The 57,671-nt window shown below is 35.0% G+C and carries 51 protein-coding genes (2 of these 51 running past the window's edge); 18 read left to right on the forward strand and 33 right to left on the reverse strand.

Features of this window, described 5'->3' with window-relative positions; all coding sequences use genetic code 11:
• The 7 genes from NLM59_RS03055 to NLM59_RS03085 all read left to right on the forward strand — a co-directional run.
• A protein-coding gene (locus NLM59_RS03055; protein ID WP_304416272.1) for a glycosyltransferase family 4 protein crosses the window boundary here: on the forward strand, positions 1-1,146 show its 3' portion. It extends 93 nt beyond the left edge of the window; the window shows 1,146 of its 1,239 coding nt (coding positions 94-1,239); its start codon lies beyond the left edge, outside the window; its stop codon occupies positions 1,144-1,146.
• Positions 1,147-1,169: 23 nt separating this feature from the next.
• Entirely contained in the window at positions 1,170-2,396 is a 1,227-nt protein-coding gene (locus NLM59_RS03060) for a hypothetical protein (protein WP_304416273.1), read from the forward strand.
• A gap of 33 nt (positions 2,397-2,429) precedes the next feature.
• A complete protein-coding gene (locus NLM59_RS03065; RefSeq protein WP_304416274.1) occupies positions 2,430-3,542 on the forward strand; it encodes a hypothetical protein in 1,113 nt (370 codons plus the stop codon).
• Positions 3,529-4,689, forward strand: a complete 1,161-nt coding sequence (locus NLM59_RS03070) for a glycosyltransferase family 4 protein (RefSeq protein WP_304416275.1) — start codon at positions 3,529-3,531, stop codon at positions 4,687-4,689. The genes NLM59_RS03065 and NLM59_RS03070 overlap by 14 nt, the downstream gene beginning before the upstream one ends.
• 126 nt (positions 4,690-4,815) lie before the next feature.
• Entirely contained in the window at positions 4,816-5,970 is a 1,155-nt protein-coding gene (locus NLM59_RS03075; RefSeq protein WP_304416276.1) for a T9SS type A sorting domain-containing protein, read from the forward strand.
• A 171-nt stretch (positions 5,971-6,141) separates the two neighbouring features.
• Complete coding sequence (locus NLM59_RS03080) at positions 6,142-7,275, forward strand: T9SS type A sorting domain-containing protein (protein ID WP_304416277.1); 1,134 nt, start codon at positions 6,142-6,144, stop codon at positions 7,273-7,275.
• Positions 7,276-8,454: 1,179 nt separating this feature from the next.
• Complete coding sequence (locus tag NLM59_RS03085; protein WP_304416278.1) at positions 8,455-9,621, forward strand: nucleotide sugar dehydrogenase; 1,167 nt, start codon at positions 8,455-8,457, stop codon at positions 9,619-9,621.
• 77 nt (positions 9,622-9,698) lie between these two features.
• On the opposite strand, the gene cysN is transcribed toward NLM59_RS03085, so the two are convergent.
• The 11 genes from cysN to NLM59_RS03140 form a co-directional block, all read right to left on the reverse strand.
• The gene (cysN, locus tag NLM59_RS03090; RefSeq protein WP_304416279.1) at positions 9,699-10,958 is read right to left on the reverse strand and encodes a sulfate adenylyltransferase subunit CysN; all 1,260 of its coding nucleotides are present in this window, start codon (positions 10,956-10,958) and stop codon (positions 9,699-9,701) included.
• A 17-nt stretch (positions 10,959-10,975) separates the two neighbouring features.
• Entirely contained in the window at positions 10,976-11,878 is a 903-nt protein-coding gene (gene cysD / locus NLM59_RS03095; protein WP_304416280.1) for a sulfate adenylyltransferase subunit CysD, read from the reverse strand.
• Between the two features lie 3 nt (positions 11,879-11,881).
• Positions 11,882-12,481 (reverse strand): adenylyl-sulfate kinase, encoded by a 600-nt coding sequence (gene cysC, locus NLM59_RS03100; RefSeq protein ID WP_304416281.1) that lies wholly within the window; start codon positions 12,479-12,481, stop codon positions 11,882-11,884.
• 4 nt (positions 12,482-12,485) lie between these two features.
• Entirely contained in the window at positions 12,486-13,292 is an 807-nt protein-coding gene (gene cysQ / locus NLM59_RS03105; RefSeq protein ID WP_304416282.1) for a 3'(2'),5'-bisphosphate nucleotidase CysQ, read from the reverse strand.
• A gap of 168 nt (positions 13,293-13,460) precedes the next feature.
• On the reverse strand, positions 13,461-17,003 hold the full coding sequence (locus tag NLM59_RS03110; RefSeq protein WP_304416283.1) for an efflux RND transporter permease subunit: 3,543 nt from the start codon (positions 17,001-17,003) through the stop codon (positions 13,461-13,463).
• A 9-nt stretch (positions 17,004-17,012) separates the two neighbouring features.
• On the reverse strand, positions 17,013-18,245 hold the full coding sequence (locus tag NLM59_RS03115) for an efflux RND transporter periplasmic adaptor subunit (protein WP_304416284.1): 1,233 nt from the start codon (positions 18,243-18,245) through the stop codon (positions 17,013-17,015).
• Positions 18,246-18,273: 28 nt separating this feature from the next.
• Positions 18,274-19,575 (reverse strand): TolC family protein, encoded by a 1,302-nt coding sequence (locus NLM59_RS03120; protein ID WP_304416285.1) that lies wholly within the window; start codon positions 19,573-19,575, stop codon positions 18,274-18,276.
• Entirely contained in the window at positions 19,565-20,179 is a 615-nt protein-coding gene (locus tag NLM59_RS03125) for a TetR/AcrR family transcriptional regulator (protein ID WP_304416286.1), read from the reverse strand. Before NLM59_RS03125 ends, NLM59_RS03120 begins: the two co-directional genes overlap by 11 nt.
• A 208-nt stretch (positions 20,180-20,387) precedes the next feature.
• Positions 20,388-22,232 carry a glutamine--fructose-6-phosphate transaminase (isomerizing) gene (gene glmS / locus NLM59_RS03130; RefSeq protein WP_304416287.1) on the reverse strand — a complete coding sequence of 615 codons (1,845 nt, stop codon included), beginning with the start codon at positions 22,230-22,232 and terminating at the stop codon, positions 20,388-20,390.
• 21 nt (positions 22,233-22,253) lie between these two features.
• Complete coding sequence (locus tag NLM59_RS03135) at positions 22,254-23,936, reverse strand: DUF4270 family protein (RefSeq protein WP_304416288.1); 1,683 nt, start codon at positions 23,934-23,936, stop codon at positions 22,254-22,256.
• 17 nt (positions 23,937-23,953) lie between these two features.
• Positions 23,954-24,748, reverse strand: a complete 795-nt coding sequence (locus NLM59_RS03140) for a glycogen/starch synthase (protein ID WP_304416289.1) — start codon at positions 24,746-24,748, stop codon at positions 23,954-23,956.
• Between the two features lie 120 nt (positions 24,749-24,868).
• On the opposite strand from NLM59_RS03140, the gene panC reads away from it, so the two are divergent.
• From panC to NLM59_RS03155, 3 genes are read left to right on the forward strand one after another with little or no spacing between them, the layout of a single operon-like run.
• The gene (panC, locus tag NLM59_RS03145) at positions 24,869-25,711 is read left to right on the forward strand and encodes a pantoate--beta-alanine ligase (RefSeq protein ID WP_304416290.1); all 843 of its coding nucleotides are present in this window, start codon (positions 24,869-24,871) and stop codon (positions 25,709-25,711) included.
• 19 nt (positions 25,712-25,730) lie between these two features.
• On the forward strand, positions 25,731-26,081 hold the full coding sequence (panD, locus tag NLM59_RS03150; RefSeq protein WP_304416291.1) for an aspartate 1-decarboxylase: 351 nt from the start codon (positions 25,731-25,733) through the stop codon (positions 26,079-26,081).
• Positions 26,081-27,085 carry a lysylphosphatidylglycerol synthase transmembrane domain-containing protein gene (locus NLM59_RS03155; protein WP_304416292.1) on the forward strand — a complete coding sequence of 335 codons (1,005 nt, stop codon included), beginning with the start codon at positions 26,081-26,083 and terminating at the stop codon, positions 27,083-27,085. Before panD ends, NLM59_RS03155 begins: the two co-directional genes overlap by 1 nt.
• 93 nt (positions 27,086-27,178) lie before the next feature.
• On the opposite strand, the gene NLM59_RS03160 is transcribed toward NLM59_RS03155, so the two are convergent.
• Positions 27,179-27,595 carry a nucleoside-diphosphate kinase gene (locus NLM59_RS03160; protein ID WP_304416293.1) on the reverse strand — a complete coding sequence of 139 codons (417 nt, stop codon included), beginning with the start codon at positions 27,593-27,595 and terminating at the stop codon, positions 27,179-27,181.
• A 170-nt stretch (positions 27,596-27,765) separates the two neighbouring features.
• Here NLM59_RS03160 and NLM59_RS03165 point away from each other — a divergent pair, with 170 nt between their 5' ends.
• Complete coding sequence (locus NLM59_RS03165) at positions 27,766-28,611, forward strand: EamA family transporter (protein ID WP_304416294.1); 846 nt, start codon at positions 27,766-27,768, stop codon at positions 28,609-28,611.
• Between the two features lie 3 nt (positions 28,612-28,614).
• On the opposite strand, the gene uvrA is transcribed toward NLM59_RS03165, so the two are convergent.
• Both uvrA and NLM59_RS03175 read right to left on the reverse strand, forming a co-directional pair.
• The gene (gene uvrA, locus NLM59_RS03170) at positions 28,615-31,413 is read right to left on the reverse strand and encodes an excinuclease ABC subunit UvrA (RefSeq protein ID WP_304416295.1); all 2,799 of its coding nucleotides are present in this window, start codon (positions 31,411-31,413) and stop codon (positions 28,615-28,617) included.
• Between the two features lie 167 nt (positions 31,414-31,580).
• Positions 31,581-33,848, reverse strand: coding sequence for an aconitate hydratase (locus NLM59_RS03175; protein ID WP_304416296.1), 2,268 nt, complete (start codon positions 33,846-33,848; stop codon positions 31,581-31,583).
• 278 nt (positions 33,849-34,126) lie between these two features.
• On the opposite strand from NLM59_RS03175, the gene NLM59_RS03180 reads away from it, so the two are divergent.
• Positions 34,127-34,669 carry a lipocalin family protein gene (locus NLM59_RS03180; protein ID WP_304416297.1) on the forward strand — a complete coding sequence of 181 codons (543 nt, stop codon included), beginning with the start codon at positions 34,127-34,129 and terminating at the stop codon, positions 34,667-34,669.
• A 73-nt stretch (positions 34,670-34,742) separates the two neighbouring features.
• On the opposite strand, the gene rpoN is transcribed toward NLM59_RS03180, so the two are convergent.
• Both rpoN and asnS read right to left on the reverse strand, forming a co-directional pair.
• Positions 34,743-36,221, reverse strand: coding sequence for an RNA polymerase factor sigma-54 (gene rpoN, locus NLM59_RS03185; protein ID WP_304416298.1), 1,479 nt, complete (start codon positions 36,219-36,221; stop codon positions 34,743-34,745).
• A 14-nt stretch (positions 36,222-36,235) separates the two neighbouring features.
• Positions 36,236-37,684 (reverse strand): asparagine--tRNA ligase, encoded by a 1,449-nt coding sequence (gene asnS / locus NLM59_RS03190; protein ID WP_304416299.1) that lies wholly within the window; start codon positions 37,682-37,684, stop codon positions 36,236-36,238.
• A 245-nt stretch (positions 37,685-37,929) separates the two neighbouring features.
• Between asnS and NLM59_RS03195 the strand changes: the two genes are divergently transcribed.
• Positions 37,930-38,109 carry a hypothetical protein gene (locus NLM59_RS03195; protein WP_304416300.1) on the forward strand — a complete coding sequence of 60 codons (180 nt, stop codon included), beginning with the start codon at positions 37,930-37,932 and terminating at the stop codon, positions 38,107-38,109.
• A 12-nt stretch (positions 38,110-38,121) separates the two neighbouring features.
• Here the strand turns inward: NLM59_RS03195 and NLM59_RS03200 are convergent, their stop codons facing one another.
• From NLM59_RS03200 to NLM59_RS03230, 7 genes are all read right to left on the reverse strand, one after another.
• A complete protein-coding gene (locus NLM59_RS03200; RefSeq protein WP_304416301.1) occupies positions 38,122-39,381 on the reverse strand; it encodes a serine hydrolase domain-containing protein in 1,260 nt (419 codons plus the stop codon).
• A 195-nt stretch (positions 39,382-39,576) separates the two neighbouring features.
• Complete coding sequence (locus NLM59_RS03205; protein ID WP_304416302.1) at positions 39,577-40,794, reverse strand: bifunctional folylpolyglutamate synthase/dihydrofolate synthase; 1,218 nt, start codon at positions 40,792-40,794, stop codon at positions 39,577-39,579.
• A gap of 42 nt (positions 40,795-40,836) precedes the next feature.
• On the reverse strand, positions 40,837-41,628 hold the full coding sequence (locus NLM59_RS03210; protein ID WP_304416303.1) for a hypothetical protein: 792 nt from the start codon (positions 41,626-41,628) through the stop codon (positions 40,837-40,839).
• Positions 41,621-42,016: an ExbD/TolR family protein gene (locus NLM59_RS03215; protein WP_304416304.1), complete on the reverse strand. Its 396-nt coding sequence runs from the start codon at positions 42,014-42,016 to the stop codon at positions 41,621-41,623. Before NLM59_RS03215 ends, NLM59_RS03210 begins: the two co-directional genes overlap by 8 nt.
• On the reverse strand, positions 42,016-42,711 hold the full coding sequence (locus NLM59_RS03220; RefSeq protein WP_304416305.1) for a MotA/TolQ/ExbB proton channel family protein: 696 nt from the start codon (positions 42,709-42,711) through the stop codon (positions 42,016-42,018). The genes NLM59_RS03215 and NLM59_RS03220 overlap by 1 nt, the downstream gene beginning before the upstream one ends.
• Before the next feature lie 103 nt (positions 42,712-42,814).
• Positions 42,815-43,252, reverse strand: a complete 438-nt coding sequence (locus tag NLM59_RS03225) for a copper resistance protein NlpE (protein ID WP_304416306.1) — start codon at positions 43,250-43,252, stop codon at positions 42,815-42,817.
• An 11-nt stretch (positions 43,253-43,263) separates the two neighbouring features.
• Positions 43,264-43,713 (reverse strand): copper resistance protein NlpE, encoded by a 450-nt coding sequence (locus NLM59_RS03230; protein WP_304416307.1) that lies wholly within the window; start codon positions 43,711-43,713, stop codon positions 43,264-43,266.
• A gap of 86 nt (positions 43,714-43,799) precedes the next feature.
• Here NLM59_RS03230 and NLM59_RS03235 point away from each other — a divergent pair, with 86 nt between their 5' ends.
• Complete coding sequence (locus NLM59_RS03235) at positions 43,800-46,598, forward strand: M1 aminopeptidase family protein (protein WP_304416308.1); 2,799 nt, start codon at positions 43,800-43,802, stop codon at positions 46,596-46,598.
• 71 nt (positions 46,599-46,669) lie between these two features.
• Here NLM59_RS03235 and NLM59_RS03240 read toward each other — a convergent pair whose 3' ends face one another.
• The 7 genes from NLM59_RS03240 to nadE all read right to left on the reverse strand — a co-directional run bounded on the left by NLM59_RS03240 (position 46,670) and on the right by nadE (position 52,892).
• Positions 46,670-47,386, reverse strand: a complete 717-nt coding sequence (locus tag NLM59_RS03240; protein ID WP_304416309.1) for a response regulator transcription factor — start codon at positions 47,384-47,386, stop codon at positions 46,670-46,672.
• Positions 47,387-47,390: 4 nt separating this feature from the next.
• Positions 47,391-48,902: a sensor histidine kinase gene (locus NLM59_RS03245; protein ID WP_304416310.1), complete on the reverse strand. Its 1,512-nt coding sequence runs from the start codon at positions 48,900-48,902 to the stop codon at positions 47,391-47,393.
• 69 nt (positions 48,903-48,971) lie between these two features.
• The gene (gene coaE / locus NLM59_RS03250; protein WP_304416311.1) at positions 48,972-49,559 is read right to left on the reverse strand and encodes a dephospho-CoA kinase; all 588 of its coding nucleotides are present in this window, start codon (positions 49,557-49,559) and stop codon (positions 48,972-48,974) included.
• 25 nt (positions 49,560-49,584) lie between these two features.
• A complete protein-coding gene (locus tag NLM59_RS03255; protein ID WP_304416312.1) occupies positions 49,585-50,235 on the reverse strand; it encodes a DUF6048 family protein in 651 nt (216 codons plus the stop codon).
• The gene (locus NLM59_RS03260) at positions 50,201-50,680 is read right to left on the reverse strand and encodes a DUF6452 family protein (protein ID WP_304416313.1); all 480 of its coding nucleotides are present in this window, start codon (positions 50,678-50,680) and stop codon (positions 50,201-50,203) included. The genes NLM59_RS03255 and NLM59_RS03260 overlap by 35 nt, the downstream gene beginning before the upstream one ends.
• A gap of 9 nt (positions 50,681-50,689) precedes the next feature.
• Entirely contained in the window at positions 50,690-52,102 is a 1,413-nt protein-coding gene (gene rlmD / locus NLM59_RS03265) for a 23S rRNA (uracil(1939)-C(5))-methyltransferase RlmD (RefSeq protein WP_304416314.1), read from the reverse strand.
• Position 52,103: 1 nt separating this feature from the next.
• A complete protein-coding gene (nadE, locus tag NLM59_RS03270; RefSeq protein WP_304416315.1) occupies positions 52,104-52,892 on the reverse strand; it encodes an NAD(+) synthase in 789 nt (262 codons plus the stop codon).
• Positions 52,893-52,932: 40 nt separating this feature from the next.
• Here nadE and gldB point away from each other — a divergent pair, with 40 nt between their 5' ends.
• Together gldB and gldC are read left to right on the forward strand one after the other, a co-directional pair.
• The gene (gene gldB, locus NLM59_RS03275) at positions 52,933-53,916 is read left to right on the forward strand and encodes a gliding motility lipoprotein GldB (RefSeq protein WP_304416316.1); all 984 of its coding nucleotides are present in this window, start codon (positions 52,933-52,935) and stop codon (positions 53,914-53,916) included.
• Positions 53,917-53,928: 12 nt separating this feature from the next.
• The gene (gene gldC / locus NLM59_RS03280; protein WP_304416317.1) at positions 53,929-54,255 is read left to right on the forward strand and encodes a gliding motility protein GldC; all 327 of its coding nucleotides are present in this window, start codon (positions 53,929-53,931) and stop codon (positions 54,253-54,255) included.
• Here gldC and NLM59_RS03285 read toward each other — a convergent pair whose 3' ends face one another.
• Positions 54,256-54,606, reverse strand: a complete 351-nt coding sequence (locus NLM59_RS03285; protein ID WP_304416318.1) for an arsenate reductase family protein — start codon at positions 54,604-54,606, stop codon at positions 54,256-54,258.
• Between the two features lie 41 nt (positions 54,607-54,647).
• Between NLM59_RS03285 and NLM59_RS03290 the strand changes: the two genes are divergently transcribed.
• Together NLM59_RS03290 and NLM59_RS03295 are read left to right on the forward strand one after the other, a co-directional pair.
• Positions 54,648-55,793 carry a cystathionine gamma-synthase gene (locus NLM59_RS03290; RefSeq protein ID WP_304416319.1) on the forward strand — a complete coding sequence of 382 codons (1,146 nt, stop codon included), beginning with the start codon at positions 54,648-54,650 and terminating at the stop codon, positions 55,791-55,793.
• A 1-nt stretch (position 55,794) separates the two neighbouring features.
• Positions 55,795-56,256, forward strand: coding sequence for a hypothetical protein (locus tag NLM59_RS03295; RefSeq protein ID WP_304416320.1), 462 nt, complete (start codon positions 55,795-55,797; stop codon positions 56,254-56,256).
• Here the strand turns inward: NLM59_RS03295 and NLM59_RS03300 are convergent.
• Complete coding sequence (locus NLM59_RS03300; RefSeq protein ID WP_304416321.1) at positions 56,249-57,187, reverse strand: Gfo/Idh/MocA family protein; 939 nt, start codon at positions 57,185-57,187, stop codon at positions 56,249-56,251. The two genes, NLM59_RS03295 and NLM59_RS03300, sit on opposite strands and share 8 nt — an antisense overlap.
• Before the next feature lies 1 nt (position 57,188).
• Positions 57,189-57,671 carry the 3' end of a DUF6909 family protein gene (locus NLM59_RS03305; protein WP_407986216.1) on the reverse strand. The gene runs 1,125 nt beyond the window's last position, so only the last 483 of its 1,608 coding nucleotides appear in the window; the start codon falls outside the window, past its right edge; the stop codon is at positions 57,189-57,191.

The raw sequence follows: 57,671 nt of genomic DNA on the forward strand, positions 1-57,671 counted from the left end.
TCTTTAGCTGGAAAGGGACACCCCGTTACTTTAATTTCCAATGCAAAGGATCATTCTAAATTTCATTCGAACATTAGGCATATCCCAATAAACTATATCATTACACCAGAAGAAAAAAGAAAATTTCAATTTTTACTTTCTGCTCTTCCCCTATTCGTGGTTAATTGGTTTTTTAAAGACTTATTAAACCACCTCAAAGAGGTTTTCAAAAACTCGAGCTTAGAGAAAGTTTATTTCTTTGAGTATTTAGATAATAGTATAGGATATTGGCTTAAGAAAAACAAGGTAATTAATAGCTATATCAACGATTTACATGGAGTGGCTACCCTTGAATTTGACTTTCAGAGAAAGAACAAGACTTCATTAAAAGATAAAGCCATTCTAAATGCCAAATATCTTTCTGCTAAAAAACTAGATGAAAAAGTGTTAAAAGAAGCAGAATATAATATCTATGCGAGTAATGCCATGTTTGATTACTATGTTGAGCTTTATCCTCAACTGAGAAATCAAAAACTGGTAATTTTACCTTATTTATTACCTATAGAAGCTAGTGAAAGAGAGATTAATACAGAATTAGTAGAGAGTTTCAAACATCAATATCATATACAGCCCGACAACAAAGTAATTCTTTTTGCTGGGGCCTTTAAACTAACGGGAGGAGTTCTTGATTTAATTCAAGCGTTCCATAAGATATCAGCAAAACATGAAAATGCTATATTATTGTTGGTGGGTGATGGTTATGAATTCAATAATTGCCAAGCCTATGTAAGTCAACATAACTTAAAGAATAAGGTTATATTTACTGGTCGTACGCCGTACGATCATTTGGCATCCTATCAAGAATTAGCTGATGTTATTGTTTGTCCTGATAAAGACAATGTATTTTCTCAATTGATAATTCATGTGAAATATTTAGATTCCTTATTATCAAATAAACCAGTAATCAATGGTAGTTTTAAAAGTGTTATGGAATTAAATCCAGCTAAAAAGCTATCTTTGACCTTCGAACCCTCTAATATTGCCGATTTAGCCAACGAACTCGAAAATGCGTTGATCCATAATCAACAGTTAAAGGAAAAATATAAAAATAATCGCCAAGAGGTACTGTCAAGTTTAACTTATGCTACCTGGAGGGATGAATTTTAACTCTTCTCTTTAAACCAATTTAAATGGATTACATCTTTGTTCCCATCATATTAATTTTTGGCTTTGGCTTAAAGAGTAGGTATAAAATATTTACTGCAAAAGATCATATTTTATTAGATCAATTGTTCTTCTATCATATGATTATGTCATTTATATTTTACATTTATTTAAGACTTAATGGAGGGGATTCATTTTTATATTGGAATGGCGTAAAAAATGTTGACTTTTCCTTCTTCGCCAATTCATATATTAATAACCCTCGTCCCACAAGTACAATGTGGCTAATTAATTACATCCCATCTAATCTACTTAATTTAGATTTCTTTACGGGTTGTATACTATATGGTGTTTTTGGTTATTGGGGTATGCTCTATATCTTACTAACCCTAAAAAAGTTTTTTCCATTATTACATGATTTAAAGAAGATAAAAATACTCAACTTTTCTATTTTTCCGACTTTATTTTTTATGCCTAACTTTCATTTCTGGTCTGCTGGAGTTGGGAAAGATACTCTTTCATTTTTTGTGATATGTTTATGCATCTATGCTCTTCTTGATATTAAAAAAAAGATTTACTATGTCGTAATACCTGTATTACTTTTATACTTCATTAGACCTCATATTCTATTATTTTTATTCTCCGGACTAGCCGGGGCCTATTTACTTAAAAGCAAATTGCTTTTGTTTCAAAAAGTATTTATAGTTGCCATAGGTTTTGTATTATTTTTACCTCTTTTAAATTCTGTGTTGGAATTTGCTAATATAGACGCCGCAAATGTTGAGGCGTTCGATGAATTTAGCTCAAGTAAAGCTAGGGCATTATCAAAAGCTGGTTCTGGAGTTGATCTTGGTGCATTACCCTATCCTCTACAGGTATTAACTTTTCTATATCGTCCCCTATTTTTTGATGCCCATAACGTATTAGCTCTACTTGCTTCTGTAGAAAGTTTAATTTGGATTATACTTTCTGTAAATTTTTTTAGAAATCAACCCATCAAGGTGTTTAAACATAGTAATTACTTTATCTTAGGAGGTTTCCTCTTTTGGATTATTGGTGCCTTAGCCTTCGCTCCTTCCATGAGTAACTTGGGTATTATTATTCGAGAAAGAAATATGTTCCTTCCAGGATTTATAATTTTTGCAGTCGCTGGTTTATATAATACCCCGAAATTTAGGAAATATGAATGGTGGTTAAAATCTCAAGTTACCAATTCAACTGGTTTTAAAAGCTCAGTTAATAAGAAGCTTTAAATATTATTGAGTTAGGTTAGAACTTTTTATATTATGTTTTCTCACAAAAAAAACTATTTCAACCCATCTAATCATGTCTTAAAAAGGGCAAATCCTGTATTTTATATAGTTTCAATTTCTCATTTCTTAATAACCTATTTCGCATATAAGTTTATTAATCTATATTCGGGCGATGCTAAAAACTATTGGTTTATAACTAAATCCAAAGAAGATTTCATCAATTCAACCCCAATTCCTTTAAGAGAAGATCTACTTTATTATATAAATTATATCTTTACAAATAATCTTAATTTACCCTTTTGGTTTGGTTTTTTAATATACAGTTGCGTAGGTCTTTTAGGTATATGGATTTTATATAAAACAACACTTAAGCTAAATTCTTCAATTCAATATAAATGGATTTACATTCCACTTCTACTTTTGCCAAGTATACATTTTTGGACAAGTATGATAGGTAAAGAGCCTATATGTTTTTTGGGCATAAGCCTGGTATTCTATAGTTTAATAACTACAAAAGTTAAAACAACTCCCATTTTAATTGGGTTCATTTTATTAGCTCTTGTTCGTCCTCATGTAGGTATAATCTTAGCATTTTCTGTTATCCTTTCATTTCTAATTAAAAACAAAAAGATATCTATAAGCTATTTTTTGATGTTTATAACCTTCAGTGGAGCTAGTTTATACTTTTTGCTAAAATCGCATTGGTTAGAAAATTTCTCTCTAGATAACCTGCAATTCTTATTTCAAAAACATCATGAAGTTTTAAAAACTACGGATACCTACGTTCCTCTCGAGGAATATAATATTTTTTATAAAGTTTTCACCTTTTACTTTAGACCTTTGCCTTTTGAAATTAACAATCTATGGGGTTGGATTTCTGGGATTGAAAATCTTTTTAGTTTATTCATTTTTACTATTGGATTATATTCTATTTTTCAACTTATACGAAAGCGAAAATATGCCTTAAGTAAATTAGATATAAGCATTATTATCTTTTTCATAACTTTGGCTGGGGTATTTAGCTTAGCCTATTCTAATTTTGGTTTAATTGCGCGAATGAAAAATCAAAGTTTACCTTTTATGCTTATGCTTTGTATATATTGGATAGGCCTTTATTTTAATCAAAAAAAACATGGCAAAACCTAAATTAATTCGAGTTACCACAGTACCCATATCATTAGACAAATTACTAGAGGGACAACTCAAATTCATGTCAGAAACCTACGAAGTAATCGCGGTATCTTCTCCTGAGAATAACTACTTAAAGCAAATTGCAGAACGAGAAGGAGTAGCATTTCATCCTATCCCGCTGACTAGAGCAATTACTCCTATCCAGGACTTCAAATCTTTATGGGAAATGTATCGTTTCCTAAAAAAAGAGAAACCACAAATCATCCACTCACACACACCAAAAGCTGGTACTATAAGTATGTTAGCTGCTAAAATGGCTGGAGTTCCTATTCGTCTTCATACCGTTGCTGGTCTTCCCTTAATGGAAGCTACGGGACTAAAAAGAAAATTATTAAATACAGTTGAGAAAATTACTTATTGGGCAGCCACTAAAGTTTTACCCAATTCAGAAGGATTAAAAGAAATTATATTAAAAGAGGGGTTTACTAAAAATGAAAAGTTACATGTAATTGGAAAAGGAAGTTCTAACGGCATCGATACCTCTTATTTCGATCCTAATTTATTTAACGATGAAACAAAACATAAACTTAGAGAGTCTTTAAATATTCGAAAGCAAGATTTTGTATTTGTATTCGTTGGTAGAGTTGTTAAGGACAAAGGAATTGTGGAATTGGTTAATGCATTTAAGGCAATAAATGCAGAAAATATAAAACTTTTATTAGTTGGAACTTTTGAGCATGAATTAGACCCGCTTCCTCAAGAGATCATTTCAGAAATTGAAAATAGTCCTCATATTATACTGACAGGTTGGCAAAAAGATGTTCGTCCATATTTAGCTATTAGCGATGCACTCACATTTCCAAGTTATAGAGAGGGGTTTCCTAACGTAGTTATGCAAGCAGGGGCTATGGGGCTCCCTGCCATTGTTTCTAATATTAATGGATGTAATGAAATAATACATCATCACGAAAATGGATTAATCATTCCAGTAAAAGATAAAATACGCCTAGAACAAGCAATGCTTAATCTCTTGAAGGATCATACATTATATCATAATTTGAAATCACAAACTAGAAGCAATATTATAGAAAGATATGAACGTGATTATATTTGGCATAGTATTAGCACGTTTTATAAAAAATATTTAAATGGTCACTTCTAATATGTTTACCAAAATTAAATTTAATTCAGATTTAATCATAAAAGAATTTAAGACCGTATTAAGAATATTTTAGTTAGATATTAAAAAATTACATATATTTGCACAATAACTAAAAACATTATAACTATGAAGAATTATTTATTTTTTCTGTTAGCATTTTTCTTCGCTAACACTGCAATGCAAGCTGAAACATTAACTTGTACTGCTCCTGATGCATCAAGCATTACTTTAACAAGAACAGCTCCAAAAGTTGCTGTAATCTCGGGTGCTGATGCTAATTTAACTTACCAAATTAAGGCAAATCAACATGGAAACGGTTTTGATCGAGCTAGAACGATTAACAACATATCTATGCCACATACTCAAGGTGGTTTAAATTCAAGCATCGCTTATGACATTTGGATGAGAACGGATTGTGGTGATGGTACTTTCTCTGAGTGGGTTGGGCCATTATATTTACCTAAATATGGTGAAGTAGTTGAACCAGTATGTACTGCTCCAAATGCTGCAGATATTGTTTTGACAAGAACAAGCGCAACATCTGCTTCTTTTGATGGTGCTGATGCTAACTTTACATATGAAGTTAAAGCTAATAAACATGGGAATGGAATGGAATTAGCTCAAACAATTACTAACGTAAGTATGCCACATTCTCAAAGTGGATTGAATGCTGCTATTGCTTACGACATTTGGATCAGAAAGGATTGTGGTGATGGTACTTTTTCAGAGTGGGTAGGACCTCTTTACTTACCTAAATTTGGTGAAGTTATTGACCCAGTTGTTTGTACTGCTCCTAACGCTTCAGACATCGTTTTAACTAGAACTGGTGTTAAGAGTGCAACTATTGATGGTGCAAGTTCAGATTTCACTTATGAAGTAAAAGCTAATAAACAAGGAAATGGAATGGAATTAGCTCAAACATTAACTAATGTTACTATGCCTTACACTTTTAATCGTTTAAGTACACATAATATCGCTTATGACATTTGGATTAGAACCAATTGTGGAAATGGAGAGTTTTCTGAATGGACTGGTCCTTTAAGTTTACCAATGTATGCTTCAAACGCAAAAATTTCACCAAACCCTACAAATGGTTTAGTTAAAATTCAAAATGTAGATGCAGTTAACGTACAAGTTTTCGGTATGACAGGTAATTTAGAATTATCATCTAAAGTGATGAATAACGAAGTTAACCTATCAAATTTGAAAAATGGCCAATATATCATGCAAGTTACAGATGCAAATGGTAAGGTTACTACAACCAAATTAATGAAGAAATAATAATTTCACTTATTATATTTAAACCACCTCAATAGAGGTGGTTTTTTTTTACACAAATATTAAATACTTAATTCCACTACCGAGCCAATATCAAAATGATAAATAATTTTGTTTAATATTATTTATTTACTATATTTGATATGAAAACATTAACTAACAAATTTACTCATTATGAAAAATTATCTATTCATTATGCTGTCTATGCTATTTATTGGCCTAACAGCACAGGAAACGCAAGCTACTTGTTCAACCCCTACCGATGTACAAATCCAACGATTTAGTGACAACCATGCAGCCATGACCGCTTTTGGTGGAACAAATTATGATTTGTATGTGAAACCCACCGGTTATCCAGCTCCAAGAAATACTACACCTGGAAGAGCTGGTTATAGGAACATAACAATGCCCTTAAGCTCTCTTGCTTTATTATCGCAATATGGTTATGATCTTTACATCAGAACAATATGTGAAGACTCTAAATCAAATTGGTCGGGTCCGCACTTAATTGCCACCTATGAAGAATGTAACAACCCAACTGGAGTTTCAGTTTCAAGAATTGATGCTAACACAGCAAGTATAACAACAGATCCAGGAATACACGATGCTTGGATAGTTGAAGCTGGAGAAGCTGGACCTACTGATATTTGGTCAATTCCTACAGTTCAGGACTTTAATACTAATCATTCGGAAGGTGGATTAGAATCTTCTAAATCTTATGATGTATGGGTTCGAAAACAATGTAACCCTAGTCAAGTATCAGACTGGGAAGGACCGTACAATATTCCTGCTTTCACACCTGAATGTACTGAACCAACTAATGTATTATTAACTAGAACAAGCCCAACAACAGCAACATTGGAAGGACCTGAGGAGTTTTTCACTTATCAAGGCTCAGCTAATCGTCCAGGAAGACCATTAAGAGCGAGACCTCTGTATGGCATGAATAACATGAGCATACCTCATACACAACATCATCTAGTGCCAGCTTATGATTATGATGTATGGCTTAGAACTGATTGTGGCGATGGAACTTTCTCTAATTGGACGGGACCATTCTATTTACCAACCTATAATGCTGGACTAAAGGAATTAGTAATCTCACCAAATCCCGCTTCACAGTTGATTAGATTTGATGGAATTAAAGTTTCTAAAGTGGAAATCTTTAATATGAACGGAAAGCTAGAAATAAGTAGCTTTGTTACAAGTAATGAACTTAATATTGAAAAATTAACTCCTGGTCAATATATAATTCATGCTACAGACGCACAAGGAAATGTTACTACATCTAAATTGATGAAGAAATAAGGATTAATTCTTATCTAAATATAAAGCCACCTCTTGCGAGGTGGCTTTTTTTGTTGGCGGTAATTAAAGTAGTTTAATTGTTGTTCAAGTGGTTTAAAAGTAGTTTAAAATTGTTTAATTGTTTTAAAGGTGTTTAAGTTCCTCTCTGGTATACAAACGCAAGCTGTCACTCTGAACTCGATTCAGAGTCTCTGATAAAGGTGGTTTAAATGTTGTTTAAAAATAGTTTAATTAGTTTAAAGTTCGCTTAACGTGAATGTCTCTTGTCAGGCTGAGTAATTTTGTGAAATAAAATTGGATCGAAGTCTTGGACAAGAGGAGAGCGAAGTGCGTCAAACCCCTTTTCTGTCGACATTTCGATACATTTTTATCTCAGGAGAAAAACACTCAAGGTGACAGAAAAGAACTAAATTTTACACACTACACTTTAAAATAAATTAACCCCTCAGTCCTACGGACAGCTCCCCTTAAAAGAGGAGCAGCTACTTAGCTTCTAAACTTTAAATTAAAGAACAAATACATTCTACGTATAACAAGACTAGATTCCGGATCAAGTCCGGAATGACATACATCTACATAACAGAATAAATCTAAACCCGTAGCGTCACTCTGAACTTGATTCAGAGTCTTCGACACAGGTGGCTTAAAGTAGTTTAAAATTGCTTAATTAGTTTAAAGGTTAACCACCTAAATCCTCTTGTCAGGCTGAGTAATTTTGTGAAACAAAATTGTATCGAAGCCTTGGACAAGAGAGGAGCGAAGTGCGACAATCCCAATTCTGTCGACATTTTGAAACATTTTTATCTCAGGAGAAACCCTCCTCCATGTGACAGAAAACATCGTAGATGCTGAATCAAGTTCAGCATGACATATACCTTGCTTTAAAAATAAAACTTATAAAAACATTAGCCCCCTTCCAGGCGACATTTCGATACAAATATTTCTTAGGCAAAATCCTTTTCCATATCATAGAAAAACTCTACACTCTACACCCTAAACCAAATACTAAAAACCAACTACTAACGACCATCCTCCCTACACCCTCCACCCTAAACGAAGTACTAACTACCAAATACCGTCTACCACCTTACCTACACTCTACACTCTACACTCTACACCCTCCACTCTAAACTCTACACCAAAATAGCATATTTCTATAATTATGATTAATTTTGAAGCATGAAAATAGCTGTCGTAGGAACGGGGTATGTTGGACTCTCCAATGCCATATTATTGGCGCAACATAATGAAGTGGTCGCTTTAGATATTGTTCAAGAAAAAGTGGACATGCTCAATCAAAAGCAATCTCCTATTGAAGATTCAGAAATTATTAGATTTCTAACAGAAAAGAAACTAAACTTTAGAGCTAGTTTAGATCCTAAAGAGGCTTATCAAAATGCTGATTTTGTAATTATTGCCACCCCTACGGATTACGATACCAAAACCAATTACTTTGATACGAGTAGCGTTGAAAAAGTAATGCAGGATATCATTAAAATTAATCCTGAAGCAGTGGTTATTATTAAATCTACAGTTCCTGTTGGATTTACAAAAGATCTTAAGGAGAGATTAAATTTTGATAACATCATATTCTCTCCAGAGTTCCTAAGAGAAGGTAAAGCTTTATACGATAATCTTTACCCGTCCAGAATTATTGTAGGCGAAAAAAGCGATAGAGCTGAGAAGTTTGCGGAACTTTTACAGGAAGGTGCAATAAAAAAAGACATCGACGTACTCTATACAGAACCTACGGAAGCAGAAGCTATTAAGTTATTCTCTAACACTTACTTAGCCATGCGTGTAGCCTATTTTAATGAATTGGATAGTTATGCTCAGATTCATGGATTGAATAGCAAACAAATTATTGAAGGCGTTGGTTTAGATCCTCGAATTGGAACGCATTATAATAATCCATCTTTTGGTTATGGAGGTTATTGTTTACCTAAAGATACTAAACAACTTTTGGCAAATTATGAGACCGTACCTAATAATTTAATACGAGCGATTGTTGACGCGAATAGAACACGTAAAGACTTTATAGCGGATTCTATTTTAGCTAAAAAACCAAAGATTGTTGGTATTTATCGCTTGATTATGAAAACTGGTTCTGATAACTTCAGAGCTTCGGCGATACAAGGTGTTATGAAACGCATTAAGGCAAAAGGAATTGAGGTAATCGTCTATGAACCGGTGTTGGAAGAAGAGACTTTTTATGGATCTCGAGTCTTACGCGATTTAAACCAATTCAAGCAAGAGGCTGATGTCATCGTCATGAATCGTTATTCTGAAGATTTATCTGATGTTATGGATAAAGTTTACACAAGGGATTTATTCGGGAATGATTAACACCAAAAAGTTTATCACATAAACCAAGAAAGAAAATAGGTAGAGCCTTAACACTACATTCTCCATCTCAACAACCACTAAAAATTAATCATCCCAGCAGCTACGGTTTCATTCGTCGTTTCATCGATTAGAATAAGCGAACCGGTGATTCTATTGTCTCTATATTCGTCGGCAAAGATAGGTTTGGTAGCTCTTAGGCGAACACGAGCGATATCGTTCACACCCAACTGACTTACATCTTCTGATCGACTCAACGTATTGACATCGATTTTATAGACTATTTCCTTAATCATCGCTTTTACTTCATTCGAAGTATGTCTCAAATAGTATTTAGCTCTTGGATTTGAAGGTTTGGTGTTCAACCAACAAAGCATAATGTCTAAATCTTGAGTAGCTTGAGGCTGGTTATTTTTCTTCACCAACATATCACCCCTACTCACATCTATATCGTCTTCTAAGGTCACCGTTACCGACATTGGTGGATATGCTTCTTCTAAATCTCCATCAAATGTATGAATCGATTTTACCGTGCTTTCAAATCCAGAGGGTAAAATATTCACCACATCTCCTACGCGAATTGTTCCGCTTGCCACACGACCTGCATAACCTCTAAAATCATGAAACTCATCAGAATGCGGACGTATCACTGTTTGCACCGGAAATCTCATATCAATATAATTCTCATCGCTCGCAATGTGAATGGTTTCTAAGGTACTCAACAAACTTCGTCCATCGTACCACGGCATATTTTCACTTTTCTCTACCACATTATCTCCGTGCAAAGCAGAAATCGGAATAAAACGAACATCTTTGGTCGTCATTTTATAAGCAAATGCCTCATATTCCTTAACCACCTTATTGTATTCTTCCTCACTGTAATCCACCAAATCCATTTTATTGATGCAAACAATAATGTGTGGAATTTGTAATAGCGAAGCAATGAAAGAATGTCGCTTGGTTTGTTCGATAACGCCTATACGAACATCTACCAAGATTAGGGCTAGATTAGCTGATGATGCTCCCGTTACCATGTTTCTTGTGTACTGAATATGTCCAGGTGAGTCTGCTATAATGAACTTCCTTTTCGGTGTTGAGAAATATCTGTAAGCAACATCAATGGTGATACCTTGTTCTCTTTCATCACGCAGTCCATCGGTTAGCATCGATAAATCTATATGATTTAATCCTTTACTTTGAGATGATTTCTCAATGGCGCTCATTTGATCTTGAAAAATCGACTTTGAGTCATATAAAAGCCTTCCGATTAAGGTACTTTTCCCATCATCTACACTTCCGGCGGTGGTAAATCTCAATAATTCACGTTCGTTGTTATTCATTTTGATGCGTTTATGGATTAAAAATAACCTTCTTTCTTACGATCCTCCATGGCTGTATCGCTTCTCTTATCATCGGCTCTGTTGCCTCTTTCTGTCGTTCTCAAAGTTGAAACCTCAGCCACAACTTTTTCTAAAGTATCGGCGTCTGATTCAATTCCACCTGTAATGGTGATGTCACCTAAAGTTCTAAACCTAACTTTCTTGGTCACATATTCTTCTCCTTCTCTTAAGGTCAAAAACTCTGATGCTGGAATCCAAGAGTCATTTCTCCAAACTACTTGTCTTTCTTTTGCAAAGTATAATGGTGGAAGCTCAATGTCTTCTTCTAGGATATAATTCCAAATGTCCATTTCGGTCCAGTTAGAAATCGGAAATACTCTAAAATGCTCTCCCATGTTTTTTCTACCGTTGAAGATATTCCATAATTCTGGCCTTTGATTTTTTGGATCCCATTGTCCAAAATCATCACGATGAGAGAAAAATCTTTCTTTTGCCCTCGACTTTTCTTCGTCGCGTCTTGCTCCACCCATACATGCATCAATCTGATGTTCTTCTATGGCATCTAACAGCGTAGTGGTTTGAAGAATGTTTCTGCTAGCGTTAATCCCGGTTTCTTCTGCCACTCTACCATCATCAATGGACTTTTGAACAGAACCAACGATGAGCCTCGCTCCTATTTTATCAATCAACTTATCTCTAAATTCAATCGCTTCAGGGAAGTTATGTCCTGTATCTATGTGCATTAAAGGAAATGGAATTTTAGCAGGAGAAAAAGCCTTACGCGCTAAATGTGTCAACACAATTGAATCCTTACCACCTGAAAATAAAATCACCGGATTGTCGAATTGAGCATAAACCTCACGAATCACATAAATAGATTCCGCTTCAAGTTCTTTTAAATAGGATAATACTTTTGACATATATTATAGTTGATGTTCAATATTTTCTAAGGCTAGTTTTAACAATTTAGCCAAACTTTCTTCTTGAGTTTCTTCTCCGGTTTTAAGCACTAAATCATTTTGCTCTGGCACTTCAAAAGGAGAATCAATTCCTGTAAATTGCTGAATCTCTCCTGCTCGTGCCTTGGCATATAATCCCTTCACATCTCTCGACTCACAAACCTCTAAAGGACTGTCCACAAAGACATGCAAAAAGTTATCAGCACCAATAATTTCTTTAATTTTAATTCTGTCGGCTTCAAAAGGTGTGATAAATGCGGCAATGACAACTATCCCGGCATCCACAAACAACTTAGCCACCTCAGAAATTCGCCTTAAGTTCTCTTTACGATCCTCATCCGAAAACTTTAAATCTTGATTTAATCCTAAGCGAATATTATCTCCATCCAAAACATAGGTTTTAAAGCCCTTTTGATGAAGTTCAACTTCGAAACTATTCGCCAAAGTTGATTTCCCGGAACCAGACAAACCACTTAACCAAATAACTTTAGCTTGATGCTTATGCAAATGTTCACGATTAGAACGATTGACCTTATAATCTTGTCGGTGAATATTCTCTGACATAAGCTTAGTTAAAAAATCGATTTCCCACTACAAACCAAGGATTAAGTAAATTTTCCTTGTTGTAGATTAATTCTTGATCTGTTCCAGCTTGTAAAACTTTAACCCCAGCCGCATGGCAAATAGCGTGTCCTGCAGCTACATCCCATTCCATGGTTGGCGCATATCTCGGATAAACATCAGCTTTAGCTTCAGCTACCATACATATCTTTAACGAGCTTCCAGCAGAAATGGTTTCGATTGAAGATACACCTTCTGTATTTTTAATTTTATCTATAAATGCTTCTGTTTCTAGAGTTAAATGAGAACGACTTGCTACAACAACAACTTCTGAAGTAGGTTGTTTCGCTTGAAGTTGGATTTTATCAACTTTATCTAAATCTGCTTTGCTTTCTACGTTCAGCATTTTAAACGCAGCTTCCTCACTTCCAAAAAACAATTCCTTCTTCACAGGAACATAAATAACACCTAAGACAGGGATTCCATCCGAAATTAAGGCAATATTTACCGTAAACTCTCCATTTTTCTTAATGAACTCTTTCGTACCATCAAGAGGATCTACCAACCAAAATTGCTTCCAGTCTTTTCGTTCTGCATAAGGAAGTTGTTGGTTTTCTTCACTAATAATGGGAATGTCTAATGTATTTAAATAAGACATAATCACTTGATTCGACTTTTGATCAGCTTGCGTCAAGGGTGATTGATCTTCTTTATAATCCACCTCAAAATCCGTGTCGTATATTTTCAAGATTTCCCGACCTGCTTCTATGGCAGCTTCTTGGGCTAATCTTAAGAGTGAAGTCGTGTCTTTCAAGTTTATAATTTTAAACAAAAATAGCATAAATCTTAATCCCCACCAATTTAGTGGGGATTAAAAATAGATAAGTTTAAATTCCTGAAGTTTAAGTTTTTGAAGCATAAAAAAACTGCCTTAAAAAGCTTACTTCTTAAGGCAGTTAAAATATTTATTTATAACTAATGATTAGTTTTTTATTTCGGATTCAGCAATAGGATATTTCTCTCCAGTCTTACCATATCTCGCTCTAAACTTCAATCCATTGACTAAATATTGAAGAATTGGAACGATCACCAAGGTTAAGAAAGTCGCGAAAATTAATCCATAAATTACTGTTTTCGCTAAAGGTCCCCAGAACATCACGTTATCCCCTCCGATATAAATATCTGGATTGTAATCCATCAATAAACCTTGGAAGTCGATATTTAATCCTGTTGCTAAAGGAACTAATCCTAAAACAGTTGTGATAGCGGTCAACAATACCGGTCTTAATCTAGATTTACCCCCGTTGATTACGGAATCTTTCATATCTTCTAAAGGCAACATTACATCTTCTGGAATCGCCAATCTACGCTTTTTACGATCGATTAAAAGCTGTGTATAATCAATCAATACAATCGCGTTGTTTACCACAATTCCGGCCAAGGAAATAATTCCCATCATCGTCATCATAATTACGAAATCATCGCCCATAACAATTAAACCTAAGAATACGCCAATAAAACTTAATAAGACCGAAAGCATAATAATCACAGGTTTCGAAACTGAGTTAAATTGTGCTACAATAATTAAGATAATTCCTGCTAATGCCATTAGTAAGGCGCTTAATAAAAAGGACATATTCTCTTCTTGTTGCTCTTGCTCACCCGTAAATTCATAGCTCATGTCTTTAGGTAATTTGTAATTCGCATTACTTAAAGTCGACTTAATATTATTTACCGTTTCAGTTGGATTAAAATCTCCAATTACGTTAGAATATAAAACAATGGTTCTCTCATAACCTCTACGTTTAATCTTAGAGAATTGTTTACCCATTTCCTTTGACGTAATCGAAGAAATTGGAATCTGCAAAATCTGTCCTGTTGAAGGATTAGTGAAGGTAATCGGCTGATTGAATACGATATTTTCATCAAATCTTTGAGCCTCGTTTAATCGAATATTGATTGGATAATCATCGTCGTCACCTTCTGGACGGTATCTTGAAACCTCATAACCATAAATAGACTGACGAAGAGTTCCTCCTACCATTTCGTTAGTGATTCCCATAGAACCAGCTAGTTCACGATTTACGTTAATTCTCAGCTCTGGTATATCACGACTCACATCGATTTTAAGCTCTTCAATTCCTTGGATTCCTGCTTCATCTATGAACGCTTGCATCTTTTCTGCTTCATCCATCATAGCGTTATAATCCTGTCCTTTGATTTCAATGTTAATTGGATATCCCGCAGGTGGTCCAACATCGTCTTTTTCTACGGTAATAGAAGCTCCAGCAATTCCCTTCACATTCTTTCTAACTTCTTCTAAAACTTCAGAACTCTTCTTACCACGTCTATATTTAAACTCTCGCAAGGAAACTGTCACCTTACCTTTGTGTGGAATCTCAGCCGCCGAACCCGCATCGGTTTGAGGGTTTCCTGCTCCTTCTCCAACTTGGGCAACAATAGCCTCAGCCATGTAATTGTAAGGCTCTCCGTCTTTTTCAACGATATAATTATCTAAAACCTCGATAACTTCAGATTCTACTTGCTTCGTAATTTCGTTGGTCTTTTCAATATCGGTTCCTTCAGGATATTCGATGTAGACAATAATTTGGTTAGGTTCATTTTCTGGGAAGAACAATACTTTTGGTTGAACTAACATCAAAAGAGCGATACTTAAAACAAATAAAACCACCATCCCAAGCATCATAAAAACTGGACGTTTTCCGTGTAGAGACCAAGTCAAGAAGTCTTTGTATTTTTCTTCTAAGAATGGTAAACCTTTATCTTGCAACCAAATGCTCCAAGGGTAAAGAAACAACTCATACACCCAAGCCATAATTCCGAAGAAAATACCTAGGTTTCCTAAAACTCTTAAAACTCCTATCTCAAAAATATAACCAGCAACTACCAATATAGCTCCAACGATTAATAAAATAAGTGAGTTTCTAATTAGTTTTTTCTTATTCGGTTCTTTCTTGTCCTCCGCCTCTGTGTGCATAAACTCAGAGGTCAACATAGAGTTAATAATTAATGCCACAAATAAGGATGATCCTAATACAACAGATAGCGTCATCGGGAAAACCATCATAAATTTACCCATCATTCCTGGCCATAAAGCCAATGGGAAGAATGCCGCTAAAGTGGTAGCTGTTGATGCAATAATAGGCCAAGCAATTTCACCAACACCTTGTATCGCTGCTTGTTTTCGAGTATATCCCTGATTCATTAAGGAATATACGTTCTCGACGACCACAATTCCATTATCCACCAGCATTCCTAGTCCCATCACAAGACCAAACAAAACCATGGTGTTCAAGGTTACGCCCATGAAGTTTAATATCATTAAAGACATTAACATCGACAATGGAATCGCCATTCCTACGAAGCTGGCGTTTCTAAGTCCTAAGAAGAACATTAAAACTCCAACTACCAGAATTACCCCAAATAAAATATTATTAATCAAGTCATTTACTTGGTTTTCAGTTTTTGGAGCTTGGTTGTTGGTAATCGTGATTTCCACATCTGTAGGTAGATATTCCAATTTAGCCGCATCAATTAATCCTTCAATTTGCGCAATGGCTTCAATCATGTTTTCACCACTTCGCTTTTTGATATCCATCATGATTACCGGCTCTAGAGACTCTCTCGCATAGGTAGTTTTATCTTGCTCCCTGAAAATAACTTCAGCAATATCTCTTAGATAAACCACACCATCTTTTTCTTTTACCGAAATACCTAACAAATCATCTGGTGAAGAAATCTCTCCTACCACACGAATATTCAGACGTTGTTGTTCGTTAATGATGTTACCACCTGAAATGGTTTTGTTATCACCTGAAATAGATTGAGCTACATCGTTAAAACTAACTTGTGATGCACCCATTTTATAAACATCCAGCGCTACTTCCACCTCTTTATCATTCACCCCACGAATCGGAGCTTCTTTAATGGCTTGTAGATTTTCGAAATCATCTTGTAAACGCTCGGCATAGTCTTTTAACTGTTGAAGCGAGTATTTACCTGTAATATTAATATTCGCAATAGGAAATTCCTCTGCAATATTTAAGTCAAAAACATTCGGCTCAACTTTAGCTCCCGTATCTAATGTCGGGAAATCGGCGTTGGCCTTTACTTGATCAACTTTATCTTTAATATCGATTTTAGCCGTTTCTAATGGAACATCATCATGAAACTCAACGATAGTCATGGCATAATCATTAAAGGAAGTAGAAACCACATCCTTAATCCCCGACACCCCTCGAATCTCTTTCTCGATAGGTTCGGTAATGAATTTCTCTACATCTTCTGCCGAGTTACCAGGATAAACCGATGAAATATACACCTTATTATCAATCACCTCTGGGAAAGATTCCCGAGGCATACTAGTAAACGCCATGATTCCTCCTACCAAAATTATCGCCATGATTACATAGACGGTAATTTTGTTTTGGATGGCCCATGTAGAAATCGAGAAACTTTTGTCTCCTTCTTGCTCTATGGGCTTATTATTTTTAATATCTGACATAGCTATTTATTATTTAGACCTAAGAACTCTATCACCTTCTTGCAACTTGCCTGGTCCTTCGGTGATGATGATTTGTCCTGCTTTAATTCCGTTTAATACCTCAACTTGTCCGTTAGATTCTGGACCGATTTCAACATAAACTTTTTTGGCGATACCTTCTTTCCCTTGAATCTGCTCAATGACAAACACAAACTTACCTTCGCTATCTTCTCTCACAACGCTTTGTGGTAAAACAATCGCGTTTTCTGAGGTATAATCATTTAATTGAAGCTCAGCATTAAGGTTAGGCTTCACCAAACCATCTTTATCTGGAATTGGAACTTCTACTCTGAAGGTTCTATTTCCTGGATTAATCGATGAACTGATTAGACTCACTTGAGAATCAAAAGTTCGCTCTAAGGCTGGTAAGGCAATTTTAGCTAAAGTTCCTTTTTGGATTTGAGCCAAATAATTCTCTGGAACATTCGCTACCGCTTTTACTGTACTTGGGTTCACCAATCTAATTACTGGCGTACCTGGCGAAACAGCCTGTCCACTTTGGGTAATAACTTGTTCTACTCTACCGCTAAATGGAGCAACCAAACGGGTTTTAGCTAATTGAGCTTGAGTTCCAGAAACTCCTTTTTGAGCCGCTGATACTTGTTGCTTAGCTGCTAAAACTTGTTTTTGAGAGGTTTCGTAATTGGTTTTAGCTTGTAAAAACTGCATTTCTGAACCAATTTTCTGATTCCACAAACTTTGTTGTCTTTCGAAAGTAGTTTTCGCTAAATCTCTCTGAATCTCCGCTTGCTGTAATTGAGCTCTCGCTTGATCTACTTGAATTTTAGCTTGATTTAATTGATCACTCAATCCGCCATCTGAAATCGTTCCAATCAACTGACCTTTTCTAACAAAGCTTCCTTCTTTTACCATCAAACGAATCACTCCACCATATTCTGGCGTTACTTGAACGTCTTGTTCTGTTTCTATATTCGCTTGTATCTTGATGAAATGATGATATAAAGTATCTTTAGAAACTATATCCTTCACCAATTTAGCTGCTTTAGGATCTAACTCCGCCACTCTTTCATTTAATAAGCCCACCATGCTTTGTAAACTATCGGCTTGGGCTCTTAACTGATCTCTTTTGGTTTTAACTTGTGCTAAATCTCCATTTTCAATGATATCTTCAAAAGACTGTTCTTGCTTGCTTTGGCAAGAGAACAAGATAGCACCGGTGAGTATAAATAATATTTTTTTCATTTTAATTGATCTGCTTGTTATTCTAATTTTAATATTGACCTAATGCTTGGTATAAAGCTGTTTTAGACTGCATTACATCAAAAGCCGCTTGGATATATTGATTTTGAGCTCTGTATAATTGCTCTTCTGCGTTGGTTAAATCCATACTAGAAGAAATTCCTTCATTGAATTTAATTTGTTCTTTCTCTAAGATTTTGCTCGATAAATCCACTAAATCCTTTGAGGTATAGTAAGATTCAATAGCGTTATCATAAGCTACTTCAGCATTTCTAACATCTTGAATTAACTTTTGTTCTGTTTTCTTACGATCCACTTCAGCCATTTCTAGGTCGATTTGGGCTTGTTGTGTTTTGGCTCTTCTTTCGAAGGAACTAAAAATCGGAACATTTAATTTGATTCCCCATATGGTGGATGCAAAATGATTCCCGAAATCCTTAAACAAAGCTGCCTCATTGGTAGACCAGTTTTCGCTATGACTCAAATATGTACTTAAACTTGGTAAAGCCATAGTTTTCTGATATTTAACTTGCAATTCACTAGTTTTAACTTGGTGATTAGCAATTTGATAGTCAATATGCTTGTCAATTTCAGCTTTTAAATCATCTCGCAATAAAGCCAAATGATCCATCATTAAATCATCTAGATTATTGGTTAAAACCAAACGCGCATCTTGATCAACTCCCATGATGAACTTTAAAGAATTCAAAGCACTCTGGCGCTGACGCTGTGCATAATTCTTAGATGTCATTAATTGTTTTAAAGTATAATTAATCTGATCTACGTTTTGTTCTTCAGTAAAACCAGCTTTATAAATTTCTTTAATATCATTTAGGTTTTTCTCAGAAGAAGCTACGTTCTTCTCAAGAATGGCTAGGTTCTCATCTGCAATCGCAACTGCAGCATAAGCGTTAATTACTGCTTCTGTCAACTGAGCTTTGGTTTTCTCCTTAGCTAACCCTGAAATTTCTTTATAAGCCTTCGCCGATTGCAATCCTACGATATAAGATCCACTAAAAATCAATTGATTAATCTGTATAGAAGGCGAGAAATTCTGTTTTTGTCCTGCTTGAAAAACGGTATCCATCAAGAAGATTTTCTGCATTTGGATATTATTCTGATAATCCACTGCACCATCAATATGCGGTAGACCTGTTGCAGTCGTTTCCCAAACTCTTCTTTCGGCCTTTTTGATTTCTAAATCTGCCTTTACAATATCATAATTGTTTGTAAGGGTGTGTTGAATTGCTTCTTCTAGAGAAAATCTCATTTCCTCTTGCGCAAAACTAAATACTCCCAACATGGAGAGCATGATGAGTAATCTATTTTTCATTGGTTTTTGTTTCTAGTTGGGTTAATTTTTCTAGACCTGCTGGTGTTACCATGCCTATCAACATTAAGTTAAAATGTACATTTGATAAATATTCCATCTTCTCGGTATCGTTGATACTTTTCTCGTTACTTCTTAAAAAGCTCTGAACTTGAATCAAGATTTCGGCCAAATCTGATGCCTTTACATCTTTTCTGTATAAACCATTTTCTTGACCTTTCTCTATATTGGCTTCTAATGCATTTTGAATAAATACAACCTGTTCTACATAGACTTTGCGATATATTTTTGCATAATACTTCTGTAGCTGATACACGGCGTTTTTATGTTGAGGCGTTCCAATCATCGTACGGATTTTATCCATAATAAAATGCATTTCAGAGATTGCATCTAAATTTAGATTGAAAGCCTCTTCGAAAACTGTACGTAATTCCTGAAATTGAAATTCTATGCTTAAACGTATCAAGCCTTCTTTGTTCCCAAAAATCTCGTACAAGGTTTTTTTTGAAACACCAAGGTCAGATGCCACATCGTCCATGGTTACAGTTTTATAGCCATTAGACAAAAAGGTTTTTGCAGCATGTTGAACGATTAATTCTTTGGTCATTCTAGTGAATTTGACTGCAAAGATACGCATAAAAAACTTTATAAACGTAATAAGTTTCTTAAGTAATCAATAATAAAAGTCTATAACAGAATTAGTTTTTATTAAAATCTCATGAAACTTTAAGCATAATTTAGTTTTCTTTAAAATTAGGGGATAAAAAAATCGCTTCTTTTTGAGAAGCGATTTTGTATATAAATAAAATTTCTAATTACTCAACGGTAACAGATTTTGCTAAGTTTCTTGGTTGATCTACGTTGCGATTTAACATTACAGCAATGTGGTAAGACAATAATTGTAATGGAATTGAAGCCAAGATTGGAGAGAATTCCTCTGAACAATCAGGGATTTCAATCACGTGGTCAGCAATGTTTTTCACTTGCTCATCACCTTCAGTTACAACGGCAATGATTTGACCTTTTCTAGCTTTAATTTCCTGAACGTTAGATACTACTTTGTCATAGTGACCTTTCTTTGGAGCAATCACAATTACTGGCATATTCTCGTCGATTAGAGCAATTGGACCATGTTTCATCTCAGCTGCTGGATAACCTTCGGCATGGATGTAAGAAATCTCTTTCAACTTCAATGCACCCTCTAAAGCTGTAGGGAAGTTATATCCTCTACCTAAGTATAATGCATTTTTAGCATCCTTATAAACTTTAGAAATCTCTTGAACTAGCGCATCTGTTTTCAAAGCTTTCTCAACTTTAGTTGGAAGACTTTCTAACTCATAACATAGACTCATGAATTTCTCATTCGATAAGTTACCATTGTGTTTACCTAGTTTTAAGGCAATCAAGGTAAGAATAGTCAACTGAGAAGTAAATGCTTTTGTTGAAGCCACACCAATCTCTGGACCCGCGTGTGTAAATGAACCAGCATCGGTTAAACGAGCGATTGAAGATCCAACAACGTTACAGATACCATAAATAAATGCACCATTAGCTTTCGCTAATTTTAAAGCAGCTAAAGTATCCGCAGTCTCTCCTGATTGAGAAATAGCAATAACGATATCATCTTTATTAATGATAGGATTTCTATATCTAAACTCAGATGCATACTCAACCTCAACTGGGATACGAGCAAACTCTTCGATTAAATATTCACCTACCAAACCTGCGTGCCATGAAGTACCACAAGCTACGATGATAATTCTCTTAGCATTACGGAATTTCTCCATGTGATCCCAAATACCTGCCATCTTGATAATACCTTCTTCAGGTAAAAGACGACCTCTCATCGTATCATGAATTGATTTAGGTTGCTCGTAGATTTCTTTTAACATGAAATGCTCAAACCCACCTTTTTCGATTTGCTCTAAGTCTAAGTGTAGTTTTTGAATTGAAGGAGAAATAATTTCGTTCTCAACAATTTTCTTAACAACAACGCCATTCTCACGAGATATAGACGCCATTTCCCCATCTTCTAAATAGATAGCATCTTTGGTGAATTCAACAAATGGTGAGGCATCAGAAGCAATAAAGAATTCATTGTCTCCCATCCCGATTGCTAAAGGACTTCCTAATCTACCTACGACAATCTCGTCGGTATTTGAGTTATCTAAAACCGCAATCGCATAAGCTCCTACTACTTCGTTTAAAGCATATCTAACCGCTTCTGCTAAATCAAGATTCTCGCTTTTTTTGAAATATTCAATTAAGTTAACTAAAACCTCTGAATCTGTCTCAGATTGAAAAGTGAAACCTTCTTCCTGTAATTTAGTTTTAATAGAATCATAGTTTTCAATAATTCCATTGTGCACTAAAACGATCTCACCATTGGTAGACACATGTGGATGTGAGTTTACATCATTTGGTTCACCGTGAGTTGCCCATCTTGTATGACCAACACCAATATTAGCGCTTAATTTTTTACCTTCTGATTTAGTTTCTAAATCAGCTACTTTACCTTTGGTCTTCACCACTTCCATTCCTTCTGAATAATTCAGAATGAATCCAGCACTATCATATCCTCGATATTCTAGTCTTTTTAATCCATTGATTATAATCGGGTATGCTTCTCTGCTCCCTATGTAACCTACTATTCCACACATATAATTTCTAGTTTTAGGTTTTTAGTTTTCTTTTTTGTTGTAATAAATCTCTAATTGAAGTTTCTTATCCATTAAATCAGCTGTTGGGTTAGAACCAACTATCGCTAATCTATAAGGATTAAATACACGATTAGAGTAAAAAGCGTTTTTAGGCGTATAGAAATAATCAGCGTTTGAGAAACCTAAATAAGTTCCCATTTCAATAGCCAAATCATCTATCTCTGCATTCTTTTCGACAACATTCTTGAAGTACTCGGTAACACGTAATAAGTAATATTTCTTCTCTTCGTCATATGGACGACTGATTTGTAAATAAGGGAATACTTGAATATTATCTGAGTCTACATCCTCTATATCACCATAATCAGCAAGCAATTTATTCTTAGATAAATTAAATGCATATAAATATTCTGGTAAAGGTAAATTTCCTTGAGTTGCCGTATGAGGATAAACCTTAAGATGGGCTTCAGAAATCACCCAATTGTTATTTCTTACAGAATCACGAATAGCTTCAATCTGCTGTGGATCTAAAGAGATTTTAACTCTTGCTCCACCCATTCCTTCCACAAAGTTCACTGCTGTGTTAGGTTGGTTATAGCTCACACTACCAGGACTATTTTCAATTCTACTCTGTACAACATTATAGTATTGATTTCCGCTGTTCATGGCTAAATTAGAACCGATTACAAAATCTAAATTCTTATTCACACGAGCTTTGGTCATTACCGCTCCACAGTTCTCCTCTGGATCATGAATACCATTGTTGTTCTCATCCACGAAGTTTTCATTATCAACAGAGATGTAAGCAACTAATTTTAAGAAAGAAGGATTAATCGTTAAAATAAATCCGTTTTCATCTTGTACTCCAATTCTAATCCCTTGAATAACATTATTAATAAAAGAAACTTGATCTCCTAAATTTGGAGAACCTACTTGATCAACAATTTGATTTTGAACGAAAGTTTTCATTCCATCCAACTTCATATTAATCACCGCACTTGCATCTTGAGCAATAATAGTACTATCAGCCCCAGAACCTACATTTCTAAATTGAGACGTAAAAGTTTTGTAAGCCTTAGAGTTAATTTGCTTGCTTCCAAACAATTCTCCTATCTGAACACTTTGATTAGAATATCTAGCCGAGTCAATCGTCTTAAGACCTTCCATTACTCTATGAACTTGTAAATTCATAGTAGCACTTTTATTACCATAAATAGAATCAATATTAAACAAAAGTCTTGTCTTATATTGCTTTAACGTATCTGTGATAGAACATTCACCATCTTCAGGGTTCGATAAAGTATAATTGGTATTAAAAAGATAATGCTCTCTAGAAAGTGTATCTTTTGTTTGAGTAAAAACCGGAATCGACAACACCACAGAATCGACAACAGCATTATTCCCAAACTCGGGATTTGTTGTACCTAATCTAACCTGTGAATATAGATATGATTTTGTTTTCCCTAGAAGCGGCTCATCATAAACACCAATACTAGCGTTTTGCAAAACAGTTCTATCTGCTCTTAATGTATCGGTTGCTAAAGTTGTAGCAACTAAGTCAACATATGCTTTATGAAATTGCGCGGCTCCATCTCCTACTACATTAGATCCTACAAATCTGTCTTCTTGCTCGCAACTTGTTAATCCTAACAACATTAATCCTACGATTGCGGCCAAAGACCATCCAAAATTATGTTTCTTCATTCTGGTTATTCAGTTATTTATTCAACCTCTTCGCAAAGTGTGGGATAGATATCGCACAAACTTTCTGGAGCTTGATGTGGTTTAAATTCTTTCTTACTATTTTCGATGTAATCCATAATGTCCTGTGGCAATACCTCATCACCTTGAACCACTAAGTCTGCATTATCGATTCCAACTTTTAATAAGTTTTCAAAAGTAGGTTTTTCTAAGTGTTTTAAGTCATCTTTAGAGATACCATCAAAATGAACTTTCTCGATCATTTGTTCGTCTAGCTCTCCTTCAAATGGATTATCGAAAACAGAGAATACCATTTTTACATCATCAAAGAAGGCATCATCTGCATAATATTTCTTTAAGTATAATGGCATTAAAGCTGACATCCAGCCTTGTGCATGAATTACATCAGGCTTCCAGTTTAATTTCTTGATGGTTTCTAAGATTCCTTTTACAAAGAAAATAGAACGCTCATCGTTATCTGGATAGAACTCACCTGTTTTGTTGACATAAATTCCTTTACGCTTAAAATACTCCTCGTTGTCGATAAAATAAACCTGCAACCTCTCATTTGGCAAAGACGCCACTTTGATGATTAGAGGTTGATCCATATCGTTAATGATCATATTCATACCAGATAAACGAATTACTTCATGTAATTGGTGTCTTCTTTCGTTTATCGTTCCGAAACGAGGCATAAAAATCCGAACATCATTGCCTTTTGAGTGCATAAGCTTTGGAATTTCCAATGAAGCCTCCGACAAAGTGTTTTCTGGTGTGTACGGTACAAGTTCCGTAGAAACATACAAAATCCGCATAATATAGCTTTATTTCTTTAGGTAAGTTATTAATAGGATGCAAAAGTACAAAAAATCATTGTAAAAGCTTTGCTAAACCATAGCTTTGTTTTAAATTGACGCTTTTTACAGAATATACCAATGCAGATATTTCATGATAGACGTAGCTTAGAAGCTTGGGTTGCGCAACAAAAGGATTCCCAACGCTCGATAGGCTTCGTGCCGACCATGGGCGCATTACATAAGGGACATGTTTCGCTTATTCAAAAAAGTATTTCACAAAACGACCTTACTATATGTAGTGTTTTTGTGAATCCTACTCAATTCGATAACCCCGAAGATTTAGAAAAATATCCTAGAGATACCGACAAAGATGCTCAATTACTTGAAAGTGTAGGCTGCGATGCCGTATTTTTTCCTCAGGTGGAAGATATGTATCCAGATAGCTTGAGTTCAGAATCTTTTGACTTTAATGGTTTAGATCAAGTGATGGAAGGAAGGTTCAGAAAAGGTCACTTTGACGGAGTAGCTACCATAGTTTCTCGCTTTTTTGAGTTAGTACAGCCAGATAAAGCTTATTTTGGAGAGAAGGATTTTCAACAACTTAGAATTATTCAAGAATTGGTAAAGTTGAAGAATTATCCAATCCAGATTCAGCCTATGCCTATTTTCAGAGAAGAAAGTGGCTTGGCGATGAGTTCTAGAAATGCTCGATTAAAACCTGAATACCTAGCAGAAGCTCCACAGATTTATAAATTATTGAATTTATTAAAGGATTGGAAAATGGAATCTACGGTTGAAGAATGCATTCACAGAGCTGAAGAATTCTTTTTGAACACCAGTCTAGAGCTAGAATACATTTTGATTTGCGACGAAAAAACTCTGGAATCTATCTCTTCTTGGGACGAGGCTGAAGACATTCGTGCATTTATTGCTGTATATGCAGGTGATATTAGGTTAATTGATAACTTAAAAATCGTTTAAATAATTTTATCTTTGCCGCATGTTAGTCCAAGTATTTAAATCAAAAATCCATCGCGTACGAGTTACGGATGCAGAACTTAACTATATCGGAAGCATCACTTTAGATGCTGACTTAATAGACGCCGCTGGTATTATTGTCGGTGAGCGAGTTCAAATTGTAAACATCAATAACGGTGAACGTTTTGAGACTTATGTCATTAAAGGCGAAAGAGGCTCGGGCGAGGTATGTCTTAATGGGCCTGCTGCACGTCGCGTAGCCAAAGGCGATCTTATCATTATTATTGCCTATGGTTTTATGTCTGTTGACGAAGCCAAAGACTTTCAACCGAAAATGGTTTTCCCAAATGAGGAGACCAATTTATTGATGTAATGACAAAATCAGCCAAAACCGGCTTAACTGTTTCGATTTCTTTATTGCTAGCCCTTGTTTTGATATGGTGGGCTATGCGAGATGTTGATTTTAATCAAGCTTGGGAATCGATTCAAAGAGCTAATTATTGGTGGATTTTGTTATCTTTCTTTTTAGGCGTTATTGCCTATGCATTGAGAAGTGAGCGATGGAAGCTTCTTCTAGAACCGATGGGGCATCAAGTCTCTTCTTCTCATTCTTTTTATGCGATTTGCATGAACTATTTTTGGAATTTAATTATTCCACGTTCAGGTGAAGTAGCCAGATGCACTACCTTATATACCTTAGATAAAACTCCAGTCGATCAATCCTTCGGGACCGTGATTAGCGAGAGAGTGATAGATTTCTTGTGCCTTTCTTTTATGGGGCTTCTAGCTGTTATTTTTAATTTCGATTTAATCTTAAAGCTATTTAATGAAGTTTTGACTTTAAGACAAGATGGCGAAACAGAATCCTCTTTCACAGGACTTTTTATAATAGGTGGAGTTGCTCTTGTTGGATTTTTAGCTATCATTATTTTTTGGAAGAAAATTAAAAATTTAGCCATTTTCCCTAAGATTAGAAATTTCATCTATGGTTTAAGACAAGGATTAAAAAGCATTTTTCAACTTAAGAAAAGTGGTTTATTTATCTTCTACACCATCCTAATTTGGGTGTTTTATTATTTAATGACTTATTTGGTTGTTTTTGCCTTACCAGAAACTTCACATCTTACGATGGCAGATGGTCTATACCTTTTACTAGTAGGCGGAATTGGAATGATCATCCCTGCTAGTGGCGGAATTGGAGCTTTCCATAGCGCAATGAGATTAGGCTTCATAGTACTTGGTTTAGGTAGCGAAATCGGTGTTATCTTTGGATTCCTAGTACATACACCACATACTTTAATCGCCTTGATTCTAGGAGGAATTTCCTTGGTAATGATGTCTATCGAGAAAAGCTCAAAGAAAGCTAAATCAGCTTAAGGTCTAAACTTAGTAAACATAAAAATGCCCCAAAAATAAGTCTTGAGGCATGTATATTTTAATCATTGAGCTTGATTAAAAGCTCTTTATGATTTAGAAAAAATCTCTTCCTGAAAAATGGAAATTAGCTTCGATTAAAGCATTTTCATCTGAATCTGAACCGTGAACAGCATTTTCACCTACAGAGTTTGCATATTTTTGTCTGATGGTTCCGATTTTAGCATCAGCTGGGTTGGTGTTACCAATCAACTCTCTAAAGTCAGCAACTGCATTTTCTTTCTCTAAAACAGCAGCAACGATAGGACCTGATGACATGAACTCAACTAATTCTCCGTAGAATGGTCTTCCTGCGTGAACTTCATAAAATTTCTTAGCCTCATCCATAGATAACTGAGTGAATTTCATTGCTTTGATAGCAAATCCAGCATCTGTAATTTGTTGTAAAATAGCACCGATGTTTCCTGCTCTAACAGCATCCGGCTTAATCATTGTGAAAGTAATATTCGACATTCTTCTATAATTTTATGCAAAAGTAAGCGAAATCCAAGGATTAGACAATTAAACATCTTCTACGAGTTTAATTTTTTTTGATTAAATAATAGCGAAGTGGATTTATAGCTCAAAAAACTGAAGCCTTTGAGCTTTAAATTATTACTTTTGGGGCTTAAAATTCTTAGGTCTTGATTTATCTTATCATAAGTATTATTGCGAGTGTTTCGGTTTCGATTTTATTGAAAATCGCCAAGAAAAAGAAGGTTAATATTGCCCAAGCTGTTGCGTTCAACTATCCTGTAGCGATTATTCTAAGTTTCATTTTATTACAACCTGACTTTAGTAATTTTCAATTTAGCCAGCAATCATGGTTATTTGCCGGTTTGGGAATTTTACTTCCTTTGATTTTTATTATCATGGGAATGGCCGTGCAAAAGGCAGGTATCGTAAAAGCTGACATCGCACAAAGATTATCATTGATTTTAACTTTAATGGTAGCTTTCTTCTTCTGGAATGAAGCTTTTACTACACAAAAACTCATTGGAGTTGGTTTGGCTTTTATAGCCTTGTTGTTTATTCTCAACAAAAAATCCAAAAGCAAATCTAAAGCTAGTTCAAGCTGGCTTTATCTACTATTAGTTTGGTTGGGCTATGGTGTGATAGATCTTATGTTTAAGTTAATTTCAAAAACATCTGACAATGCTTTCAGCACAACGCTTACCTTAGCTTTTAGTGTTGCTACCTTAATTATTTTTGCTTATTTATTTCTGAAGAATACCAAGTTTAATCAAGCCTCTATTATTGGAGGAATAATATTAGGTGTTTTAAATTTCACCAATATCTACACTTATATTAAAGCGCATCAGTTTTTAAATGAAAGCCCAAGTCTTGTCTTCACCGGAATGAACTTAGGCGTTATAGTCTTAGGAACGATGGTAGGAACTATTGTTTTCGACGAAAAATTGAATAGATATAATTACATTGGAATCCTTCTGGCAGCCCTAGCGATTCTACTATTGTTCTTACAGTTCTAAGAATTAAACCAATTTCTCTTCTAGGCATTTACCCGTAAGGCTTTTCTTATTCTTAACGATTTGCTCTGGCGTTCCCATGGCAACCAATTCACCGCCATGTTTTCCACCTAATGGACCTAAATCTACAATAAAATCAGCTGTTTTAATAATATCCGGTTGGTGTTCAATCACCCACACCGAATGGCCATTTTCGATTAAAGCTCGTAATGAAGCCAATAACTTTTTAATGTCATGGAAATGCAATCCTGTTGAAGGCTCATCAAAAATGAATAAGGTCTTCTTGCTTGAAGTTCCTTTGGTTAAAAAAGATGCTAACTTAATTCTTTGTGCTTCTCCTCCACTCAGGGTGCTGCTGGATTGACCTAATTGAACATAACCTAAACCAACGTCTTGCAGTGCTTGTAACTTGTCAGTCACTTTGGTTTCTCCATGTTTATTAAAGAATTCAATGGCATCATCTACCGTCATGTGAAGCACATCGGCAATGTTTTTTCCTTCGAATTTAATTTCTAATATATCTTTCTTGAACCTAGCTCCTTTACACACTTCACATTCTAAGGTAACATCGGCCATGAACTGCATTTCGATGGTAATACTACCTTCTCCTTTACACTCATCACATCTACCGCCATCTACGTTGAATGAGAAATGTTTTGGTTGATAACCTCTTACTTTACTCAGCTTTTGTTTAGCAAACAACGAACGAATGTCATCGTAAGCTTTGGTGTAAGTCACTGGATTTGAACGCGAAGATTTACCAATTGGATTTTGATCAATAAACTCAATGGCTTCAACTTTCTTAATATCACCTTCTAAACTCTCGAAGTCACCAATTCTATTTCCATAGATGCCCAATTCTCTTTGCAAGGCTGGTGTAGCAATATCTTTGATTAAAGTAGACTTACCCGAACCCGAAACTCCTGTAATCACCGTCAACATATTCAACGGCAATTCAACGTCGATATTCTTTAAGTTATGTTCGCGTGCACCCTTGATTAAAATTGAATTTTTAATTTTAATTCTATCCTTCGGAACTTCGATTTCCTTTCTATGGTTAAAGTAATCTGCCGTAAGTGTATTCGACTTCATTAATTCATCGAAACTACCTTCGAAAACAACTTCTCCACCATAAGTTCCAGCTTCTGGTCCTATATCTATAATATGATCTGCCTGGCGAATGATGTCCTCGTCGTGCTCCACCACAATCACCGTATTTCCTAGATCACGAAGTTGCTTTAATACTTTTATCAAACTTTCTGTATCCTTAGAATGCAAACCGATCGAAGGCTCATCTAAGATATACATACTACCTACCAAGCTACTTCCTAAAGAAGTGGCCAAGTTAATTCTTTGCGACTCTCCACCTGAAAGTGAGTTAGAGGTTCTATTGATGGTTAAGTAACTCAAACCAACATTCATTAAAAACTCGATTCTATTCTCAATTTCTAATAAAATTCGCTTAGCTACTGCACTATCATATTCGTTAAGAACTAATTCCTTAAAGAAAACCTGCAATTCATCTAAAGGTAAATTCACCAAATCCGACAAAGATTTGCCACCAATTTTAACGTAATCGGTTTCTTTTCTAAGTCGTTTTCCTTTACATGTAGGACAAATTGTTTTTCCGCGATAGCGAGATAACATTACACGGTATTGAATTTTATAGGTGTTTTCTTCTAACATTTGAAAGAACCTATCCAATCCTTCCCATTTACCTTTTCCATGCCACAGAATGTCTTTTTGTTCTTCTGAAAGCTCAAAATATGGCTTATGAATAGGGAAATCTAATTTATCTGAATGTCGGATCAATTCATTTTTCCATTCGCTCATCTTGTCACCTTTCCAAGCAACTACAGCATCTTCATAAATGGATAAATTCTTATTAGGAATGACTAAATCAGCGTCTACTCCAACAATCTTTCCATAGCCCTCACATGTGGGACATGCTCCAAATGGATTATTAAAGCTAAAGAAATGAACATTTGGCTCTGTGAAATCAATTCCGTCTAATTCAAACTTATTCGAAAACACATGTAGACTTTCTTCATCTACATTTCTTAGGAAAAGTTCACCTTTACCTTCATAGAATGCAGTTTGAACAGAATCCGCTAAACGGTGGTAGAAGTCTTCGTCATTTTGCGTCGTAACACGGTCGATGATAAGGTTTACTTCCATGTCATCAGTCGGTTCAAAATTAAAATCGATTAAGTTTTTGATTTTCTGCATTTGACCAGCTACCTCAACTCTTTGAAAACCTTGCTGCTGAAGAATTTCTAATTGTTGTTTAAATGTTCTATCCTCTGCCACTAACAAAGGAGATCCTAGAACCACATTGGTTCCCTCTTTTAAAGCTTGAATAAAATTAATCACATCGGTAACCGTATCCTTCTTCACTTCTTGCCCCGAAGTTGGTGAATAAGTTTTACCAATTCTTGCGTAAAGTAGCTTTAAGTAATCATAAATCTCAGTAGTTGTACCCACCGTTGAACGAGGGTTGGTAGAGTTTACTTTTTGTTCAATCGCAATAGCAGGTGCAATTCCTTTAATTTGATCAACTTGAGGTTTATCTAAACGTCCCAAGAACTGACGTGCATAGGAAGACAGGCTTTCAACATACCTTCTTTGACCTTCCGCATAAAGCGTATCGAAGGCTAAAGTTGACTTACCCGACCCCGATAAACCAGTGATAACCACCAATTTATTCTTAGGAATAGTAAGTGATATATTTTTAAGATTATGGAGTTTTGCTCCAATAATTTGAATATCTGTTTTAGGATTGAATGTCGAATTTTTAACTGTCATAAGTGTTTAGAAAACGGCGTGCAAGGTACGATTTTTAAAGGAGTTTAGTATGAGCTTTCATTTAAAACCCTCCTAAGGCTATCTTAAAACAAATACAAGAATAAAAATTGAGCATAAAAAAATCCCGCACATTTCAGCGCGGGATTCATTCTTAGAAATTAAGAATATTATTTATTTGCATTTTCCTTTTTGATTAAGTTCAATGCAGAACCTTCTTTATACCAGTCAATTTGAGATTGGTTATAAGTGTGGTTTAACATGATAGTATCCTGAGATCCATCTTTGTGAGTAACTACTAAAGTAAGTTGCTTTTCTGGAGCAAACTCGTTTAGATCTACAAAGTTGAATGTATCATCTTCTTGGATTAAGTCATAATCTGCTTCGTTAGCAAATGTTAAACCTAACATACCTTGTTTCTTAAGGTTAGTTTCGTGGATACGAGCAAATGATTTAACAATCACTGCAACAACACCTAAGTGTCTTGGCTCCATAGCCGCGTGCTCACGAGAAGAACCTTCACCATAGTTATGATCACCTACAACAACAGAAGGAATTCCTTTTGCTTTGTAATCTCTTGCCGTATCTGGCACAGGACCATATTCACCTGTCAATTGATTTTTAACAAAGTTTGTTTTTTGGTTGTAAGCGTTAACCGCACCAATCAACATATTGTTAGAAATATTATCTAAGTGTCCACGGAATCTTAACCAAGGTCCAGCCATAGAAATGTGGTCGGTAGTACATTTACCAAATGCTTTAATTAACAATTTAGCATTGTCGATTTTATCACCAATTGGCTCGAAAGGAGTAAGTAATTGTAATCTATCAGAGTTTGGATCAACAATAATTTCTACTTTACTTCCGTCTTCTTCCGGTGCTTGGTATCCAGCATCTTCCACTGCGAAACCTTTTTCTGGAAGCTCCATTCCTTTTGGCTCATCTAACATAACTTTCTCACCATCCTCATTGATTAAATAATCTTTGGTTGGGTCAAAGTCTAATCTACCAGAAATAGCAATTGCTGCTACAATCTCTGGAGATGCTACGAAAGCGTGAGTATTTGGGTTACCATCCGCACGTTTAGAGAAGTTTCTGTTGAACGAGTGGATAATTGTGTTCTTTGGTTGCTCAGGACCATTGTATCTAGCCCATTGACCAATACAAGGACCACAAGCGTTTGTAAAGATAGTTGCATCTAAATCTTCAAAAATCTTTAGAATTCCATCTCTTTCAGCTGTAAATCTAATTTGCTCTGAACCTGGGTTGATACCAAATTCTGATTTAGCTTTAATTTTCTTGTCAACTGCTTGTTTAGCAACAGATGCTGCACGTGTTAAATCCTCGTAAGAAGAGTTCGTACAAGATCCGATTAATCCCCACTCAACGTCTAAAGGCCATCCGTTTTCAACGGCTTTATCGTGGATTTCACCAACTGGTGTTCCTAAATCTGGTGTGAAAGGACCGTTTAATTGTGGTTTTAATTCGTCTAAGTTAATTTCAATTAACTGATCGAAATATTTCTCTGGATTAGCATAAACTTCTGGGTCAGCTGTTAAGTAATCTTTTAATTCATTAGCTGCATCAGCTACTTCATTTCTATCTGTAGCACGTAAGTAACGCTCCATAGACTCATCGTAACCGAAAGTTGAAGTAGTTGCTCCAATCTCAGCACCCATGTTACAGATGGTTCCTTTACCTGTACAAGAAATAGACTTAGCTCCCTCTCCGAAGTATTCTACGATAGCACCTGTACCACCTTTTACAGTTAAGATATCAGCTACTTTTAGAATAACGTCTTTAGGTGCAGACCAACCGCTTAATTTACCAGTTAATTTAACACCAATTAATTTAGGGAATTTCAACTCCCAAGCCATTCCAGCCATTACGTCTACCGCATCAGCTCCACCAACACCAATAGCAACCATTCCTAGTCCACCAGCGTTAACAGTGTGTGAGTCGGTACCGATCATCATACCTCCTGGGAAAGCATAGTTTTCTAATACTACTTGGTGAATAATACCAGCACCTGGTTTCCAGAATCCTAAACCATATTTGTTTGAAACAGATTCTAAGAATTTAAATACCTCTGAACTCTGATCTAAAGCACTTGCCAAATCGGTTTCAGCACCAGATTTAGCTTGAATCAAGTGGTCACAGTGAGTTGTTGTAGGAACAGCAACTTTTGCTTTACCAGCTTGCATAAATTGTAATAATGCCATTTGAGCCGTTGCATCCTGAAGAGCAATTCTATCTGGAGCAAAGTCAACATAAGACTTTCCGCGCTCGTAAGCTTGTGTAGCTTCACCATCCCAAAGGTGAGCATAAAGAATTTTTTCTGAATGTGTTAGTGGTTTACCTACGACTTCACGTGCTTTGTCCACACGCTGCTTGTAGTTTGCGTAGGTTTTTTTTATCATATCAATATCAAAGGCCATATAACTTAAGATTTGTTTTTTATTATTAATTGTTACAAATTTACATTATTTGTTAGGTTTTTCCTATTTCATTTAATAAGACGAATTTATTTCGTTATAAAAGGCAGTAATTTAGATGGATTCTAATCAAACTGATGAATAATTCTCAATACTCAAATCGCCTAATTCAATAATTTAACCCAAGTCAATTTTAGAATACCATAAAACAAATGGGCTCAAAATCCCATATTTCCAATCTTGGCTTGATTATTACACTTAAATGAATTAAATTTAAGATTATGGAAAAATTATTTGCTGCACTAAGTTTATTGTTTTTATGGAGTTGTAACACTCAGCAACTGCCTGAAGGAGCTACAGCCGTAACCGATTTTGAGCAAGAAAAATACCTTGGAAAATGGTACGAGATTGCACGATTAGACTTTACTTTCGAGAAAGACATGGACAATACCATGGCTGAATATTCATTAAATGAGGATCAAAGCATTAAAGTCATTAATTCTGGCTATAACTATAAAAAGGAGAAATGGAGTCAAGTGGAAGGTAAAGCTAAATTTGTAGGTGAACCGAGCGTTGCTGAACTCAAAGTTTCATTCTTCGGGCCATTTTATGCACCTTATAACGTTATTGCCTTAGAGGGTGATTATCAATATGCGCTAGTAGCCGGAAAAAACACAGAATATTTATGGATTCTATCGCGTGAGAAAACAATCCCAAATGATGTCAAAGAAAGATTCTTAGAGCAAGCCAAAGATTTAGGTTATAAAATCAATGATCTTGTTTGGCCTACGCACGAGAGACCTCGTCCAGATAAAATCGACTAATCTTAATAGAGTTTTAAGGATATAAAAAAAGGCTTTAATATTTCTATTAAAGCCTTTTTTGTATTAATTATTTTTAAATTTCCTTTCTTAATCGTGCTACAGGAATGTTCAACTGCTCTCTATATTTTGCTACCGTTCTACGAGCAATAGCATAACCTTTTTCTTTGAGCATTTTAGCCAATTTCTCATCGGTTAATGGCTTCAATTTATTCTCCTGATCAACAATATCCTCTAGAATTCTTTTGATTTCTCTGGTTGAAACTTCTTCTCCATCTTCGTTGGTCATTGACTCAGAGAATAAATCTTTAATCAAGAACGTACCATAAGGTGTGTTCACATATTTACTGTTAGCAACACGCGAAACCGTAGAAATATCCATATCGATTATCTCAGCAATGTCCTTGAGAATCATCGGACGAATTTCTCTTTCGTCACCCGTCAAGAAGTACTCACGTTGATAATCCATAATCGCCTCCATGGTAATCATGAGCGTGTTCTGACGTTGAATAATAGCATCGATAAACCATTTAGCCGCATCTAATTTTTGCTTAACGAAAAGCACCGCCTTTTTCTGCTCCTTAGATTTCTTTTCTGTTTTTTTATAAGTATCAAACATTTCTGAATACTCTCTAGAAACATATAATTGTGGCGTGTTTCGGCCGTTTAAACTTAAATCTAATTCTCCATTAATAATTCGAATTGTAAAATCCGGAACTATATGCTCAATGATTTTGGTATTTCCACCAAAAGCCTTTCCTGGTTTAGGATTCAAACGCTCAACTTCGCTAATAGCTTCTCTTAATTCATCCTCTGTAATACCATGTTTCTGCATCAATTTCTTGTAATGCTTCTTGGTAAATGCATCGAATGATTTAGCTAATAAATCATGCGCTAGTTCAACAGTTTCAGTTTGAGTCTTATTTTCTAATTGAATTAATAAACACTCTTTTAAATCCCTTGCTCCTACTCCAACTGGATCTAACTTTTGGATATAATTCGTAAGTAAATTCTCTAAAACACTAACTTCTGTGTAAATATTTGAAGAGAATGCCATATCATCTACAATCGATTGCAAGTCTCTTCTTAAATAACCGTCTTCATCTAAGTTTCCGATTAAGAAATCTGCAATTTTAAGATCATCTTCGTCAATTCTAAAAGTGTGTAGTTGTGATGTTAAGTAATCATAGAAAGACTTTCCTTGCGCATAAGGAACCTTTTTCTCTTCATCATCCGAACTATAGTTGTTGGTGTATGATTTATAAGAAGGATATTCATCATCACTTAGGTATTCATCAATATTGATGTCTACTTCGTCTATAGAATCACGTTCAGGCTCGTTTTGATCTTCATAATCATCATAATCGTCCTTGTTAGATTCTAACATTTCATCCTCGCTATAGTCTGGCTGATCGTCTAAGGCAGGGTTTTCTTCCATCTCTTCCTTAATACGCTGCTCAAAAGCGACGGTAGGCAGCTGCACCAACTTCATCAATTGAATTTGTTGAGGTGATAGCTTTTGCTGTAACTTATGTTGTAATTCCTGTCTTAACATCTATTTCTTAATTCTTAAAATTCTGCACTTTTTGGCGTTCGTGGGAATGGAATCACATCTCTAATGTTGGTCATCCCAGTCACGAATAAAACTAATCTTTCTAAACCTAATCCGAAACCACTATGTGGAACAGTTCCGAATTTACGGGTATCTAAATACCACCATAACTCTTCTTGGTCGACATTAAATTCTTCCATTTTCTTACGAAGTACATCTAAACGTTCCTCACGCTGAGATCCTCCGATGATTTCCCCAATTCCTGGGAATAAAACATCCATCGCACGAACTGTTTTTCCGTCTTCATTCAAACGCATGTAGAATGCCTTGATTTCCGCTGGATAATCGAACAAAATAACCGGTGATTTAAAGTGTTTCTCCACTAAATAACGTTCGTGCTCTGATTGTAGGTCTGCACCCCAACCATCGATACTATATTTAAATTTACCTTTTTTATTCGGTTTTGAATCTTTTAAAATATCAATCGCTTCGGTGTAAGTTAAGCGAACGAATTTGTTATTTAAAACATACTCTAATCTCTCGATTAATCCTAAATCCGAACGCTGATCTTTTGGTTTTTGACTTTGCTCTTTTTCGTATCTATCGTTTAAGAAAGCTAAATCATCTTTACAGTTGTCTAAAGCATATTGAATCACATACTTCATGAAATCTTCTGCCAAATCCATGTTGTCGTCTAAATCATTAAACGCAACCTCTGGCTCGATCATCCAAAACTCTGCTAAGTGGCGCGAAGTATTAGAATTCTCTGCACGGAAAGTAGGCCCAAAGGTATAAACCTTACCTAATCCCATTGCTGCTGCTTCGGCTTCTAATTGACCAGAAACCGTTAAATTCGTTTTCTTTGAAAAGAAATCTTGACTAAAGTCTACTTTACCATCTTCTGTTTTTGGTAAGTTATCAAAATCAAAGTTAGTTACACAAAACATTTCTCCAGCACCTTCAGCATCAGAACCTGTTACAATAGGTGTGTTTACATAGAAAAATCCTTTATCGTTGTAGTATTGGTGAATCGCAAACATCAACGCATGACGAACACGCATAATGGCCGCGAAAGTATTTGTTCTAAAGCGTAAATGAGCTTGTTCTCTTAAGAACTCTAACGTGTGTCTTTTAGGTTGAAGAATCGTTCCTTGTAAATCATCTGAATTTACACCACCGTAGATTTTAATGCTCTTAGCTTGGATTTCAATTTCCTGACCTTTTCCTTGACTTTCTACTACTACTCCAGTTACCTTGATAGCAGCTGCCACAGATATTTGATCTAGGGTTTCCTCATCGAAATTCTCGAAATCTACCACCACTTGAATACTATTAATAGTGGATCCGTCATTTAATGCAATAAAACGATTGCTTCTGAACGAGCGTACCCAGCCTTTAACAATAACATCCTGATGAATGGCTTCCTTACCTTTAACTAATAATTGATCTATACTATATGAAATCATTTCTGTGTTTTGGTTTATACAAAAGTAATCAATTCTCCATAGATAGACACATTGAGGTATAATTTTTGCTTAATGCTTGATTTAATCTGGCTTTTTAATACTTCATCGAAGCTTTTTCGGTCAATCTTCAGCCTTAAATTAAGCTAATTTTATTGCGCCGAAAGAAATTAAAAACAGCTTGAAGAAAGCTATATTTCAATAATTTCCTTCTAAACTATTCGCTCTTAAGCTCAACTGTCACTACTATGAACAACAAATATTTATTTATCGCCATCTTACTTTTTGCTATAGGAATCAACCTTTTAAGCATTGAATATGACGACATTTTTGACTTAAAACAAAACGGTCCTGCATTGGCTTTTACAGCCCTGAGCACCGTCTTATTGTTTTATTATTTATTAAAAAAAGACAAACCTAAAAACTAGGTTTTGTTGGAATTACGGAAAATTCGATACGATTTGAATTCCGTCCGTAATATCATCTACCTGCTCTTGCTGAGTTTCAACCTCAGGCATCTCAATCTTCTTGTTTAAATCTGTTAAAGGAAGATATTTAGCTGCAGTTTCATAAATTAACTCAGAGTTATCAGAAATTCCGCTGATATAACGATTAGATAAAATCACTACGGTAAACTCATCTTGTAAATATCTCGCGAAAATCCCTTGGTATCCATGCCACCAACCTGTGTGATAAGCATACTTATGTCCGCTTGGATAAGTTTTAATTCTCCATCCTAAACCATAATTCTTAGTAAAACTCCATGGTCTTCTAGGCTCGAAAATATCTTCTGCTGTTGACTCAGACACAAAATCATTATTGTATAGAGCTTGATCCCATTTAAATAAATCTTCAGCAGTGGTATAAATTCCTTTATCCCCATAAACACCATCTTGATGAGTATTTTTCCAAATACTAAAGTTGGCATTATAGCTTTTTGCGAATTTAAATTTAGGCTCATTGTTTGGATCATAAACAAACGTATTATCCATATTTAATGGCTTAAAAACATATTTAGACATAAAGTCCTTATAAGCCATTCCCGTCACCTTCTCCATCACCAAAGCTAATATGGCATAGTTTGAGTTGCTATAATCGAATTTAGTTCCAGGGGTAAACCTTAAACCAAATTTATAAGTAGAGAATTGTCTCAAAACCTCATCATTATACATTGGCTCAGAAGAACTCCAATATCTTCCACTAAATTTTAAATAATCTGGCAATCCTGATTGATGAGCAAGTAAATGCTCGATAGTAATGTTGCTGTATGGAAATTCCCAAAGATATTTTTGAACTGGATCTTTGATGTTTAAAATTCCTTTTTCTTGTAACCAAGCAACCGCTGTTCCGGTGAATGTCTTAGTAATAGAAGCAACCTGTGTAGGCGTGTCTAAAGTGTTTTTTAGACCAATTGAACGATCTGCATCACCAAATGCATTTTGATAAATCACCTTTCCCTTATAACCAATCAAGATGGTACCATTGAATTTAGAATTCTTCGCACCAATATTTACTCGGTCTAATACTTCGTTCAATTCCTTGTATGGAGAAACGCTGGTATCGTAATAAGAAATTCCTTCGGGTGTAGTCTTTGTATCAACTTTTAAGTAGGCTAATAATGGGTTTTCTGCAAATCCGAAAGAAAAAGCAAAAACAAAGACTAAATTGATAAAATTACGGGATGATTTGTTCAACTTCATAAAACTACTACTCTACATTTTTAACAACTTAACAAAAGAACAAAAATAAATGACACTATAATTTTAATCTATTGTTAAAGTTATTCTTCAAGAGAGAAGTATATGTTAAACTTTTCTTAATTAAACGTTTTTATCCTAAAAACACACCACTTAATGCAATTTGGATTTTAGTAATTAAAATTAATAATCGAAAAATTAAACCACCTCAGCAACCACAAAAGTGCTTCCGCCGACGTAGATCATATCGTCTTGTTTTGCGCTCTTTTTAGCAGCATTCAAGGCTTCTTGTACACTTGTATAATAAGCAGCATTTAAATCACTCGAAACCACTTCTTTGAGCTGATCTATTTCTAATTTTCGAGGTACATTTGGAGCACAAAAATAATACTGTGCGTCTTGCGGAAATTGACTTAAAATTGAATTGACATCTTTATCATTTACAAATCCCAAAACCATGTGCAGCTGATCATATTTTGTAGCAGCTATTTGAGCTTTCACTTGATTTATTCCATCCGGATTGTGCGCAGTATCAGCTACAATTAATGGACTTTGCTGTAAAACATCCCATCGTCCACGTAGCTGAGTATTTTCAACTACTTTTTTGAGTCCGTCTATTATGTTTTCTTCAGTGATTTTCCAACCTAAATCTTTTAATACTCTTAAGGACTGCGCGGCGGTTTTTACATTTTTTCTTTGATAAATACCTTTTAAATCAGATTCGTAACCAGGCAGATTTAAATCTTGAACAAAGTAAATTTGAGCATTCTTTTCCTCAGCCGTAGATTTAAAAATATCTTTAGTTTCAGGTAAATATTCACCAATAACAATAGGTATGTTTTCTTTAATGATTCCAGCCTTCTCTTTGGCGATATCCTTTACATTATCCCCTAGAATCGACACATGATCTATTCCGATATTTGTAATCACCGAAATCTCTGGATGAATGATATTGGTAGAGTCTAACCTTCCACCTAAACCAGTTTCAATAACTGCTATATCTACTTTTTGCTTGGCAAAATAAGCAAATCCCATAGTTACAGCTACCTCAAAGAAAGATGCAGCCGAGTTTTCTATATATTCTTTATGTTGATTAACGAAATCTATGATAAAGACATCAGGCATATTTTGACCATTGATTCTAGATCGCTCTCCAAAGTGTTTTAGATGTGGAGAGGTGTGAAGCCCTACCTTATAACCAGCCTCTTGCAAGACTGAAGCCATCATATGGGATGTGCTACCCTTTCCGTTGGTGCCTGCCACATGAATCGTTTTGAACTGATCCTGTGGGTTGCCTAAATACTTACAGAAATTAATGATATTATCTAAATTGGCTTTATATGCAGTTGCTCCCACACGTTGAAACATGGGTAGTTTTTGAAAAAGCCATTGCTCGACTTCGTTATAATTCTTCAAAGGAATGAGATATTAAATATTGTAAAATTAAACTTGATGAAATTATCTCAAGTTTACTTTATAGGTCCCACGTCTACCATCCGAACCTGGGTAAGCTCTAACATATTGTTCCACTAGCGACTTAGCCTTGGTTTTAAGACAAGCATCATTAGAAGTACTTCCTCTTGCCCCTGGAATAGCCGATTTAATACCACCACTAGCATTAACAATAATATCGACAACGATTACTCCAGAAGATGTACAATCATGGGACTGTGGCTCTGGAATGGTAGATCTCCAATTTTGACCAATACCTGTACCATCGCTATCGCTACCTTTTGGATCTCCTACATTTCCAGCTGTACCGTCATTCCCTTGACCACCTGAATTTGCTTTTCCTTTACCTCCAATAAGGCTACTTAAAGCAGAATTTGCTTTAGCATCTCCCTTAGGTTGAGGAGATTCTGTTTGTTGCGGTGCAGGAGTAGGTTTAGTCTGCGTCTTTGGCTGCGGTTTAGGCGTTGGAGTTTTAGTCGCAGCTGGCCTAGTTTCGGTTGTGTTTTGCGTCACTGCATTTGTAACCGGTGTAGAAGGCGTCACAGTTTGTGGTTGCTCTACTGCTGGCGAAGAAGACTCCGCTGCTTCTTGTGTTTCTGCCGGCATTGGCTCAGCTTCACCTTGACCAACATCTGTATTCCCAAAATTCATAGCGATTTCAATCGGTTGAAACTTTGGATAAGTATCTTCAAAAGTAAATGTGACTAAAAGTAACAACAAGGACAGAATCCCTATCACAACAGATATGATAAGGCTTTGGTTACTTGCTTTAACTTCTATGTCTCTAAAATCACTCATTCGGTTGGGTGGCTAAAACCATTTTATATTTATTACGATTGGCAACATCCATTACATACACAATATCTTTAGTATATGTATTTTCTTCTGCCTGCAATACAAATGAACCTTCCGGAACATTTTGTAAGAGATTATTTAATTCAAATTCTAATTGATCTTTACTAATGCTTCTTTCTCCAACAAAGTATTCTCCCTCGTTGTTGATACTAACAATCACTTGCTCTTGCTGAACAGTTTCTCCGTCTGCTTTAGGAAGTTTTAACTCCAATACATTAGAAGGAACCAAAGATGATGTCAATAAAAAGAAGATCAACAATAGGAATACAATATCCGTCATTGATGACATACTGAAACTTGGATCGATTTTATTTCTAGATCTTAATTCCATTATTTCACAACTGGTTTATTCAATAAATCTAAGAAATCAGTTACAGATGATTCCATGCTGTGTACACTCTTATCAACTTTCATAACTAAGAAGTTATAAAATAAATAAGCCAAAATACCAACTACTAAACCAGCAGCTGTGGTTAACATAGCCACATAAATACCTGAAGATAATAACTTAGGATCTACTTGCCCTTCGGTGTTAGCGATTTCCATAAAGGCCATAATCATACCGATTACTGTCCCCAAGAATCCAATCATAGGCGCTGCACCCGCAATGGTAGCTAGATAATTAATATTCCTTTCTAATTTATAGACTTCTAGTCTTCCTGTATTTTCAATAGCATCGCTAATTTCCTTTAAAGGACGACCAATTCTCTGTAAACCTTTTTGAATCATTCTCGCTTCTGGAGAATTAGTTCTGCGACAAAGTTCTACAGCAGATTCAATTTTATTGTCATATACAAAATCCTTAATGTGATGGATAAAGTTTTCATCGATTTGAGATGATCGCTTGATCGTTAAAAAGCGCTCTATAAAAAGATAGATGGCGGCTACAAAGAGTAAAAATAGAACAATCATAATAATGACTCCAAAGGTTCCACCTTGCGTAATCATATCATAAATAGAAACTTCTTTGGTCAAAACTTGATTCACAGTTTCGTTAAGTGCTAGAGAATCCTGTATTTCTTGCATATTCAATTAAAAATTTAAAGCAAAAGTAATTGCTTTTGTAGTGTATTCAAAAAAATAACGACGATTATAGACAAAGATTGTTTAAATCTTCAGCTATCTCTCCTTATTTCTTCTTTAGGGTATAAAATTCAGCTAATGTTCCGGTATTTGGTGTGGCATCTGGATTTAGATATTCCACTTTACCCGGTTTTACTTTAAATTTATTAGACAAAGAATCTAACTCTTTTAAAACGATGGTTGTACTATCTTCATCCCAATGAATATCTCCCGTGAATTCTTTCACTTCGTTATCCTTAGGGTTGGTACGTAGATGGGTAATTTGCAAACTATAAGTATTGGATGGGTTTAAAATCAATTTCATTTCCAAACCAATATCTTTAGAACTAGGAACTGTACCAAAGTACTCTCCTATCCAATCTGCAGTATCCGTTTTGGGAATTGCTTTCTCTTGACTTGCTTCTACGGCAGTAGCCTCAGCTGCTTTATTATTACAACTAAAAAGAATCCCTATTAAAGCAAAACTAAACAACCATCTTTTCATTTTCTTATAATTTATTTTTTCCTTTTTAGAATATAGGCTTTACCAATATTCCCAGTTACAGCTTTTCCATCATTCTTTAAAAAACGAACTTGATCTTTCTCGATCTTGAATTGTAAATCATCGTTATTCTTTAAAGTTACCTGGTTTCCTATTTTATGCCAATCAAAGTTACCTCTCTCTATGATAGGCTTTTTATCGGTATCTTGATAAATAGTTTTTAATTCAAAAGTTTGATCTGGTTTCAATTCTAAAGTTGTTTCTATCCCAGGACAACTTGCACAAGGCAGAATCCCATAATAGGTTCCTACCCAATTCAATATTCTCTCAGCATTACGTCGCTCTAGGTCGATTTGACTAACTTGATTAGCACTAAACCTATCTACCACAACAACTTTATTACTCTCTTTGCTACATGAAACCATAAGAAGTAAAAGCCCCATAGTTAGCAATATATTTTTCATGATGACTTTTTTGTTTAATTAATTCAAATTTTAAGCCAATGTATTATCAGCTTGAAAGATAATTTCTTAATATTGAAAGTTGAAATATGAAAAAGGGTTTTATCTTATTGTTTTTCTTGAATTTCCTTCTACTATCGGCGCAGTCTGATAGTATAGATATTCATTTTAGCTACGAAGGCTTTTCGCCCATTGTAGATGTTCAGCAGCGCTTTGATGTGCTGCCCAACTCTAGCAATAATGAGTACTTTATATATGCTTGGGCAAACGCCTATAAGGATAAGAACACAACACTTGCTAAGACCAAACTTAGCAACCGAAAAGATGAATTGCATTTTGCGCCAATTTCAGATAGAGGTTGGATTGAAGATTTACGCTTTTTAGACGAAAACAATAAGCGAATTCCCTACACCTATGTTGACAATGAAATCATTAAATTGATTGTTCCTAAGGGAAAAGACCGACTTAAGTTTAAAGCTAATTACTCCATACATTTACCTCATGCTAAGATTACGAACTATGGCCTAAAAGAAGATGGTAGTTTGTTATTGAAATACTTCTTTTTGCAACCTGGCGTAAAAAAAGATGACCATATCATCGTTCAGCATTATAAAGATTTTGAATCTCTTTCTGGAAATCATACGCATTATGAATTGCATACCAACATTCCAGATAATTTTGAGGTTTATACTGACTTGAAGGAAATTCGTTCTAATTATTATGTTGGCGATAAATTAGATTTCTTTCAACTTGCCGTGGTTTCATCTGAAGTTGTTGAAACTATTTCGACAGAACATGGAGATGTAATTTTCGGATTTGATATGGATTCGGCTGATGTAGCGAAATTAAAACCTGTTATTACAGAGGAATTAGCGTTCCTAAAAAATACTCTAGGAGGACTCAAAGAACCTTTATTTATTTCTAAAAAATCATATTCTAAGCATAAGTTTGATGGTGTTCAGGATATTGATATCCCGTTGATTGGGAAATATCAAATTTTTGATACAGAAACGCGGTTGAATCTAGAAATGATTGCGCAGCTAACATCTGCCTACGCCGATAAAAATATCATTGTTGATATGCGAAATGACCATTGGATTAGAAATGGGATTAAGGCTTATCTTCAAATGAAATATATTGAACAAAAGTATCCAGATCTATTGCTGAGTGGAAAAGTAAGCGATGATATTCGATTGTTTAATATTCGCCCGCTCAAGATGTTTGAAGCTTCTAAGCTAAAAATGACTGAGCGTTCGAAGATTTTTTATCAGATGTTTCTTACGGAAAATCTTGACCAAGCAATTAACACTCCTTTTGATGAGTTAAGCAATCTTAACCAAAAGAATGTTAGTTATTTCAAGACGGGATTAGCTTTTGAGAACTTCTCTACCTATTTGGGTGAAGACAATTTCCACTTCATTTTACAAAAAATGATAGAAGACCATTGTTGTTCTCCTATCACCGCTGAAAGCTTTGAAGACTATTTCAAAACCTATACAGATAAGGACGTAAGTTGGTTTTTTGATAGTTTTATCCCCAACAGAAAGAATTTAGATTTTGCCATTAAAAACGCAAAATTTAAAGGAGATAGCACTATTATTAACATTAAGAATAAAACAGAATTAGATTTACCCTTTAGGATTTCGGCTTACGAAAATGGAGTTAAAACCTATGACACTTGGACGATTTCTAAAGATAAAATTACTAGCCTAAGCATTCCCAACAACAATTATGATTTAATTGTTCTGAATGACAGCATAAGTTTTCCAGACTTTAATCCAAGAAACAATTACTATCGACCTAAAAATCTATTCCGTAGAAAATTAAAATTTGGATTAGTTACGGATTATCCTTCTTATGAGTACAACCAAATCTTCCTTTTCCCAGATATCGGGTGGAACAATTATGACAAGTTACAATTGGGTGTAAGTGTTAGTAACAAAACGATTTTACCACAAATTTGGACCTATAAAATCAAACCTCAATATAGTACGGGGGAAAGCACATTAACAGGTACTTTCTCTACCAGCTACAATATATATCCTAACCAAGGCTGGTTTAGAAAAATCAAATTACAAGCTGGAATGGGATATCGACATTATAATAAAGGGCTATCCTATAAAAGCTATTCTTTAGGCACTAATTTCACTTTCAATAAGTCTCCACGCTCTTTAAGAAATCGTTCGATAGTTACTAATTTTCAACACATTGACAGAGAATTAGCCCTCGATGCTTCACCAGAAGATATTGAGTTAAAAGAATATAAATTATATAATTTAGGATATCAATATTGGAATCCAGGCGTGATTCATGAGAAGAAAGCTTTTGTTAACTTTCAGTTATCTAATAAGTTCAGTAAGATTTATGGTGAATTCTATTGGCGTTGGAAATTCTCCGAAAACAAAAGATTGGGCGTTCGTATTTTTGGTGGAAGCTTCATTAATCATAGCTTAGAAAACTCTGATTACTTCGACTTTGGTTTAGACCGAATCACGGATTACACTTTTAGTTATCCACTTTTAGGTAGATCAGAAACAAGTGGTCTTTTGAGTCAACAGTTTGTATTGGCAGAAGGTGGTTTTAAATCTAATTTCTTCGTTCAAGCCGATCAATATATGTATGCTATGAATCTAGAATATCCTATTTGGAAGATTTTTGATTTATATGGCGATATGGGTATTTATAAAAACAAGTTACAACCTACCAAATTTGTATACGATAGTGGATTGCGTGTGCGTTTAATACCTGACTTCTTAGAGATTTATCTACCGATTCAATCTAGTTTAGGCTTTGAACCTACATTAGGCGCATACCACGATAGAATTCGATTTATGCTCAACTTGGATTTAGGAAAAGTAATTCAATACTGGCAAAGAGGTAAGTATTAAAATTAGGACATAAAAAAAAGTTCCATGAAAATTAATTCATAGAACTTTAATATTTTTAAATCAGAATTTCTTTATTCTTCTGTATCCTCTTCATCACCTTCGGCTACCAATCTAAATCCTTCTCCGTGAATATTCACGATTTCAACATCTGGATCATCTTTTAAATACTTTCTCAATTTGGCGATATAAACATCCATACTTCTAGATGTGAAGTAGTTATCTTCGTTCCAAATTCTTGTTAAAGCAATCTCACGAGGCATTAAATCATTTTTATAAACACATAACATGCGTAACAACTCATTCTCTTTTGGAGATAGTTTATAATGATTTCCGCTTATGTTTAACTGTCTTAATTTCGCATTAAATTCAAAGTTAGCAATCTTGAACTCATCTTGATTAAATCGCTCGTCGTTGATGCCATTTCTTTGAATAATCGCTTTAATCTTATATAATAGTACCTCTGAGTCAAAAGGCTTGGTGATATAATCATCAGCTCCTAACTTATATCCTTTTAATACATCCTCGCGCATGTTCTTAGCGGTTAAGAAGATGATTGGAATATCAGAATTAACTTCTTTAATTTCTTTGGCTAGCGTAAATCCGTCTTTTTTAGGCATCATCACGTCTAAAATAACAAGATTGAATTTATCACTCTTGAATTTAGCCCAGCCCTCTTCACCATCGATAGCATGGGTAACATCATACTCGTTTATTTGCAAGTAATCTTTTAGAACGGTTCCAAAACTTGGATCGTCTTCCACCAAAAGTAATTTTATATTTTCAGCCATAATCTTATTTTATTGGTAATTTTAAATAGAAGGTACTACCATTACCTTTTTCACTTTCTACATCAACCTCTCCACCATGTAGCTCAACAATATATTTAACATAAGCAAGTCCTAGTCCATGTCCTTTAACATTGTGAACATTTCCTGTTTCTTCGCGGTAAAATTTATCAAAAACTTTACCTAAAACAGCTTTGCTCATCCCAATACCCTTGTCGGCTATTTTTATAACGAAATTGTTATTTACGTTATAGGTTTCAACATTGATTTGAGGGCTTTCAGGGGAATATTTGTTTGCGTTTTCTAACACATTTAAAATAATATTTCCTAAATGTAAGCTGTCCGCTGACAACTCGTCCCTATCAGCTTTATAATTTTCAAAGATTGTGCCATTCCTATTTTCTACTATCAATCTGATGGATTCTACGCTCTGTTTTACCAAATCATTAACATTAACAATAGATTTTTCGAGTCTTACTTCATTTCTTTCGAATTGAGACATGCGCAATACCATTTCAACTTGATGGTTCATGCGTTTGTTTTCTTGTTTAATTACATTCGCATAATGCTTTACCTTTTCCGGGTCGCTAGAAATCGTTTTACTTTTTAGCGCATCGGTTGCAACTGAAATTGTAGCCAATGGTGTTTTGAATTCATGCGTCATATTATTCATGAAATCTGTCTTCAATTGAGAGATCTGTCTTTGTCTTAACATCGCCCAAAGTGAAGTCCCATAAATCCCTAAAATGATTAAAGTAAACAATATAGTAACCGCAAAAAGTGCCGAAATATTAGAGAAAATCGTCTTCTTTTTAGAAGGTAAATAAACCGATAAATAATAACTTGGCTTATCGTCTTTATGATAGAATAAAGGCGTTATGTAATTTTGATTGGTTTGTGAAAAACCTTGTGTTTTTATGGCTACCGTAAGAGAATCTTCATTTGTGACAGCTAATTCTACAGGTGTTTCAATATGCCATTTTTTAAGCTTATTCTTAAATAGAGAATCCAATTTATTTAAATCAATTCTTCTGGAAATTGGTTTATTTCCCGCATCGAAACGAGCAAATCTCTCCAAGGTATAATTGGCATCTTTGAACTCCGCTTCTAAGTTCACATCAATTGGCTGAAAATGCTGTAAACTACTATCTTTCTTAAGTTTTATAGCTCGCTCGGCAGAATACATTTCGGTTACATTCAATGAGTCTTCGTAAATACCCGAAACAGGTAATACGATTTTATCCATCATATAACGCGTGAGGTAAACATACTTCACATTTGCCGAGTCACTTTCTATTTGAGACGTAATCACTTGAGGCGCATTAACGCTATCCTTCATTGTTTTACGCGTCTCATTAAATAATTTATAATATTGGTTTAACTCATTTTGATTCACAAATTGAACCGTCTCGTCCATGGCTTTAATCACACGAGAGTTGAACTCATTTTCTCCTTGACGGAAGGCTTGGTTGAGCCAATAAAGTTGCACGACAATCAATCCAATAATGGAGAATGTCATTAACAAGATTAATATTTTGAAAAATTTTGCTTTCAAATTGTGAATTTAATTTTTGCGTTATTTATAAGCTTAAATTGAATTTTGCAACCAATAATAAAACTGCTCTACCTCTCTTTCTAAATCCAAGAAGCTACTGTCGTTTTTAATAATATAGTCAGCTTTCTCTTCACGTTGCTCGTCCGTCCATTGTTTTGAAATTCTATCCATCACTTCTTCTCTAGATTTATCATCTCTTGCCATCGTTCGGATAATTCTTGTTTCTAAAGGAGCTGAAACGGTTACTACAATATCACAACTCTTATATGAACCAGATTCGAATAAAATAGCAGCTTCCTTAATAATGAAATCTGAATTTTGTTCTTTTTTCCAAGTATCGAAATCAGCAAAAACTTCTGGATGAACTAACTCGTTCAATGCAGCTAACTTATCCTTACCTGCAAAAACTATACTACCTAATTTCTCACGATTTAATTTTCCGTCTACATATATATCGTCCCCATACAGTTCCTTGAGCGTGCTAACGATTTTATCGGATTCATTCATGATTTCATGTGCGCGTAAATCAGAATAATAAATAGGAATATTCTTATGCTCTAGAAGGTTCCCAACGCTACTCTTACCAGATCCAATTCCTCCTGTAAGTCCAATTATTTTCATGATATGATTAATTTATATGATATTATTAAAAAGAAAAAACATAACCCAAGCTCCAGTTCACCCCAAAATTCAAACCATTGTTGTTCGTTCCGAAGCCAGGAATAATCAGAGGCGTTAAATCCTCCTCGTTGGTGTCGAATAATTTAATTTTAAGTCGAACATTAGCGTCCACATAAAACGGCGTATTAAACACCTGAACTCTACCACCCGCCAAAGGCTCTAACCATGCCGCCGAAGCATTATGTTGTGGTAAACTTCCTTCTACATTAGGCATGTCCACACCTTGAATTACATATTTGTTGATAGTTTGCTGAAAAGGAGAAAAACCAATTCGTCCACCAAAATAATAGCCCATATTGGGATTAGTATTATCCTGAGAAACAAACCAATTTACACCAGCTCTTGCATAAATTCCTTTGGCATCAACATCCCAATTGTTATTATCAAAATGATTTTGCTCGTAACCAACCTCAGCTACAACATTCCAACGTTTTTTAATCGGAACAGCAACCATAGCTTCAAATCCCTTTTTATCAGAAAATGCACTTACAATTGGATTAAATAAATCCACACCCACTAAAACGCCCTGTTGATTGGATTTTACTTGGGTAGAATCTACTTGAGCCAATAGCCAAAAAGGACTAATAATAAAGCAATAAATGAGGAGCTTCTTCATTGGTTATATTCGTATCTAATTCTTCTTTATCAACAAAAAATTGTTGTGTTATATTATATTCTGTTTGAATGTAATTCACTTTGTAACCACAAGCTTTAGAGCCATAAACCACATTTCTATCATAGTTAACCCTTAACGTATCATACAAAGCAGGTTCATTTCTTCTTGTTGTTAAAATCAACTCTGTTTGATTCACCTCATCAATTCTTAAGGAAACCTTAGCCGAATCAATTGCATTTAATTGAGCTTTTACTAAAATCATTTCAAAGTTTCCATTGGCTTCTTTTCTATAAACAATCAAAGAATCCATTCTACCTTCACTTGCTGGTGTTTGGTTTTGGAACTTAAGATATAATTGCGGTGTTTTTCCGTCTAAGCAAATATCATCCTCTTCGCAAGAGGCTAAAAGAGTTAAAACAGATAATATGAAAATGAAATATTTCATTGGAGAAAGTTACGATTTTCGTTGCATTAGCACTACATTCTCAACATGATATGTTTGTGGGAACATATCTACCGGCTGAATTTTAACTATATCGTAATCATCCTTCATCAAGTTTAAATCTCTTGCTTGAGTCGCTGAATTACAACTTACATAAACCACTTTTTCTGGAGCGATTTTCAAGATATTCTCAACTACTTTAGGGTGCATTCCATTTCTTGGTGGATCGGTAATAATTACATCTGGTTGACCATATTTCGTCACAAAATCATCATTTAATACATCTTTCATATCTCCACAAAGGAATTCGCAGTTATCGATGTTATTAAATTTAGCATTTTCCTGAGCCGCGTCAATCGCTTCTTGCACAGACTCAACACCAATTACTTTTTGTGCTTTTTTAGAAACAAACTGAGCAATAGTTCCGGTTCCTGTGTATAAATCATATACCAATTCATCCCCAGATAGGTTGGCGAAATCTCTAGCTACTTTATATAATTCGTAAGCTTGTTTTGGATTGGTTTGGTAAAAACTCTTAGGTCCAATTTTAAAATTAAGACCTTCCATTTCTTCCATAATAAAATCTTCGCCCGCATAGGTTTGGATATCTAAATCATATACAGAATCATTCCCTTTTGGATTGATTGCGTATAATAAACTTGTAATCTGCGGGAAAGTTTGCTTTAAATGCTCTAGCAACTGAATTCTTTGTTCTTCATTTTCTTTAAAGAACTGAATCATTACCATTACTTGGCCCGTCGTAGTTGTGCGAATCATTAAAGTTCTTAAAAACCCAGCTTGTTCAACCGGATCAAAAAACTCATAATCATGCTCATCAGCAAATTTCTTTACCTCTAAACGAATCGCATTGGAAGGATCTTCTTGCAGCCAACATTTTTTAACATCTAAAATCTTACTCCAACGACCTGGAATATGAAATCCTAATGCATTTCTATCTTCAATAACGTCATTTTCCTGCATCTCGTCTTCAGTAATCCAACGTTGATTTGAAAATGAAAATTCTAGCTTATTTCTATAAAAGAAAATCTCCTTAGACCCCATAATTGGCGAGCAATGATCTACATTGATTTTACCAATACGCTCTAAGTTATCTTTAACTTCTTTCTCTTTGTAGAACAACTGGGTATCATAACCCATGTTTTGCCATTTACAACCTCCACAAACACCAAAGTGTTGACATTCTGGTTGAATTCTATGCGGTGATTCTTCTAAAACCTCCGTAACGATTCCCTCAAAAAAACGTTTGTTTCTCTTGGTTACTCTAATGTTTACCGTATCACCTGGAATGGCATTTCTAACGAAGACAGTTTTTCCTTCTTCGGTTTTACCAATAGCTGCTCCTTTAGCACCAGCTGTGGTTAATTTTATATTTTCTATAATTAATGGCGGTCTTTTTCTACGCATATTATACTTTTAAATCTTCTGGAATATAGGCAACTGGAATCGGATTTAATTTGTGTTGAGCAGCACGATTCAGTCTTCTATATATAGTCAAAACTTCTTTTTCTCTACCTTCAAAATCATCTGGAGTTTTATCAGCATCTACTTTCATAGCCCACTCTAGCTCATCATAAGTTGCTCCCATCTGATCTTCGTCGGTTCTATTATCAGCCCAAAGTCCATCGGTTGGTTGAGCTTTTTGAATAGACTCAACAATATTAAGTTCTTTGGCTAACAAAAATACTTCACTCTTCAATAAATCTGCAATAGGAGAAACATCTACTCCTCCATCACCATATTTAGTAAAGAATCCTACACCGAAATCTTCAATTTTATTTCCAGTACCCAATACTAAATATCGATGTAAACCTGCATAATAATACAAAGTCGTCATGCGCAATCTCGATCTAGAATTAGCAAGTGAAAGTTCCCATTCGCTGTCTGATTTATCTACGTCTATCGCTTCTACAAAAGAATCAAACGTAGTTGTTAAATCTACCACTGAACTGTGCACATTTGAGAAATTTTCTTTTAACCATGCGATATGTTCTTTACCTCTAGTAACTTGATTAGGATCCTGATGAATCGGCATTTCTATTACCATAAGAGGTTTTCCGGTCATGGCGGCTAAAGTTGAAGTTACCGCTGAATCTATACCTCCAGAAATCCCGATTACATAGCCGTTTTGTCTTGAGTTTGTCAAATAATCATCTAACCATTTAACAATATAGTCAATTACTGCTTTTGTCTGCATTATTATCTTTAATTTTGACTTTTTGAGAAATGTAAAGGTAATGAATGTATTCAAAGTATTAAGCTTATTGAGCGTTTTCCTATTGTTGAGTTGTGGAGATAAAGATTCCTATCGTTGGGAAATCGAAACTACTCCCGAAATTGAAGACATAAATTTAGTCGATATTTCAAGCACTTATTATGATGCTTCGGTTTCTAATGAGGATTTAAAAGCTAAATTCCCAGACTTTTTTGAAGCTGCAACAGACTCACTTCTAAACACTCGTCGCCAAGATTCTCTTAGCAATGCATTACACCAAGATGTATTAAAAACTTATAACAATCCACAAGCGATTAAAGATTCATTGGCTGATATTTTTAAGAGATTAAAATACTTCTATCCTAATTTTGAAGTTCCCAACGTGTATACTTTTACTGGGGAATTGCCTTATGAATATCCCGTTGCTTATTTTCCTAAATCTAAGGATATGGTAATTGGTTTGGATTGGTTTTTAGGAGAAGACAACTCATCTTATGAGGCTATGAGAATTCAAGATTATTTCAGAGTTCAAATGAATCCTAACAACTTTAAACCAAAAGTGGTAGAAAGCATGGCAAGACAAATGGTTCCTTATGATATTAGAAAAAGGAATTTTATTGAAAAAATGATTTACGAAGGAAAGGTTTTAATCATTCAAGATGCATTATTACCACACACTTCAGATGCTGCTAAAATTGGATATACAGAAGAAGAAATTGCTTGGTCTTATGACAACGAAGCGCAGGTATATTTATATTTCACGGAAGAGCAGATTTTCTTTAATGATGATAAAAAATTAAATGAAAGGTTCTTAGATCCTGCACCTTTTTCTAAATTCTTTTCAGATAACGACACCAAATCACCAGGAAAAATTGGTGCATGGATGGGCTGGCAAATTTGTAGAGCTTATTTAGACAAGAAAAAGGATGTTGATTTACAAACATTCTTAACAGATCAAGATTTATTAAAAATATTTAAAGAATCAGGTTACAAGCCTGTAAATTAAACTATAATTAAAATGAAGAAATCAGAAATTATAATAGAAGTTGGTTTAGATGACAACAACGTTCCAGAAACTTTGCATTGGAGTGCGAAAGATGGTGGTGTTGAAAGACAAGAAACCAAAGCAGCCATTTTATCGGTTTGGGATTTAGATAACAAAGAAGCTTTGCGCATCGATTTATGGACCAAAGAAATGCCAATGGATGATATGAAAATATTTTTTCACCAGATGTTTGCTTCTATGGCGAGCACATACGAAAGAGCCACATCTGAGAAAGATGTAGCTCAAAAAATAAGATTATTTGCAGAAGAATTCGCAGTAGCTTCTGGAATTAGAGACTAATTATTTTCCAAACTTTTCTTGAAGCGCAGCTTTTGTCTTAGGACTACTTCCAATAAATATTTCATCATTAGAAATTATCACAGGACGCTTTAAGAAAGTATAATGCTCTAAAATATATTGTTCGAAGTCTTTTTCTTGAAGATCAACATCTTTTAATCCTTTTTCTTGGTAAAGTTTTGCTCTTCGAGAAAAAAGCGCTTCGTAGCTTCCACTCAGTTCTTTCATTTCCTTTAACTGTTCTTTGGTTATCGGTTCAGACTTGATGTCTTGTAATTCAAAGCCATCAAGATTTAGAGAATCCATGATTTTCTTACATGTAGAACAAGTCGATAGATAATATATTTTTTTCATCCTATAAAGATATCTTTAATTTTGAATACAATTTAAAACATATGAAATTTAATACCAAAACCATACACGGCAATCAACATCCAGAACCTTCTACAGGTGCGGTAATGCCTCCTATTTTTCAAACTTCAACCTACGTACAATCTAGTCCTGGTCAGTTCAAAGGCTATGAATATTCGCGTGGCGCAAACCCTACACGTACAGCTTTAGAAAACGCTTTAGCTAGCATTGAAAATGGTGTTGCAGGATTTGCCTTCGGAAGTGGATTAGCTGCTATTGATGCTGTTTTAAAATTATTAAATCCAGGGGATGAGGTAATTGCTGGAGATGATTTATACGGTGGAACTTATAGAATGTTTACCAAAATTTATGAGAAATATGGCATCAAATTCAAATTTGTAGCGGGTTCTCATAAAGAAGATTTCGCAGCACATATTACAGATAAAACTAAATTAATCTGGCTAGAAACACCTACCAATCCTTTATTAAAGGTAATTGACATCGAAGGTGTAGCAAGTTTAGCTAAAGGAAAAGATATTTTGGTAGCGGTTGACAATACCTTTGCTTCTCCTTATAACCAAACACCACTAGATATGGGCGCTGATATTGTTATGCACTCGGCTACGAAATATTTAGGTGGTCATTCAGATTTAGTTGCTGGTGCATTAATCGTGAAAGACGAAGAATTAGCGGAAAAAGTTCACTTTCAAATTTTTGCTGGGGGAGGAATTTTAGGACCACAGGATTCGTTTTTGGTTTTAAGAGGAATTAAAACTTTAGGTTTAAGAATGCAAAGACATGCCGAGAACGCTATGCAAGTGGCTCAGTTCTTAGCTTCACACCCAAAAGTGGATAAAGTTTATTATCCAGGCTTAGAAAGTCATCCAAATCATGAACTTGCTAAGAAGCAGATGAAAACTTTCGGTGGAATGCTTTCATTTACATTAAAATCAGGAAAGAAAGAAGATTCTTTTAAGCTTTTAGAAAACTTAAAAGTTATTACGCTTGCAGAATCATTAGGTGGTGTTGAATCATTAGCAAATCACCCTGCAACGATGACACATGCTTCTATTCCAGCAGATATTAGAGCTCAAATTGGAATCACAGATGACTTGGTTCGATTGAGTATCGGGATCGAAGACATTGAGGATTTATTGAAAGATGTTGAAAACGTTTTAGACCTTATTTAATATGAAATATTTTAGCATATTAGCAGCTATTCTGTTTTTGGTATCGTGTAATACTTCAAAAATCCCTGTGAAGAAAGATTTTAAAATTATTGATTTAACCCAACAAAAATGGCAAGGAAAGGGTAGCATAAACGGTGTTTACTATAAAGCTAGTTTAGAGCAAACCACCAAGGGTGAAGTTCAATTTGATTCTATTTATGTAGAAAACAATTGGCACAAAGCCTTTGTGGAAGATGAAAACCCATTTGTTGTCATGGCGAATATTACCAGAGAAAGCACAGAACAAGAACAGGGTCAAATGACACCAGAGGACATTTCTACCAATGATAAATCCAAAATTGAAATCATTCGTCCTTCTGAAAGCACGAATGAATTCAATGGTAAAAATATGTTGCTTTATCGTTTAAACGGTAAAAAGAGATATTTAGAATTAGGGAAGTTTAGATTTATCAATCCTAACTAACCACTTCTAAAAACTGAATCACATTTCTAGCATTCTCGGCATCGAGGATGCTTTTTCTTTTATGCTCAATCGCATCTACAATTTCTTCAATCGCATTTTGGTGAAATCTATTTCCAATAGGTTCGTTAAAAGGATTTTCTAAATCAGTAGCATTTAGATAATTGATCTCATTCATATACTGTCCACCTATCTGTAAAGTTCCTTTCTCAGCAAGAATCGTGATATTACTTTCAAAATTCTTTTCAAAAGTTGAAATCGTGTAATTCATGTGACCAAATCCTTCTTTCTCTAACTCAAAAGTTAGCATTCCAGAATCTGGAAACTCAGTGCAATCTTGATGATTAAAATTGAATTTACGAATATCCAGAGGCTTTAACTCCTCGAACCAATAATGCAAAACATCCACAAAATGAGAGAATTGCGTAAATAACACACCGCCGTCCATTGCTTTGGTTCCGTGCCATTCTTTCTGTTGATAATAAGCAGCATTTCTGTTCCAATAGCAATTGACATTAACCATATAGATTTCACCTAATTTATTCTCGTTCAAAGCCTCTTTCAGCCACTGAACCACCGGAGAGAATCGAAGTTGCAACATATTAAAAATACGTTTTCCTTGCTGTTCTCCAATATAAATTAAACGCTCAAAATCTCGTGAATTCAAAGTAATTGGCTTCTCTACCAAGACATGATAACCCGCCTCTAAACTGGCTTTAGCATGTTCAAAATGAAGCCCATTCGGTGTTGCAATTACGATGACATCTACCTCTAAACCTGAATCTTTTAAGGAAGCAACATCTGTAAAATGAGGAAGTTCTACTTCTGGTTTTACTTGATCAATAACAGCTACCAACTCGGCCTTTTGAGAGTTCTGCATCGCTTGTTGATGCACTTTCCCAATATGCCCGAATCCAAATAATGCAAACTTCATATTAGTTGGTTAGAATCTTATCAATCATTCGTTGAGTAATTAGATAGGTTGGCTTAACTCCTGTAAGTCCTAAACCTCCCGACGCCAATGTACTACCGGTTTCTAATGGGTTATCCGACGCATAGTAGGCATAACTCACACGAACATCAGAACTGATATGATTTCTAATTTTACTAGCAATTTGAATGGCTTTGTGATAATGTGCACCTTCCATTTCTAGTCCAATCGAATTCCAAGAAGTTTGCTTAAAGAATTTCAATACATTTCTATTCTGCAAAGATGTACCTAAAACAGTAATCATCATTCCTTCAAAAACACCCAAACCTTGACCTTCAAAATCAGCAAGATTTAATTGGTTTTCAAATGGATAATTATCAGCAGTTCCCTCATGAACAAATGAATTAGGAACCATGATATCTCCTTTAACTCCCTCTAGAATACCAGCTTTCCCCATGATAGAGATACTCTTGACATTCATCTTAAA

This window comes from Profundicola chukchiensis, from assembly GCF_029664245.1.
In the GTDB taxonomy this organism is placed as follows: Bacteria; Bacteroidota; Bacteroidia; order Flavobacteriales; family Weeksellaceae; genus Profundicola; species Profundicola chukchiensis.

What these genes read in the sequence shown, in the direction of transcription:
- NLM59_RS03060 (WP_304416273.1), top strand. Translation starts at nt 1,170, where the DNA reads ATGGATTACATCTTTGTTCCCATCATATTAATTTTTGGCTTTGGCTTA.
- NLM59_RS03065 (WP_304416274.1), top strand. Translation starts at nt 2,430, where the DNA reads ATGTTTTCTCACAAAAAAAACTATTTCAACCCATCTAATCATGTCTTA.
- NLM59_RS03070 (WP_304416275.1), top strand. Translation starts at nt 3,529, where the DNA reads ATGGCAAAACCTAAATTAATTCGAGTTACCACAGTACCCATATCATTA.
- NLM59_RS03075 (WP_304416276.1), top strand. Translation starts at nt 4,816, where the DNA reads ATGAAGAATTATTTATTTTTTCTGTTAGCATTTTTCTTCGCTAACACT.
- NLM59_RS03080 (WP_304416277.1), top strand. Translation starts at nt 6,142, where the DNA reads ATGAAAAATTATCTATTCATTATGCTGTCTATGCTATTTATTGGCCTA.
- NLM59_RS03085 (WP_304416278.1), top strand. Translation starts at nt 8,455, where the DNA reads ATGAAAATAGCTGTCGTAGGAACGGGGTATGTTGGACTCTCCAATGCC.
- cysN (WP_304416279.1), bottom strand. Translation starts at nt 10,958, where the DNA reads ATGAATAACAACGAACGTGAATTATTGAGATTTACCACCGCCGGAAGT.
- cysD (WP_304416280.1), bottom strand. Translation starts at nt 11,878, where the DNA reads ATGTCAAAAGTATTATCCTATTTAAAAGAACTTGAAGCGGAATCTATT.
- cysC (WP_304416281.1), bottom strand. Translation starts at nt 12,481, where the DNA reads ATGTCAGAGAATATTCACCGACAAGATTATAAGGTCAATCGTTCTAAT.
- NLM59_RS03110 (WP_304416283.1), bottom strand. Translation starts at nt 17,003, where the DNA reads ATGTCAGATATTAAAAATAATAAGCCCATAGAGCAAGAAGGAGACAAA.
- NLM59_RS03115 (WP_304416284.1), bottom strand. Translation starts at nt 18,245, where the DNA reads ATGAAAAAAATATTATTTATACTCACCGGTGCTATCTTGTTCTCTTGC.
- NLM59_RS03120 (WP_304416285.1), bottom strand. Translation starts at nt 19,575, where the DNA reads ATGAAAAATAGATTACTCATCATGCTCTCCATGTTGGGAGTATTTAGT.
- NLM59_RS03125 (WP_304416286.1), bottom strand. Translation starts at nt 20,179, where the DNA reads ATGACCAAAGAATTAATCGTTCAACATGCTGCAAAAACCTTTTTGTCT.
- glmS (WP_304416287.1), bottom strand. Translation starts at nt 22,232, where the DNA reads ATGTGTGGAATAGTAGGTTACATAGGGAGCAGAGAAGCATACCCGATT.
- NLM59_RS03135 (WP_304416288.1), bottom strand. Translation starts at nt 23,936, where the DNA reads ATGAAGAAACATAATTTTGGATGGTCTTTGGCCGCAATCGTAGGATTA.
- NLM59_RS03140 (WP_304416289.1), bottom strand. Translation starts at nt 24,748, where the DNA reads ATGCGGATTTTGTATGTTTCTACGGAACTTGTACCGTACACACCAGAA.
- panC (WP_304416290.1), top strand. Translation starts at nt 24,869, where the DNA reads ATGCAGATATTTCATGATAGACGTAGCTTAGAAGCTTGGGTTGCGCAA.
- panD (WP_304416291.1), top strand. Translation starts at nt 25,731, where the DNA reads ATGTTAGTCCAAGTATTTAAATCAAAAATCCATCGCGTACGAGTTACG.
- NLM59_RS03155 (WP_304416292.1), top strand. Translation starts at nt 26,081, where the DNA reads ATGACAAAATCAGCCAAAACCGGCTTAACTGTTTCGATTTCTTTATTG.
- NLM59_RS03160 (WP_304416293.1), bottom strand. Translation starts at nt 27,595, where the DNA reads ATGTCGAATATTACTTTCACAATGATTAAGCCGGATGCTGTTAGAGCA.
- uvrA (WP_304416295.1), bottom strand. Translation starts at nt 31,413, where the DNA reads ATGACAGTTAAAAATTCGACATTCAATCCTAAAACAGATATTCAAATT.
- NLM59_RS03175 (WP_304416296.1), bottom strand. Translation starts at nt 33,848, where the DNA reads ATGGCCTTTGATATTGATATGATAAAAAAAACCTACGCAAACTACAAG.
- NLM59_RS03180 (WP_304416297.1), top strand. Translation starts at nt 34,127, where the DNA reads ATGGAAAAATTATTTGCTGCACTAAGTTTATTGTTTTTATGGAGTTGT.
- rpoN (WP_304416298.1), bottom strand. Translation starts at nt 36,221, where the DNA reads ATGTTAAGACAGGAATTACAACATAAGTTACAGCAAAAGCTATCACCT.
- asnS (WP_304416299.1), bottom strand. Translation starts at nt 37,684, where the DNA reads ATGATTTCATATAGTATAGATCAATTATTAGTTAAAGGTAAGGAAGCC.
- NLM59_RS03195 (WP_304416300.1), top strand. Translation starts at nt 37,930, where the DNA reads ATGAACAACAAATATTTATTTATCGCCATCTTACTTTTTGCTATAGGA.
- NLM59_RS03200 (WP_304416301.1), bottom strand. Translation starts at nt 39,381, where the DNA reads ATGAAGTTGAACAAATCATCCCGTAATTTTATCAATTTAGTCTTTGTT.
- NLM59_RS03210 (WP_304416303.1), bottom strand. Translation starts at nt 41,628, where the DNA reads ATGAGTGATTTTAGAGACATAGAAGTTAAAGCAAGTAACCAAAGCCTT.
- NLM59_RS03215 (WP_304416304.1), bottom strand. Translation starts at nt 42,016, where the DNA reads ATGGAATTAAGATCTAGAAATAAAATCGATCCAAGTTTCAGTATGTCA.
- NLM59_RS03220 (WP_304416305.1), bottom strand. Translation starts at nt 42,711, where the DNA reads ATGCAAGAAATACAGGATTCTCTAGCACTTAACGAAACTGTGAATCAA.
- NLM59_RS03225 (WP_304416306.1), bottom strand. Translation starts at nt 43,252, where the DNA reads ATGAAAAGATGGTTGTTTAGTTTTGCTTTAATAGGGATTCTTTTTAGT.
- NLM59_RS03230 (WP_304416307.1), bottom strand. Translation starts at nt 43,713, where the DNA reads ATGAAAAATATATTGCTAACTATGGGGCTTTTACTTCTTATGGTTTCA.
- NLM59_RS03235 (WP_304416308.1), top strand. Translation starts at nt 43,800, where the DNA reads ATGAAAAAGGGTTTTATCTTATTGTTTTTCTTGAATTTCCTTCTACTA.
- NLM59_RS03240 (WP_304416309.1), bottom strand. Translation starts at nt 47,386, where the DNA reads ATGGCTGAAAATATAAAATTACTTTTGGTGGAAGACGATCCAAGTTTT.
- NLM59_RS03245 (WP_304416310.1), bottom strand. Translation starts at nt 48,902, where the DNA reads ATGACATTCTCCATTATTGGATTGATTGTCGTGCAACTTTATTGGCTC.
- coaE (WP_304416311.1), bottom strand. Translation starts at nt 49,559, where the DNA reads ATGAAAATAATTGGACTTACAGGAGGAATTGGATCTGGTAAGAGTAGC.
- NLM59_RS03255 (WP_304416312.1), bottom strand. Translation starts at nt 50,235, where the DNA reads ATGAAGAAGCTCCTCATTTATTGCTTTATTATTAGTCCTTTTTGGCTA.
- NLM59_RS03260 (WP_304416313.1), bottom strand. Translation starts at nt 50,680, where the DNA reads ATGAAATATTTCATTTTCATATTATCTGTTTTAACTCTTTTAGCCTCT.
- rlmD (WP_304416314.1), bottom strand. Translation starts at nt 52,102, where the DNA reads ATGCGTAGAAAAAGACCGCCATTAATTATAGAAAATATAAAATTAACC.
- nadE (WP_304416315.1), bottom strand. Translation starts at nt 52,892, where the DNA reads ATGCAGACAAAAGCAGTAATTGACTATATTGTTAAATGGTTAGATGAT.
- gldB (WP_304416316.1), top strand. Translation starts at nt 52,933, where the DNA reads ATGAATGTATTCAAAGTATTAAGCTTATTGAGCGTTTTCCTATTGTTG.
- gldC (WP_304416317.1), top strand. Translation starts at nt 53,929, where the DNA reads ATGAAGAAATCAGAAATTATAATAGAAGTTGGTTTAGATGACAACAAC.
- NLM59_RS03285 (WP_304416318.1), bottom strand. Translation starts at nt 54,606, where the DNA reads ATGAAAAAAATATATTATCTATCGACTTGTTCTACATGTAAGAAAATC.
- NLM59_RS03290 (WP_304416319.1), top strand. Translation starts at nt 54,648, where the DNA reads ATGAAATTTAATACCAAAACCATACACGGCAATCAACATCCAGAACCT.
- NLM59_RS03295 (WP_304416320.1), top strand. Translation starts at nt 55,795, where the DNA reads ATGAAATATTTTAGCATATTAGCAGCTATTCTGTTTTTGGTATCGTGT.
- NLM59_RS03300 (WP_304416321.1), bottom strand. Translation starts at nt 57,187, where the DNA reads ATGAAGTTTGCATTATTTGGATTCGGGCATATTGGGAAAGTGCATCAA.